Origin of the sequence: Neobacillus bataviensis LMG 21833 (assembly GCF_000307875.1) — a bacterium.
GTDB classification, from domain to species: domain Bacteria; phylum Bacillota; class Bacilli; order Bacillales; family Cytobacillaceae; genus Neobacillus; species Neobacillus bataviensis.
The window spans coordinates 1-43,605 of record NZ_AJLS01000139.1; the positions used below are offsets into that span (position 1 = coordinate 1).

Annotated in this window: 42 protein-coding genes; 8 read left to right on the plus strand and 34 right to left on the minus strand. The window is 45.6% G+C overall.

Features of this window, described 5'->3' with window-relative positions:
* Positions 1–107 precede the first annotated feature (107 nt).
* The 11 genes from prmC to BABA_RS21945 form a co-directional block, all read right to left on the minus strand.
* On the minus strand, positions 108–1,049 hold the full coding sequence (gene prmC / locus BABA_RS21895; protein ID WP_007087436.1) for a peptide chain release factor N(5)-glutamine methyltransferase: 942 nt from the start codon (positions 1,047–1,049) through the stop codon (positions 108–110).
* A complete protein-coding gene (gene prfA, locus BABA_RS21900) occupies positions 1,042–2,115 on the minus strand; it encodes a peptide chain release factor 1 (protein ID WP_007087437.1) in 1,074 nt (357 codons plus the stop codon). Before prfA ends, prmC begins: the two co-directional genes overlap by 8 nt.
* Positions 2,116–2,284: 169 nt before the next feature.
* On the minus strand, positions 2,285–2,800 hold the full coding sequence (locus tag BABA_RS21905) for a hypothetical protein (protein ID WP_007087438.1): 516 nt from the start codon (positions 2,798–2,800) through the stop codon (positions 2,285–2,287).
* A 349-nt stretch (positions 2,801–3,149) separates the two neighbouring features.
* Entirely contained in the window at positions 3,150–3,746 is a 597-nt protein-coding gene (locus tag BABA_RS21910; protein WP_007087439.1) for a thymidine kinase, read from the minus strand.
* A gap of 94 nt (positions 3,747–3,840) precedes the next feature.
* Positions 3,841–4,059, minus strand: coding sequence for a 50S ribosomal protein L31 (gene rpmE / locus BABA_RS21915; protein ID WP_007087440.1), 219 nt, complete (start codon positions 4,057–4,059; stop codon positions 3,841–3,843).
* A 202-nt stretch (positions 4,060–4,261) separates the two neighbouring features.
* Positions 4,262–5,527: a transcription termination factor Rho gene (gene rho, locus BABA_RS21920; protein WP_007087441.1), complete on the minus strand. Its 1,266-nt coding sequence runs from the start codon at positions 5,525–5,527 to the stop codon at positions 4,262–4,264.
* A gap of 288 nt (positions 5,528–5,815) precedes the next feature.
* A complete protein-coding gene (glpX, locus tag BABA_RS21925; RefSeq protein WP_007087442.1) occupies positions 5,816–6,778 on the minus strand; it encodes a class II fructose-bisphosphatase in 963 nt (320 codons plus the stop codon).
* Positions 6,779–6,830: 52 nt separating this feature from the next.
* On the minus strand, positions 6,831–8,117 hold the full coding sequence (locus BABA_RS21930; protein ID WP_007087443.1) for a UDP-N-acetylglucosamine 1-carboxyvinyltransferase: 1,287 nt from the start codon (positions 8,115–8,117) through the stop codon (positions 6,831–6,833).
* A gap of 229 nt (positions 8,118–8,346) precedes the next feature.
* On the minus strand, positions 8,347–9,015 hold the full coding sequence (gene fsa / locus BABA_RS21935; protein ID WP_007087444.1) for a fructose-6-phosphate aldolase: 669 nt from the start codon (positions 9,013–9,015) through the stop codon (positions 8,347–8,349).
* Positions 9,016–9,116: 101 nt separating this feature from the next.
* On the minus strand, positions 9,117–9,974 hold the full coding sequence (locus BABA_RS21940) for a class II fructose-bisphosphate aldolase (RefSeq protein ID WP_007087445.1): 858 nt from the start codon (positions 9,972–9,974) through the stop codon (positions 9,117–9,119).
* Between the two features lie 260 nt (positions 9,975–10,234).
* On the minus strand, positions 10,235–10,606 hold the full coding sequence (locus BABA_RS21945) for a response regulator (RefSeq protein WP_007087446.1): 372 nt from the start codon (positions 10,604–10,606) through the stop codon (positions 10,235–10,237).
* Between the two features lie 184 nt (positions 10,607–10,790).
* On the opposite strand from BABA_RS21945, the gene BABA_RS21950 reads away from it, so the two are divergent.
* Positions 10,791–11,324: a DUF2529 domain-containing protein gene (locus BABA_RS21950; RefSeq protein ID WP_007087447.1), complete on the plus strand. Its 534-nt coding sequence runs from the start codon at positions 10,791–10,793 to the stop codon at positions 11,322–11,324.
* A 13-nt stretch (positions 11,325–11,337) separates the two neighbouring features.
* Positions 11,338–11,568: a hypothetical protein gene (locus BABA_RS21955; protein WP_157273244.1), complete on the plus strand. Its 231-nt coding sequence runs from the start codon at positions 11,338–11,340 to the stop codon at positions 11,566–11,568.
* Between the two features lie 42 nt (positions 11,569–11,610).
* Here BABA_RS21955 and BABA_RS21960 read toward each other — a convergent pair whose 3' ends face one another.
* From BABA_RS21960 to BABA_RS22005, 10 genes are all read right to left on the minus strand, one after another.
* Positions 11,611–13,206 (minus strand): CTP synthase, encoded by a 1,596-nt coding sequence (locus BABA_RS21960; RefSeq protein ID WP_007087449.1) that lies wholly within the window; start codon positions 13,204–13,206, stop codon positions 11,611–11,613.
* Between the two features lie 270 nt (positions 13,207–13,476).
* Complete coding sequence (rpoE, locus tag BABA_RS21965) at positions 13,477–14,058, minus strand: DNA-directed RNA polymerase subunit delta (protein WP_007087450.1); 582 nt, start codon at positions 14,056–14,058, stop codon at positions 13,477–13,479.
* Positions 14,059–14,222: 164 nt separating this feature from the next.
* Positions 14,223–14,411 (minus strand): hypothetical protein, encoded by a 189-nt coding sequence (locus BABA_RS21970; RefSeq protein WP_007087451.1) that lies wholly within the window; start codon positions 14,409–14,411, stop codon positions 14,223–14,225.
* A 221-nt stretch (positions 14,412–14,632) separates the two neighbouring features.
* On the minus strand, positions 14,633–17,887 hold the full coding sequence (gene icmF / locus BABA_RS21975) for a fused isobutyryl-CoA mutase/GTPase IcmF (RefSeq protein ID WP_007087452.1): 3,255 nt from the start codon (positions 17,885–17,887) through the stop codon (positions 14,633–14,635).
* Positions 17,888–17,940: 53 nt separating this feature from the next.
* Positions 17,941–18,597 carry a TetR/AcrR family transcriptional regulator gene (locus BABA_RS21980; RefSeq protein WP_007087453.1) on the minus strand — a complete coding sequence of 219 codons (657 nt, stop codon included), beginning with the start codon at positions 18,595–18,597 and terminating at the stop codon, positions 17,941–17,943.
* A gap of 178 nt (positions 18,598–18,775) precedes the next feature.
* On the minus strand, positions 18,776–19,915 hold the full coding sequence (locus BABA_RS21985; protein ID WP_007087454.1) for an acyl-CoA dehydrogenase: 1,140 nt from the start codon (positions 19,913–19,915) through the stop codon (positions 18,776–18,778).
* 114 nt (positions 19,916–20,029) lie between these two features.
* A complete protein-coding gene (locus tag BABA_RS21990) occupies positions 20,030–21,160 on the minus strand; it encodes an acyl-CoA dehydrogenase (protein ID WP_007087455.1) in 1,131 nt (376 codons plus the stop codon).
* Positions 21,161–21,184: 24 nt separating this feature from the next.
* Positions 21,185–22,036 (minus strand): 3-hydroxybutyryl-CoA dehydrogenase, encoded by an 852-nt coding sequence (locus BABA_RS21995; protein ID WP_007087456.1) that lies wholly within the window; start codon positions 22,034–22,036, stop codon positions 21,185–21,187.
* Positions 22,037–22,183: 147 nt separating this feature from the next.
* A complete protein-coding gene (locus tag BABA_RS22000) occupies positions 22,184–23,371 on the minus strand; it encodes an acetyl-CoA C-acetyltransferase (protein ID WP_007087457.1) in 1,188 nt (395 codons plus the stop codon).
* A gap of 253 nt (positions 23,372–23,624) precedes the next feature.
* Positions 23,625–25,739 carry a (Fe-S)-binding protein gene (locus BABA_RS22005; protein ID WP_007087458.1) on the minus strand — a complete coding sequence of 705 codons (2,115 nt, stop codon included), beginning with the start codon at positions 25,737–25,739 and terminating at the stop codon, positions 23,625–23,627.
* Positions 25,740–25,936: 197 nt separating this feature from the next.
* Here BABA_RS22005 and cls point away from each other — a divergent pair, with 197 nt between their 5' ends.
* Positions 25,937–27,139 (plus strand): cardiolipin synthase, encoded by a 1,203-nt coding sequence (gene cls, locus BABA_RS22010; protein ID WP_007087459.1) that lies wholly within the window; start codon positions 25,937–25,939, stop codon positions 27,137–27,139.
* Positions 27,140–27,261: 122 nt separating this feature from the next.
* On the opposite strand, the gene BABA_RS22015 is transcribed toward cls, so the two are convergent.
* The 5 genes from BABA_RS22015 to speE all read right to left on the minus strand — a co-directional run bounded on the left by BABA_RS22015 (position 27,262) and on the right by speE (position 31,579).
* Positions 27,262–27,441 carry an H-type small acid-soluble spore protein gene (locus tag BABA_RS22015; protein ID WP_007087460.1) on the minus strand — a complete coding sequence of 60 codons (180 nt, stop codon included), beginning with the start codon at positions 27,439–27,441 and terminating at the stop codon, positions 27,262–27,264.
* Between the two features lie 164 nt (positions 27,442–27,605).
* Entirely contained in the window at positions 27,606–29,279 is a 1,674-nt protein-coding gene (argS, locus tag BABA_RS22020) for an arginine--tRNA ligase (protein ID WP_007087461.1), read from the minus strand.
* Positions 29,276–29,755 (minus strand): YwiB family protein, encoded by a 480-nt coding sequence (locus BABA_RS22025; protein WP_007087462.1) that lies wholly within the window; start codon positions 29,753–29,755, stop codon positions 29,276–29,278. Before BABA_RS22025 ends, argS begins: the two co-directional genes overlap by 4 nt.
* A gap of 79 nt (positions 29,756–29,834) precedes the next feature.
* On the minus strand, positions 29,835–30,707 hold the full coding sequence (gene speB / locus BABA_RS22030; RefSeq protein ID WP_007087463.1) for an agmatinase: 873 nt from the start codon (positions 30,705–30,707) through the stop codon (positions 29,835–29,837).
* 44 nt (positions 30,708–30,751) lie between these two features.
* Positions 30,752–31,579: a spermidine synthase gene (gene speE, locus BABA_RS22035; protein ID WP_007087464.1), complete on the minus strand. Its 828-nt coding sequence runs from the start codon at positions 31,577–31,579 to the stop codon at positions 30,752–30,754.
* Between the two features lie 231 nt (positions 31,580–31,810).
* On the opposite strand from speE, the gene BABA_RS22040 reads away from it, so the two are divergent.
* The gene (locus BABA_RS22040; RefSeq protein ID WP_007087465.1) at positions 31,811–33,877 is read left to right on the plus strand and encodes a transglycosylase domain-containing protein; all 2,067 of its coding nucleotides are present in this window, start codon (positions 31,811–31,813) and stop codon (positions 33,875–33,877) included.
* A 375-nt stretch (positions 33,878–34,252) separates the two neighbouring features.
* On the opposite strand, the gene BABA_RS22045 is transcribed toward BABA_RS22040, so the two are convergent.
* The gene (locus BABA_RS22045; protein ID WP_007087466.1) at positions 34,253–34,762 is read right to left on the minus strand and encodes a YwhD family protein; all 510 of its coding nucleotides are present in this window, start codon (positions 34,760–34,762) and stop codon (positions 34,253–34,255) included.
* Between the two features lie 18 nt (positions 34,763–34,780).
* Positions 34,781–35,431: a site-2 protease family protein gene (locus BABA_RS22050; protein WP_007087467.1), complete on the minus strand. Its 651-nt coding sequence runs from the start codon at positions 35,429–35,431 to the stop codon at positions 34,781–34,783.
* A 184-nt stretch (positions 35,432–35,615) separates the two neighbouring features.
* On the opposite strand from BABA_RS22050, the gene BABA_RS28190 reads away from it, so the two are divergent.
* On the plus strand, positions 35,616–35,801 hold the full coding sequence (locus BABA_RS28190) for a 2-hydroxymuconate tautomerase (RefSeq protein WP_007087468.1): 186 nt from the start codon (positions 35,616–35,618) through the stop codon (positions 35,799–35,801).
* A gap of 116 nt (positions 35,802–35,917) precedes the next feature.
* Here BABA_RS28190 and BABA_RS22060 read toward each other — a convergent pair whose 3' ends face one another.
* From BABA_RS22060 to BABA_RS22075, 4 genes are all read right to left on the minus strand, one after another.
* Positions 35,918–36,136, minus strand: a complete 219-nt coding sequence (locus tag BABA_RS22060) for a hypothetical protein (protein WP_007087469.1) — start codon at positions 36,134–36,136, stop codon at positions 35,918–35,920.
* A gap of 129 nt (positions 36,137–36,265) precedes the next feature.
* On the minus strand, positions 36,266–36,769 hold the full coding sequence (locus BABA_RS22065) for a YwgA family protein (RefSeq protein ID WP_007087470.1): 504 nt from the start codon (positions 36,767–36,769) through the stop codon (positions 36,266–36,268).
* Positions 36,770–36,878: 109 nt separating this feature from the next.
* Entirely contained in the window at positions 36,879–38,177 is a 1,299-nt protein-coding gene (locus tag BABA_RS22070; RefSeq protein ID WP_007087471.1) for an HD domain-containing protein, read from the minus strand.
* A gap of 211 nt (positions 38,178–38,388) precedes the next feature.
* The gene (locus BABA_RS22075) at positions 38,389–38,610 is read right to left on the minus strand and encodes a YuzB family protein (RefSeq protein WP_007087472.1); all 222 of its coding nucleotides are present in this window, start codon (positions 38,608–38,610) and stop codon (positions 38,389–38,391) included.
* A 338-nt stretch (positions 38,611–38,948) separates the two neighbouring features.
* Between BABA_RS22075 and BABA_RS22080 the strand changes: the two genes are divergently transcribed.
* Positions 38,949–39,740: an RsfA family transcriptional regulator gene (locus BABA_RS22080; RefSeq protein ID WP_007087473.1), complete on the plus strand. Its 792-nt coding sequence runs from the start codon at positions 38,949–38,951 to the stop codon at positions 39,738–39,740.
* A gap of 136 nt (positions 39,741–39,876) precedes the next feature.
* Here the strand turns inward: BABA_RS22080 and lipL are convergent, their stop codons facing one another.
* Both lipL and pta read right to left on the minus strand, forming a co-directional pair.
* Positions 39,877–40,710, minus strand: a complete 834-nt coding sequence (lipL, locus tag BABA_RS22085; protein WP_007087474.1) for an octanoyl-[GcvH]:protein N-octanoyltransferase — start codon at positions 40,708–40,710, stop codon at positions 39,877–39,879.
* An 87-nt stretch (positions 40,711–40,797) separates the two neighbouring features.
* Positions 40,798–41,769 (minus strand): phosphate acetyltransferase, encoded by a 972-nt coding sequence (gene pta / locus BABA_RS22090; RefSeq protein ID WP_007087475.1) that lies wholly within the window; start codon positions 41,767–41,769, stop codon positions 40,798–40,800.
* A gap of 247 nt (positions 41,770–42,016) precedes the next feature.
* Between pta and hemQ the strand changes: the two genes are divergently transcribed.
* Both hemQ and gerQ read left to right on the plus strand, forming a co-directional pair.
* A complete protein-coding gene (gene hemQ, locus BABA_RS22095) occupies positions 42,017–42,760 on the plus strand; it encodes a hydrogen peroxide-dependent heme synthase (RefSeq protein WP_007087476.1) in 744 nt (247 codons plus the stop codon).
* A gap of 220 nt (positions 42,761–42,980) precedes the next feature.
* Positions 42,981–43,457, plus strand: a complete 477-nt coding sequence (gene gerQ / locus BABA_RS22100; RefSeq protein ID WP_007087477.1) for a spore coat protein GerQ — start codon at positions 42,981–42,983, stop codon at positions 43,455–43,457.
* The last annotated feature ends 148 nt before the right edge of the window (positions 43,458–43,605 follow it).

Sequence of the window (43,605 nt, forward strand, 5' to 3'; positions counted from 1 at the left end):
ACTTATCGTAGGGCGGAGCGCGAAGGACACTAGCCGCTAGGGCGCCGGAGCTGGACAATTCTCAAAGTCAAAATTAATACTTTCCTTCAAAAAAAGCCTCGGGGTCGTTACTCCCCAAAGCCAATTTCCGCAAACACCATGCGATCCTTGCCATTTATATCATTCACGATTTCAACCTTCACATCTTTAAATGCCTTTTGAAAAAGCTCCGCTACCGCTTCGCCCTGACCGGCCCCAATCTCAAAACATACCAGCCCGCACGGTGCAAGTACTTTTGGCAGCTCCACCATAAAACGACGGTAAAAATCCAGTCCATCCTCGCCCGCAAACAAAGCCCGATGCGGTTCGTGCTCTGTCACCACCTCGGACATCGTCGTCTGATCCCCAAGCGGAATATACGGCGGATTCGAGATAACGACATCGAACGCCCCGCCAATAAACGGCGTTAATAAATCTCCCTGGACAAATTCAACCTCAGCCTGAAGGCGGCGGGCGTTTTCCCTCGCCACCTTCAAAGATTCCTCCGCAATATCAGAGGCAAACACTGTCAGCGACGGCTGTTCAGCATTGGTGCCTGTCACCCTTTTTACTACATCAATAGTGGAATTGGTGTCAGGCACCATACTTGATTCCCATTCGAGCTTTACACTAATGGCAATTGCACCGCTGCCTGTGCCGATGTCAACGAGTTTGATATCCCGGTCGTCTCCTCCAAAAATCTGCTTCATCCTTCTAAGAGCACCGTCAACTAGTTCCTCCGTTTCCGGCCTCGGTATCAACACCTCTTCATTGACGATAAACGTCCGGCCGTAAAATTCCTCCGAGCCGATGAGATACTGCACTGGCACACCCTTCGCATGCTCAAATACCGCACGCTCAAAATCGACCCAAACTTCAGGCGGTAACTCCTCACGCATCTCAGAAAACAACTGCGCCCGCGACAACCCGGTGAAATGCCGCAGCAGCAGTTCCCCTGCATTCTCATCCCGATTCGCCTCTAGTAAAAAAGAAGAAGCCCATTTCAGAGCTTCAAATACTTTTTTACTCATTAGATGCCTCTTCCAGTCTTCTCGCCTGGTCATCCATCACCAATGCATCAATAATTTCATCCAGCTTGCCTTCGATGATTTGATCCAGTTTTTGAATCGTTAAGCCAATGCGGTGATCCGTCACTCGGTTTTGCGGGAAGTTGTACGTGCGAATCCGTTCCGAACGGTCACCGGTACCAACTGCGGATTTACGGACCTGATCATATTCGGCCTGCGCTTCCTGCTGGAACTTGTCATACACACGCGCACGCAATACCTTCATCGCCTTATCCCTGTTTTTATGCTGGGATTTTTCATCCTGAATCGATACCATAATACCTGTTGGAATGTGCGTCAAACGAACGGCCGACATCGTCGTGTTAACGGATTGCCCGCCCGCACCGCTTGAAGCGAACGTATCAAAACGGATATCCTTATCATGAATCTCATACTCAAATTCTTCCGCTTCCGGCAAACAAACAACCGTTGCTGTCGACGTATGAATGCGCCCGCCAGATTCCGTTTCCGGAACACGCTGCACCCGGTGCGCCCCGTTTTCAAATTTCAATTTCGAGTAGGCACCGGAACCATTAATCATAAAACTAATTTCCTTGTAGCCGCCAAGTCCAGTTGGGCTTGCATCGATTAGATCTGTTTTCCATCCCTGCGCCTCCGCATAGCGGCTGTACATCCGATAAAGTGAACCAGCAAACAAAGCAGCCTCATCCCCGCCGGCCGCACCGCGGATTTCAAAGATAACGTTTTTATCATCATTCGGATCCTTTGGAACAAGAAGAATTTTCATCTTTTCTTCCAAATCCGCGATTTGCACCTCCAGCTCATGGACTTCTTCTTTCACCATTTCACGCATTTCAGCATCGAGCTTCTCATCAAGCATCGCCCTTGCATCCTGAAACTGCTCTTTCGCCTCTTTATATTGGCGGTACGTTTGCACGGTTTCTTGTATATCAGCTTGTTCTTTTGAAAATTCACGAAGTTTTTTTGTATCATTAATAATTTCGGGGTCGCTCAAAAGTTCATTTAACCTTTCATAGCGATCCTCCACTGATTGTAGACGATCAAACACAGTCATTCACCTCAAGTTTTAGTCCATAACATTCTAATTATAGTATAGGTGAAAACCAGCGTCAAAACCAAATTGCAGGAGAATTTTTTTGTGGGATATATTGGAGGGTTTTATTTTTTAAAAAATCCCTGCTGTCATAAAAAAAACATGCTCTAAAAATCAGAGCATGCTACCTGCGGTCTTCCTTCACCCGCACTTCAATATTGTATCTTGGCAAGGCCTGAATGAGTTTCTTATGAAGGCGTGCTTCGGCAGCTACTTTCCCCTGGTCAGAAAGCATCCCTTTTTTATAAACAGACACCCACATCCGATCGCCGTTGATCCAGACAGAATCAGTGACATATTCATTCGTATCCGCAATCACTTGTTTAGCCTTGTCGATATCAGTTCCGTGATTTCCGGCTCCTGCTTCGCCGCCGCTTCCCGTATGCTTCAGGTCAAGAAAGTTCGGATTTTGATTGGTAATATCATCTTCGACATAATGCTGCTCGTTCTTGCCACGATTATCGTTGGTCATATTTTTGGGAATATTTTTGCCATTCCCGCGGTCTGACATGTAATTAGGAGCTGTGCGGTCGGAACGCAGGTCGTAGGCTTTCTCATCCGCACTTCGATTATTTTGACATCCGCTAGCGGATAGGACGAACAGCGAGATCACCGAGAAAAACATCCACTTTTTCAGCATATTACACCCCCTATAACTATCATGCCCGTCAGGAGGCCGACCTTGCCGAGAGAAATATTTCCATGACTTCATGTATTGGAAGGGGAATTCCGCCAGTTATTGGATGATTCTGCCAAAATAGGCAGCAATTCCGCTAAACTCCGGAATAATTCCGCCAAATTAAGGCTCATTTCCGCCAACCTTCACCACAATCCCGCAAAACCCCATTCCCAACACAAAAAAAACTGCCCCAGAGAACCAACTCCAAGACAGTGTTTACATTATTAACGGTGTCAGGCACCAATAACTGCTTTCGTACAGTGTTTATACCGCTAACGGTGTCAGGCACCATTACAAAGCACGCCAGCACCTATCGAACGGTGACGGGTGCGGTTTTTGGGATTTCGTGGTGGTGGCGGCAACGGGGCTCGTAGGCCTCGGAAGCGCCGACCAGAATGACCGGGTCATGATAAGATGCCGGACGGCCGTCAATCAGGCGCTGTGTCCTGCTTGATGGAGACCCGCATACCGTGCAGACAGCCTGAAGCTTCGTCACCGACTCAGCAATCGCCATCAACATCGGCATTTGCCCGAACGGCTCACCGCGGAAATCCATATCAAGGCCGGCACAAATCACGCGATGCCCGCTATCCGCCAACTGCTGAACCACCCGGACAATCCCCTCATCAAAAAATTGAATTTCATCAATCGCAATAATATCCATATCCGCTTCAACATGATGAAGAATCTCGATTGAATGGGAAATGGGCTTCGCATGAAAGGAAGATCCATTATGGGAAACTACAGACTGCTCGTGATAGCGATTATCAATTTTCGGCTTAAAAACAGCTATTTTTTGTTTCGCAAATTGAGCTCGTCTGACGCGGCGAATCAATTCCTCCGACTTTCCAGAAAACATACTGCCGCAGATAACCTCAACCCATCCGCTTTGCTTCATTAAGTACATAAAACGGTATCTCCTTCCTAGCTAACCCTTTAAGATCTATCTTATTAAATAAAAAACAGGCAAGCGACTTACTTCTTGCCTGTACGTTTGACGATTATTGTTGTTGCTGTGGAGTCTTAATGCCATATTTTTTGTTGAAACGGTCAACACGTCCGCCAGCTTCAGCGAATTTTTGACGACCAGTATAGAATGGATGACATTCTGAACAAGTTTCAACACGAATTTCCTTCTTCACTGAACCAGTTTCAAAAGTATTTCCGCAAGCACAAGTCACCTGTACCATTTTATAATTTGGATGAATTCCTGCTTTCATTCTTTTCATCTCCTTCCGCCCTGAATCATTCGAAACAGAGTTATCATAAATGCTTGTCAAAAACCAAGCAGTAATATACTTAAAACACACTGCTAACATTATAACAAGGTCAACTTATTTTGGCAAGTTGGGATTTGCTGGTTTTTTTAAAAAAAGGAACCTTAGTTTCCCACCCAACTCGGGCAGTCCCCGGAATAATCCCCTAGGAACGCCGTGACTTCAATTCTTCCCCAAGCTGGGCAAAGAATTCCTCATTCGACTTCGTTTGACGTAATTTTTTCAAGAAGCGTTCGGCAAAGTCTGGTGAGTCTGACATCGATTTCCGAATCGCCCATAATTTATCCAAATGATCCTTCGGAATCAGCAATTCTTCCTTACGTGTGCCGGAACGGCGAATATCAAGCGCAGGGAAAATCCGGCGCTCAGCAAGCTGGCGGTCAAGATGCAGCTCCATATTACCTGTCCCTTTAAATTCCTCATAAATGACATCGTCCATCCGGGAACCGGTATCAACCAATGCTGTTGCGAGGATTGTCAAGCTGCCGCCCTCTTCAATATTACGCGCCGCACCGAAGAAACGCTTTGGACGGTGGAACGCCGCCGGGTCAATCCCCCCGGAAAGTGTCCGTCCGCTTGGCGGAATCACAAGGTTATAGGCACGCGCAAGACGGGTAATGCTGTCCATCAAAATGACGACATCGCGTTTGTGTTCAACAAGGCGCATCGCTCGGTCAAGCACAAGCTCAGCCACTTTAATATGGTTTTCAGGCACCTCATCAAACGTGGAGCTGACAACATCACCAGCAACAGAACGCTCAATGTCGGTTACCTCCTCCGGACGTTCATCGATAAGGAGCACGATTAGCTCGACATCAGGGTGATTCGTTGTAATACTGTTGGCAATCTCCTTCAACAGCATCGTTTTACCAGCCTTTGGCGGTGCGACAATCAGACCCCTTTGGCCAAAACCAACCGGTGCTACGACATCCATAATCCGCGTTGAAAGATGCTTCTGCATCGTTTCCAGCTTCATCATTCTATTTGGATAAAGCGCTGTTAATGCTGGGAAGTAGACACGTTCCTTCGCGGATTCCGGATCTTCACCGTTTACTGCTTCAACGTGCAACAATCCGTAATAGCGTTCATTTTCCTTTGGTGGACGAACCTTACCAGAGACCTTGTCCCCATTACGAAGATCGAAACGTCGGATTTGCGATGCCGAAATATAAATATCCTCTGAGCTCGGCGAATAGTTGATTGGGCGCAAGAATCCGAAACCTTCCGATTGGATGATTTCAAGAACACCTTCCATGAAGAAATAACCCTGCTGTTCAGCACGAGATTTTAAAATCGCAAAAATTAATTCTTTTTTTGTTAATTTGCTGTAATAGGTCACTTTAAATTCGCGAGCAAGCTCATAAAGTTCCTTCAGCTTCATATTTTCTAAACTAGATATTGTTAAGTCCATTTGTGCACCACACTTTAAAATTTTTCCATCAAACCGCTTATTTTTAGGCAGCGGGAGATTGTAAGTAAAATAAAAATTAAGAGATTAGAGGAATTGAATTGGAAGTAGAAAAGAAATGAATAGAATGGCAGAAATAACACTTACTATTTTACCCTCTGTACAAAAAATTAATCAACTACAATTATAAATATTATTTATTGGAAATTATTGGTGCCTGACACCCTTTGCACTATCTCCGTGCAGTTATCGGTGTCAGGCACCATTTGCATCATTTGCATTGTCTACGTGTTACTTAATTACTAAATTTGGTTTTTTCTTTAGGCTGTGGCGTCCTTCGATGAAGCGTACGGTGCCTGATTTGGCGCGCATGACGACGGAGTGCGTGGAGCCGTATGAGCCTTTGAATTGCACGCCGCGTAATAGTTCACCGTCTGTCACACCTGTTGCGGCAAAGATCGCGTCATCGCCTTTCACTAGGTCTTCCATTCGTAATACGCGGTTCACGTCCAAGCCCATCTTAATGCAGCGCTCAAGCTCCGCATCACTTTGCGGCAATAATTTACCCATGATCTCGCCGCCAAGACATTTAAGCGCAACGGCCGAAAGGACACCCTCTGGTGCACCGCCTGAGCCGAACAGAATATCGACGCCCGTGTTATCGAACGCAGTATTGATAGCGCCGGCGACATCGCCGTCATTGATCAATTTAATCCGCGCTCCTGCATCACGAAGCTGAGCAATAATATGTTCATGGCGTTCACGATTTAAGACAGTTGCCACAACATCTTGGATATCTTTGTTTTTCGCCTTCGCCACTGCTTTAAGGTTGTCCAAAACAGATGCATTAATATCAACACAGCCAACGGCTTCAGGGCCAACAGCGATTTTCTCCATGTACATATCCGGTGCATGCAGCAAATTACCATGATCGGCAACGGCAAGAACGGCTAAGGCATTCCAGCCGCCCGATGCTAAAATATTGGTTCCTTCTAACGGGTCAACGGCAACATCCACGCGCGGGCCATAGCCTGTGCCAAGCTTTTCCCCAATATAGAGCATGGGTGCTTCGTCCATTTCCCCTTCACCAATCACAACTGTCCCCTTCATCGGAACTGTATCGAATACATCACGCATCGCTGATGTTGCAGCGCCATCCGCTTCATCCTTCAGCCCACGACCCATCCAGCGGGCACAAGCAAGGGCAGCTCCTTCAGTAACACGAACAAGTTCCATCGTTAAACTTCTTTCCATCGGTTCCATCTCCCATTTCCTCTTTTGTCTATCTACGCAGAGTCAATCAAAGCTACGTGTTTTTAAGGTGTTCTACTTCTTCCTTTGTTAAGGCTTCACGCCAAACCGTGGCACCCAGGCCGTTTAATTTTTCAACGAGGTTACTGTAGCCTCGGTCGATATGCTCAAGACCTGTGACCTCCGTAACTCCCTCGGCAATCAGCCCGGCAATGACGAGCGCCGCCCCTGCCCTAAGGTCGCTTGCTTTCACTTTCGCACCTTGGAGCTGAATCGGGCCATTAATGATGGCAGAACGCCCTTCCACCTTAATATTCGCATTCATTCTTCTCAGTTCATCAATATGTTTAAAACGGGCACCATAAATCGTATCGGTGACAACGCTTGAACCTGTTGCTTTCGTTAAAAGAGTCGTAAATGGCTGCTGCAGGTCTGTTGGGAATCCCGGATACACGAGCGTTTTAATATCAACCGCTTTCAATTTAACCGAGCCATCGACAAATACTTGGTCATCACCAGATTCAATGAATACACCCATCTCACGGAGCTTGGCGATTAGCGATTCTAAATGCTGCGGGATGACATTATCGATTAAGACGCCTTCACCAACAGCGGCACCTAAAATCATATATGTCCCTGCTTCAATTCGGTCAGGAATTATCGTGTGGCGGCAGCCATGCAGTGTGTCCACACCATCAATCCTAATCACGTCCGTACCGGCGCCTTTAATTTTTGCCCCCATGTTGGTTAACAATGTGGCAACATCAATAATTTCTGGCTCTTTCGCGGCATTTTCAATGACCGTACGCCCTTTTGCCCGAACAGCGGCAAGCATAATATTGATCGTCGCACCAACGCTGACAACATCAAGGTAAATGCGGGCACCGCGCAGTTCATCCGCACGCAAATAAATCGCACCCTGCTCATTCGTGATTTGAGCACCAAGCGCTTCGAACCCTTTTATATGCTGGTCAATCGGTCTTGGCCCAAGATGGCAGCCGCCAGGCAGTCCGATGACAGCCTTTTTAAAACGTCCGAGCATGGCCCCCATTAAATAATAGGATGCGCGCAGCTTTTTCACTTTACCGTTTGGCAGCGGCATCGAAATCATCTCAGAAGGGTCGACCGTCATTTCCTCATCCGTCATTTCCACTTTCCCGCCAATTTCCTCAAGCAGGTCTTTCAAAATTTCGACATCAGAAATATGCGGTAATCCTTCGATTGTTACTGGTGATTCTGCTAAAATAGTCGCTGGAATTAAGGCAACGGCACTATTCTTTGCTCCACTGATGCGAACCGTTCCCTTTAACGGATATCCGCCCGCAATTTTAAGTTTTTCCATTTTCGACTCCCTTCTAAGCCTATGTAAGTCATGACTGCTGGTTGGGATGGGGTCCCTATTTTTCAAAAAAATAAAAGACCCCAAGTACCAAAATTGGCTTTAGGTATATTTTTCCAACAATAAAAGTCAAATTCCGACAGCTTGTCTATTCTTTAGTTTACACGAAAATTCTATTTTCATGTATCGAAATTAAAAAAATTTACATCGAAATGGAAAAACCGTGGAATTATTATGCGTTTGTGTGGGCATTCCAGTCATTTAGGAAGCCTTCCATTCCTTTGTCGGTCAATGGATGCTTGGTTAACTGCTCAATGACTTTGTAAGGAATTGTGGCAATATGGGCACCAGCCAACGCTACACGTGTTACGTGGTCAGGATGGCGAACAGATGCCGCAATGATTTGTGCATCCAAGTTGTGAATACGGAATAATTCAGCAATTTTCGCTACTAATAGGACACCATCTTCAGAAATATCATCAAGACGGCCTAAGAATGGAGAAACATAGCTTGCACCTGCGCGGGCTGCTAATAGCGCTTGGTTCACAGTGAAGATTAATGTTACATTGACTTTAACGCCTTTTTTCGCAAGATAACGAGTAGTCTCTAAGCCAGCCACTGTCATAGGAACCTTGATCGTAACTTTTTCATCGCCGCCATTGATTTTGATTAGTTCTTCTGCTTCCGCAATCATTTGTTCAGCTGTTTCGGCATATGGAGAAACCTCTGCAGATACAGATTCCACTTCAGGAACTGCTTGTAAAATTTCCTCGATGCGATCCTCAAATTTCACGCCTTCTTTAGCAACTAACGAAGGATTTGTTGTTACACCGGACAAAACGCCCATTTTATAAGCTTTTTTAATATCAACTAGATTTGCTGTATCGATAAAGAATTTCATGTTGTTCCCTCCAAATTTCGACTAAATTTTCAGTTTTCCATTTACACATTGAAACCGCCCTCTTGCCAAGGGCGGTTATTATTTTAAAAAAATGCCTTTGATTACGCCCTGTTTGATGAACCGAATTCGCGCATTTTACCAATAACGGTTTCTTTAATGGCATCACGAGCTGGGCCCAAGTATTTACGTGGATCGTATTCATTTGGTTTTGCCGCTAATGTTTCGCGGACTGCTTTTGCAGATGCGATTTGGTTTTCGGTGTTCACGTTGATCTTAGCTGTTCCAAGTGAAACAGATTTTTGGATATCCTTTGTTGGGATTCCTGTACCGCCATGAAGTACTAATGGCATATTAGTAAGCTTGCCAATTTCCTCCATTTCAGCAAAACCAAGGTTTGGCTCGCCTTTGTAAGGGCCGTGGACAGAACCTAATGCAGGTGCAAGACAGTCGATGCCAGTGCGCTTTACAAGCTCCACACATTCCTGTGGATCCGCATAAATAACGCCTTCAGCTACAACATCATCCTCTTGTCCGCCGACAGTTCCTAATTCTGCCTCAACAGAAACACCTTTTGAATGCGCATATTCTACTACTTTAGAAGTAATTTCAATATTCTCTTCAAATGGATGGTGGGAAGCATCAATCATAACAGATGTGAAGCCGGCATCAATCGCCTCTTTACATTTGTCAAAGCTTGAACCGTGGTCAAGGTGGATCGCCACTGGAACGGTAATTTTATAATCTTCTAATAAGCCTTCAACCATTTTTACAACCGTTTTGAATCCGCCGATATAACGTCCTGCACCTTCAGAAACACCTAGAATAACAGGTGAATTTTCTGCTTGTGCCGCTTGAAGAATTGCTTGCGTAAATTCCAAGTTATTAATGTTAAATTGCCCAACAGCGTAGCCTTCCGCCTTCGCTTTATTAAGCATGTCTTTCATGGATACTAAAGGCATTTCTCTTCCTCCTTAAATTAGGTTGCTGCCATTCGAAAACAGGGTCTTCCCTAACAGGTTTTCCCGCTGAATTGACGATTATGTATAAATCGAAATGATAGCCAGCCTGTATAAAAGTTCATATGTATCATAACAAAACAAAGGAGGAAATACCATCAATCAAACCCAGTTTTTTAAACTGTCATAATGAAAGCGCACCCATTGATAGACATGCTTTTTTTCAAAAAAAAGCACCGAAAAAAAGGCTATTATGCCCCTCTTTAATTCGCATTTTGGGGAATATGTTTGCGCACAGCCGCCCTAATATCATCAATATCAAAAGGTTTAGCGAAATGGGTAATCGCCCCAAGATCCCTGGCTTCCTGAATCATATCCAATTCGCCGTAGGCAGTCATGATAATGACACGAATATCCGGATCAATGACTTTCATTCGTTTTAAAATTTCAATTCCGTCCATTCCCGGTATTTTCATATCGAGCAGCACAAGATCCGGGTCATGCTTGGTGACAATATCCAGTGCCTGAACCCCATTTGCCGCCTGAAAGGTTTGATACCCTTCCTTTTGGAACACCTCATTTAGCAAAATACGAATGCCAAATTGATCGTCGACAATTAAAATTTTTTCCTTCATTAATTCCACCTCTTCCTTAATGATTTTTAAATGATGAATAGATATCACTTGTAATAGTTCTACTTTGTGTGGGAAATTTCCTGCCTGTTTTTTTACTACAATAGTGTTATTTTGTGGAAATTGGCTTTTATTTTTGCCTTTTTGCGAAAAAGCTTATAATAGGATGGTGATAAGGAGGGTTTTTATGTTAAAAATGTTTGCTACCCAATTAACAGGCATTTTCAAAAAAATAGATGAAAAAGAGGAATTTTCGTTTGAAGATGGGGCGCGCTTGCTTGCTCAAGCTCCTGTTGGGGACGGTTCCATCTATCTTTTTGGAACAAAGGAAATGAGGGCCGTCGAATATGAGGCGCTAGAAGGTGCCGAGCCATTTCTAGAGGCAAAGCTGCTATCTGCGACAAGTGTGGAGCAACTTAGCGATGCCGATCGTGTCGTGATTTTCACACGGACTGCCGGTGATGAAGAAGCGGTCGCACTGGGGAGGCAACTCCGCGAAAGAGACATTCCCTTTGTCGCGGTTTCGACCGTGATGGAGCATGATACGGAGGGCGATTTGGCGGAACTAGCAGATGTCCATATTGATTTGCGGTTGACAAGAGGCTTACTTCCAGACGATATGGGAAATCGCTATGGCTATCCCTCTTCAATGGCGGCATTGTTCGTCTATTATGGCTTAAAATTTACGATTGAAGAGATGTTGGCGGAATATGAAGAGTAAATGCGGCCCTTTAATGGGTCGTTTTTTTGAAAAATCAGTTTTACTCGCGGGTTTGGGGATTTTACTCGCCACTTTTGTGGATTTACTCGCGGGATTTCGAATTTTACTCGCCACTTTTGTGGATTTACTCGCGGGATTTCGAATTTTACTCGCCACTTTCGTGGATTTACTCGCGGGATTTCGAATTTTACTCGCCACTTTCGCCACTTTACTCGCCACTTCACCCGTTTTACTATCAAAATAAGACCAGCCCCCCGAAAAACGGAGAACTGGTCCACCAAAAGGTTTATTTTTGAATTGAAGCCTGGATAAAATCCCGGAACAACGGCTGCGGGCGCGTTGGTCTTGAGACAAATTCAGGATGGAACTGGGACGCCACAAACCATGGATGATCCGCAAGCTCAATAATTTCAACCAAACGGCCATCAGGGCTTGTCCCGGAGAAAATAAACCCGCGGGCTTCCATTTCTTGGCGATAATGATTGTTAAATTCATAACGATGACGGTGACGCTCGTATACCACTTCATCATCATAGGCAGCAAATGCCTTCGTTCCTTCAATCAAACGGCAAGGGTATAACCCTAAGCGCAATGTACCGCCCAAATCCTCGATATCCTTCTGCTCTGGAAGTAAATCAATAATTGGATGTGCTGTCGTTGGGACAAATTCTGCTGAGTGGGCATCTGAATACCCAAGCACATTACGGGCAAATTCAATCGTTGCCAGCTGCATCCCTAAACAAATGCCAAGGAATGGCTTCTTCGTTTCACGCGCATAGCGGGTTGCTTCAATTTTCCCTTCAATCCCGCGGTCACCAAAGCCGCCAGGAACGAGCACTCCATCCACATCGTCAAGCAATTCTGCTACATTTTCTCTTGTCACTTCTTCTGAATTAATCCATTTAATTTCCACATCGGTATCAAAAGCATAACCGGCATGCTTCATGGCTTCGACAACAGAAATATAGGCATCTTGGAGCTCAACATATTTTCCGACAAGACCGATACGCGTCTTATTGGAAAGGTTCTTCACGCGGTCCACTAACGCCTTCCACTCAGTCATCTCCGCTATATTAGTATTTAATTTCAGATGGTCGCAGACAATTTGATCCATATTTTGCTCTTGCAGTGCCAGTGGAATTGAATAAAGGGTATCCGCATCCTGACATTCGATGACCGCTTTCGCATCAATATCACAAAACAGGGCAATTTTATCCTTCATATCCTGTGAAACGGGCATTTCCGTACGAACAACAATAATATTTGGCTGAATCCCAAGGCTGCGAAGCTCTTTTACACTGTGCTGTGTCGGTTTCGTCTTCATTTCACCGGCCGCTTTTATGTACGGAATCAGCGTACAGTGAATGTACATGACATTTTCACTGCCAATATCGCTTTTCATTTGACGGATGGCTTCTAAAAATGGCAGTGATTCGATATCCCCAACCGTGCCGCCGATTTCCGTGATAACGACATCCGCATTGGTTTCATTGCCGGCACGGACGCAGCGCTCCTTAATTTCGTTGGTAATGTGCGGAATAACCTGTACAGTTGCACCCAAATAATCGCCGCGGCGCTCTTTACGTAATACAGTTGAATAGATTTTTCCGGTTGTTACGTTTGAATACTTGTTTAAATTGATATCAATAAAACGCTCATAGTGGCCAAGGTCTAGATCCGTTTCCGCGCCGTCACCGGTTACAAACACTTCACCATGCTGGTACGGACTCATCGTTCCCGGGTCGACGTTAATGTACGGGTCAAATTTTTGAATGGTGACACTCAGTCCCCGATTTTTCAACAAGCGGCCTAATGAGGCAGCGGTAATCCCTTTTCCAAGTGAGGATACAACCCCACCGGTTACAAAAATATACTTTGTCATACATGTTCCCCCTTAATTACAGTGTGTACATTATGCAGGTAGTTTAAGGATTTTTTAAAAAATTATGTCCCTATTGCTCCAACAAAACGAAAAAACTCCTATCAACCGGAGTTTTTTTAAATAAAAAGCGCTCCATCTCGCATTTGCAAGGGAGCGCATATTCGTAAATAATCATTCGTCCTTTTTTAAGGAGCCCAAAAAAGATATTACAAGGGCGGGAATAAAAAGTCAAGCTGTTTCGTTTGGGAAAACCCTGGCCGAAACGAGATACTAGTCTTCTTTTTCCTCGTCATCCTCGAACTCTTCCTCTTCTTCTTCGAGTTCATCTTCATCATCAAGGACTTCTTCTTCATCAAGCTCGAATTCTTCATCGTCCTCAAGGACTTCCTCATCGTCATCTTCATCAAATTCATCCACTTCATCAAGATCAATCTCTTCTTCATCATCAAGGAGATCATCTTCATCGGTGAAATCATCAAGATCATCATAATCTTCGTCCTCGACTTCATCGAAATCATCGAGTTCCTCTTCATCGACAACCTTCTTCGCCTTTTTCTTCTTCGGTTTAACGACGGTCATCACTTCTTCCTCCGCCGTATCGACAGGATACCAAACGCGGAGTCCCCAGCGGTTGTCACCTAATGAACGGAACCGGCCATCGATGTTAATATCAGTATAAAACTGTGCCAGACGGGATTTGATTTCATCGTTGGAAATTCCGGCAGAGGTCTGGATCTCTTTCACTAATTCATGAAAGGAGATTGGCTGTTTGCTATTTTTTAAAAATTCATAAGCCATTTCGAGGAGGGATAATTCTTTCAATTCCTCTTTTGAGTATTGTGCTAAACTCATTTTTGGCACTTCCTTTCTCTATTTAACACTCTTTAAATCGAGTAGTTAAGGGCATTTCTACCATGTATGACCCGGAGCGCCTAGGCGCTTCAGCTTTTCTATAAAAATACATATTCTTCATTATAAACAAATTCTTCCCGTTTATGCTAGTTCAAGTTGGACAATCACTTGATTTTTTCATTCGGGGGTTCATTCTTATCCTCTTCCTTCAGCTTTTTCATCTCCTTTATGGAAATGACAAGAAAAAAGATCGCTAGTAATAGAAAGGAAATGGCGCCTAATTGGCGTTGATAGAGATAGTTTAATGGCCAGGCAAAAATGATTAAAACAATAATTATGTGACTAACCTTCATCTGTACACACCCGCCCATAAGCCCTAGAAGTTTGAATGCTCTTTTGATTATATAAGATAAATGCTTATTTTAATATCTCCTCGAATAATAAAATTACTAAAAAAATACAATGGCCTAAAAAACAGCCATTGTATTTGTGGTGCCTGACACCATTAACCACATTTCCATGCTTTCAATGATGGCGGCTCATAAAATGGTGTCAGGCACCATTTTCCTTCTTTTTACATATTGCGGCGATACTGCCCGCCGACTTCGTATAATGCGCGAGTGATTTGTCCTAGGCTTGCGACTTGGACGGTTTCCATTAGAGCATCAAAAATGTTGCCGCCGCTCACCGCCGCTTCCTTCAAGCGTTTCAAGGCATCCGCTGACTCCCCGGCATGCACTTCCTGAAAGGCACGTAAATTGTGAATCTGTAATTCCTTTTCCTCAGTTGTTGCCCTGGCTAGTTCCATATTATTGACGTCTTCCTCTGAAGGAGGATTCGGATTCAAATACGTATTAACGCCGATAATTGGCAATTCACCCGTATGTTTTTTCATTTCATAGTACATCGACTCATCCTGAATCTTGCCGCGCTGGTACTGCGTCTCCATCGAACCAAGCACCCCTCCGCGATCGTTCAGCCGTTCAAATTCCTGCAGCACCGCTTCCTCGACAAGCTCCGTCAGCTCTTCTACCACAAAAGATCCCTGCAGCGGATTCTCATTTTTCGCCAATCCATGTTCTTTTGTGATAATCATCTGAATCGCCATCGCCCGGCGCACCGATTCCTCAGTTGGTGTCGTAATCGCCTCATCATAGGCATTCGTGTGCAGCGAATTACAGTTATCCTGCAAAGCCATCAGAGCCTGCAAGGTCGTGCGGATATCATTGAAATCAATTTCCTGTGCATGCAGTGATCTCCCTGATGTCTGAACATGGTATTTTAATTTCTGGCTACGTTCATTCGCACCATACTTATCACGCATCACCGTTGCCCAAATCCGGCGCGCCACCCGGCCAATCACCGTATACTCCGGATCCAAGCCATTACTAAAGAAAAACGACAGATTCGGCGCAAAATCATCAATCTTCATCCCGCGGCTCAAATAATACTCCACATACGTAAATCCGTTTGACAGCGTGAACGCCAGCTGCGAAATCGGATTCGCACCAGCTTCAGCAATATGATAGCCGGAAATCGACACCGAATAGTAGTTGCGCACTTGATGATCAATGAAATATTGCTGAATATCGCCCATCATTCGTAAGGCAAATTCTGTTGAAAAAATACACGTATTCTGGCCTTGGTCTTCTTTTAAAATATCGGCCTGCACCGTACCGCGCACCGTCCGAAGCGTAAAGCTACGAACCTCCGCAAACTCTTCAACCGTCAACACGCGCCCAAGCTCGGCTTCTTTCTTCTGCACCTGCTGGTCAATCGCCGTGTTCATAAACATCGCTAAAATAATCGGCGCTGGGCCATTAATCGTCATCGAAACCGATGTCGACGGGTGACATAAATCAAAACCGTCATACAACTTTTTCATATCATCTAAGGTACAAATGCTGACACCGCTCTCGCCGACCTTACCGTAAATATCAGGGCGGTAATCCGGGTCTTCCCCGTATAATGTCACCGAATCAAATGCGGTACTTAAACGTTTCGCATCATCGTCCTTCGATAAATAATGGAAACGGCGATTTGTCCGCTCCGGTGTGCCTTCGCCGGCAAACTGGCGTTTCGGATCTTCCCCCTCACGCTTGAACGGGAATACCCCGGCCGTATACGGGAATGAGCCCGGAACATTTTCCTGGTACACCCAGCGTAGAATTTCCCCGTAATCCTTATAACGCGGCAACACTACTTTCGGTATATCGAGCCCAGATAAGCTTTTTGATTTTAACACCGTGATAATCTCTTTATCACGAATACGCGTAACGAATTGATCACTAGCATAAGCGGCTTTCGTCTCAGCCCACGTAGAAAGGATTTTCCTTGATTCCGGCGTCAACTTCTCCTCTGTTTCCTGCTTCACCACTTCAAGAGCTGCGACTACCTCAGGCTGCCCTGCCATCGCCTCCAAAGCCCCTTCAAGCTGGAATAATTTCCGGGCAATATTCGCTTGCTCCTCCGCCTTCCGATGATATCCGCGCACCGTTTCCGAAATCTCACGCAAATAATACCGGCGATCCGTTGGAATAATCATGTTTTGTTTTTCCACGACAACGCCATTCTTGCTAAATGACGTCACCCAATCCGTTGCCATGGCAGCATTAATTTTTTCCACTAATGCCGCAAACAAGGCGTTCGTACCAGGGTCATGGAACTGGCTGGCAATCGTACCGTACACCGGCATTTCCTCAATTTGCATCTCAAACAGCATATGATTGCGCTGATACTGCTTTTGCACCTGCCGCTTTGCATCCTCCGAGCCCTTGCGCTCGAATTTATTGATGACAATCAAATCAGCAAAATCAAGCATATCAATCTTTTCAAGCTGTGACGGCGCCCCAAATTCACTCGTCATCACGTACATGGAGACATCACAAATTTCCGTGATTTCCGCATCCCCCTGGCCGATGCCGCTCGTTTCAACAATCACGAGGTCAAACCCAGCTGCCTTCGTGACCGCCACCGCATCTTTAATCGCCAGCGACAACTCATTTTTCGAACGTCGTGTTGCCAGACTGCGCATATACACATTCGGCGAGAAAATTGCATTCATCCGGATCCGGTCGCCTAATAAAGCCCCGCCCGTTTTTTGCTTCGTCGGATCAACCGAAAGAATCGCGACCCGTTTTTCCGGGAATTCATTGATAAAACGGCGGATCAATTCGTCCGTTAACGAACTTTTTCCAGCGCCGCCCGTTCCTGTAATCCCGACCACAGGAATCCCCTTCTCAAGGGACTTCACTTGTTCCAGCACCTGCTCCGCTGTTGCCGCCGCCTCGTTACTTTTATCCACATGCAGCTCAGCTAAAGTAATCAGCTTGGCAATACTGTTAACCTCGCCCGAAGGCAATTTTTCAATATGCTCGGAAACTTCCTCTGTTGCCACCGTAGAAAAGTCACATTCCTGGATCATCCGGTCAATCATGCCCTGCAGGCCAAGCTTCCGGCCGTCTTCAGGCGAGAAAATCCACGCAATCCCATATTGATGCAGCTCATCGATTTCGCGGGGAATAATCACCCCGCCGCCGCCACCGTAAATGCGGATATTGGGCGCGCCCTTTTCCTTTAACAGGTCATACATATATTTAAAGTATTCAACGTGCCCGCCTTGATATGACGAAATCGCAATCCCCTGCACATCCTCCTGAATCGCGGCATTCACGACCTCCTCCACCGAACGGTTGTGGCCAAGATGAATGACCTCCGCCCCGCTCGCCTGAAGAATCCGGCGCATAATATTAATTGAAGCATCATGACCGTCAAACAAACTCGACGCCGTCACAAAACGGATATGATGCTTTGGCTGATAAGTACCCATCGTGCTAGCTCCCCCTTTTTGTAAAAATGAACCTAGTCCAACACTCGCTGCCTTTATTCACTTTTCGGAACAGTGCCAGTTGCCGAGACCTCTGCACTAATCCCCGATAATAAGAGCTCCGTCTGCAGCTCAATGTATTCCTCGAGCGTAAATAACTTCCGTAACGCCCAGCGGCGAAAGCCCCACATTTGCCCCTGGACAAAAATGTTATGGGCAATCATCGCCACCTGTTTCTTCGACAGGTGCAGCTCCCCGTTTTCCACACATCTCGAAAGCAAGTTCTCAAACATGCCGACCATTTCCATTTCTTTTTTCAAGACATATGGCAATGCATCCTTTGAGAGCGACTTCACTTCCTGATACATCACGAGCACTTCCGCCTGCATCTCATCCATGACTTGAAAAAAGTTGGCGATTCCAAGCTTCAAGCTGTCCAATGTCCCCTTTTTCAAGGCAAGATCCTGCTGCAGGCGCTCGCTGACATGATCATAAATACTGTCGCAAACAAGGTACAGCACGTCTTCCTTTGTACGAATATATTCATACAGCGTCCCGATGCTAAACCCGGCCGCCTTGGCAATTTCCCTTGTTGTCGTCCGGTGAAACCCCTTTTGTTTAAAAAGGGCAACAGCCCCTTTAATCATTTGGTCGCGCCGTTTTTGCACGAGGCGCTCATCCTTGACCGAAGCCTGTACTTCCCGCTTATTCATCTCTCTAACCGCCTTTGATCGATTTGGGCGATCTATGATTACCGCCTTTCTCTTGTCTAGCTGCAGCGCCTAGGGGCTCGGGGTCATAAGCCAATCCGTCCAGAAGGTTAAAGAGCAACCTTCTAGCCGGCTCGTCTTATGCCTGTCGCCCCTGTGCAAGGCGCTTCCGCTTTTCTAGTTATTTTGTTAACATCCGTGAAATAACGAGGCGCTGAATTTCCTGTGTTCCCTCATAAATCTGGGTGATTTTCGCATCACGCATGAAACGCTCCACCGGATAATCCTTCGTATAGCCATAACCGCCGAACACTTGAACGGCTTCCGTTGTCACCTTCATCGCCGTGTCACCGGCAAATAATTTCGACATTGCTGATTCTTTTCCGTATGGTAAGCCGTTGGATTCCAACCACGCCGCTTGATAGGTTAATAGTCTTGAAGCCTCAATATTCGTCGCCATATCGGCTAATTTAAAGCTGATGCCTTGGTTTGCCACAATTGGTTTCCCGAACTGATGGCGTTCCTTCGCATAGTCGACTGCTGCATCAAGTGCCCCTTGCGCAATCCCCACTGCCTGCGCGGCGATGCCATTGCGGCCGCCATCAAGTGTCATCATCGCCACTTTAAAGCCGTCGCCTTCTTCGCCAAGTCGGTTGGCAACAGGTACCTTACAATCTTCAAAAATAATTTCCGTTGTCGGTGATGAACGAATGCCGAGTTTCTTTTCCTTTTTCCCAACAGAGAAGCCCAGGAAGTCGCTCTCCACGATAAACGCAGTCGTACCTTTATGCTTGCTGGTTGGATCTGTTACGGCAAAGACAACATAAATTTCGGCTTCTCCACCGTTAGTGATGAAAATTTTTGAACCATTTAGAACATAATGGTCGCCCTCGAGACGTGCTGTCGTTCTCATTCCGCCAGCATCCGAGCCGCTGCCTGGCTCCGTTAAGCCATACGCGCCAATTTTCTTGCCTTCTGCCATTGGACGAAGGTATTTTTGCTTTTGCTCTTCATTGCCAAATTTGTATATTGGCCAGCCGGCAAGGGAGGTGTGGGCGGATAGCATAACGCCTGTTGACGCATCAACGCGGGACAGCTCCTCCACTGCAATACAATACGCAAGAAAATCGCTGCCAATGCCGCCGTACTCTTCCGGCCACGGAATCCCCGTTAAGCCAAGCTCCGCCATCTTGTCAAAAATTTCGCGGTCAAAGCGCTCTTCCTCATCGCGCTCCGCTGCTGTTGGTGCCACTTCATTCCGCGCAAAATCGCGTACCATTTTACGAATCATTTCATGCTCTTCCGATAATTTAAATTGCATTTTTACGTCCTCCTAGGGTTAAATTTGGAAAGTATCAACAAAATTTTGGAATATATGAACAAAAATCAGGCAGTTATGAACAAATCACTCTTTCACACATCAAAAACCGGCCATTTAAAGATATTTACTAATCACAATCCGCTGAATCTCGCTCGTACCTTCGTAAATCTCCGTCACCTTTGCATCACGGAAATAGCGCTCCACCGGATAATCTTCCGTATAGCCGTAGCCGCCAAATACTTGAATCGCTTCCGTCGTTACCTCAACCGCTGTCTTCGTCGCAAACAGCTTCGCCATCGAAGCCTCCATGCCGCATTTCAAACCTTTGCTGCGCAAATCCGCAGCACGATAGACTAATAGTTTGGCTGCCTCGACACTTGTTGCCATGTCGGCAAGCTTAAAGGCAATCCCTTGCTGGGCAGCAATCGGCTTGCCAAATTGTTCGCGCTCCTTCGCGTAGGCGGTTGCGGCAGACAGTGCGGCCTCAGCAATTCCAAGTGCCTGGGTGGCAATCCCAATGCGGCCGACATCAAGGTTGGCCATTGCAATTTTAAAGCCTTCACTTTCGTTGCCGAGAAGATTTTCCACCGGAACATGCATGTCTTCAAACGTCAGCTGAACCGTTCGTGAGCCGTGCAAGCCCATTTTCTTCTCATCCTTGCCTATAACAAGGCCAGGGGTATCCTTTTCCACAATAAAAGCAGCAATGCCTTTTGTACCTAATCTCGCGTCGGTATTCGCAAAGACAATATAAATATCGGCCTCACCGCCGTTAGTAATAAACATTTTTGAGCCATTGAGAACATAATGGCCGCCCTTCTTGACTGCCCGGGTCTTTAAGCTCGCAGCATCCGACCCTGAGCTTGGCTCGGTTAAGCAAAAGGCACCCAAATACTCCCCAGAGGCAAGCTTCGGCACGTACTTTTGCTTCTGTTCCTCTGTGCCAAAATAAACAATCGGGTTGGTGCCTACTGAGGTATGCACAGAAAGGATGACACCGAGCGTTGCGCTCACCCTGGAAATCTCGTTAATCGCAATGATATAAGAGGTGAAATCCATTTCAGCCCCGCCGTATTTTTCCGGAACCGGTATCCCCATCAGGCCTAGTTCGCCCATTTTTCGAAGGATCTCACGCGGGAATTCCCCTTTTTCCATGTTTTCAATGAATGGGGCAATTTCGTTCTCGGCAAAATCACGAACCATTTTTCGCATCATTTCTTGTTCGGCTGTAAACGTCAGATTCACTGTGATCTCCCCTTAGAGGATAAATTAGTCGTACGTGTAAAACCCGCGTCCCGTTTTCTTACCGAGCCAGCCAGCTTTTACATATTTGCGCAGTAGCGGACATGGGCGGTATTTATCATCGCCAAAGCCATCGTGAAGCGTTTCCATAATGTACAGGCATGTATCCAAACCGATAAAATCAGCCAAGGTTAATGGCCCCATCGGGTGGTTCATCCCAAGCTTCATCACGTCATCAATCGCTTCCTTCGTAGCAACGCCCTCATACAATGTAAAAATGGCTTCATTAATCATCGGCATCAGCACGCGATTGGAGACGAATCCAGGATAGTCATTGACTTCGACAGGCACCTTGCTCAAGGTTTTTGTCATATCTTCAATCACTTGGTACACTTCATCAGCTGTTGCCAAACCTCGGATAATTTCCACAAGCTTCATGACCGGCACTGGATTCATAAAATGCATGCCGATGACTTTTTCCGGACGCTTCGTGGCCGCCGCAATTTCTGTAATCGGCAGCGAAGAGGTATTGCTTGCTAAGATTGCATGCGCTGGGGCAATTTCATCTAACTGGGCAAATATTTTTGCCTTAATTTCCATATTTTCAACGGCTGCCTCAATAACAAGATCAACGCCGCTTGCATCGTTCAAATCGGTTGATGCAGTCAGCCTTGCCAAAACCTCTTGCTTTTGTTCCTCTGTCATCCTGCCTTTATCAACGTTGCGCGATAGATTTTTGTTAATGCCCGCTAAGCCGCGCTCCACGAATTCCGGTTTTAAATCGTTTAATAAGACCTTATATCCCGCCTGGGCACAAACTTGAGCAATTCCTGATCCCATTTGCCCTGCCCCGATTACCATTACATTTGAAACTTGCATGTTTTCCCCTCCAATTTTTCTAAAATAGAACTATGCGACAGTAAAAGCCGCTTATCCGCCAGTTACTTCGCCTTATCCGACAGTAACTCCACCTCATCCGACAGTTACTCCGCTTTATCCGACAGTAACCCGTTAGCAAAATCCACTTTACCCCCGCGGCACCTCGATTATCACGGCATCGCCCTGGCCGCCGCCTGAGCAAATCGCGGCAATCCCGATTCCGCCGCCGCGGCGTTTTAATTCATTCATCAAGGTGATGATGATCCGTGCCCCGCTTGCGCCGATTGGGTGCCCTAATGCAACCGCACCGCCATTGACATTGACCTTTTCCGGATCAAGGCCGGCGATTTTTTCGCTTGCCAATGCCACTGCGGCAAAGGCTTCATTAATTTCAAACAAATCGACTTCATCCAAGTTCCGTCCTGTTTTTCGTAAAAGTTCATTAATGACAAGTCCCGGTGTTTGCGGGAAATCCTTCGCTTCTACCGCAATCGCAGCATGACCGAGAATGACAGCCCCTACTTCACGGCCTTCACGAACTGCACGCTCTTCACTCATGAGCACAAGGGCGGCCGCACCGTCATTGACCCCAGGGGCATTGCCTGCGGTGATCGTTCCCGTGGAATTAAAGACAGGTGCCAATTTTGTTAACCGTTCTAAAGAAGTATCCTTCCGCGGGCCCTCATCCTCTGAAACAACGACCGGTGCACCTTTTCGCTGCGGCACTTCAACAGGCACAATTTCCTCCGCCAAATTCCCGCTCTCCATCGCAGCAATTGCCCGGACATGGCTGCGCAATGCCCACTCATCCTGCGCCGCGCGAGAAATCTCTAGCTCTTCCGCCGCCCCGTTGCCGTATGTGCCCATGTGAACGCCGGTAAAGCTGCAGCTCAAGCCGTCATGGATCATTAAATCCTTCACGGAAGAATCACCCATTCTGAAGCCCCATCTTGCTTTTGGTAAAATATACGGCGCGTTGCTCATTGATTCCATGCCACCTGCAACAATCACTTCCTCATCGCCGGCGCGAATGATTTGATCAGCCAACGTCACACTGCGCATCCCCGAGGCACAAACCTTATTAATTGTTTCTGTTTTCACTTCCCATGGCAGACCAGCGTGCCTTGCTGCTTGGCGGGACGGGATTTGCCCCTGTCCCCCTTGTAAAACCGTCCCAAGAATGACTTCCCCCACCTCTTCAGGCTTCACACCAGCGCGTACCAATGCCTCTTTCACAGCAATTCCTCCAAGCTGTGAAGCAGTTAGGCTGCTCAATCCTCCGCCTAATTTACCAAATGGCGTTCTAACCCCGCTTAAAATAACCGTTTTCCCCATCTAAAACACTCCCCTTTTCCCAATATTCAGTCATGTATTTTTAAAAAAATTTTTCGCATTGACTGAACGCTCGCTCAATATTTAGCGAAAAATGAAACGCCAGCTTCCTGCCAACGCCCTTTAAACAAAAGAGTGAATGTAAGCGTTTTAATCCCTACATCCTATTTTACATAAAAAATAGCAGAAGTTGATATGTTTTACACAAAATTTTAAAATTTTATGAAAAATCTCAACCTCCGCTAATGTCAATTTTTTAAGAAGCCACAACCTCAGGGACACCGCAAACTGCTTTTTCAAGTAATTCAGCCACATCGTAGGTTGAAACCTTTTCCTCAACTTCTTTTGCCTTTGTTCCGTCTGACAGCATCGTTAAGCAGTACGGACATGCCGAGCTGATGACGCTGGAGTTTGTTTCAAGCGCTTGTTCTGTACGAGCCACATTGATCCGCGAACCTGTGTCTTCTTCCATCCACATCAAACCACCGCCTGCGCCACAGCACATCGCCTTATCACGGTTCCGTTCCATTTCCACAAGCTTCACGCCTGGAATCGCCTTTAAAATCTCCCGCGGCGGATCGTACACATCATTGTAGCGGCCTAAGTAACAAGAATCATGGAAGGTAATCGTTTCGTTTACCGCATGCTTCGGAACAAGCATGCCACCCTTAACCAACTCATACAGAATTTCCGTATGGTGGAACACTTCGACACCCTCCAAGCCGAAATCAGGGTATTCATTTTTAAAAATATTGTAGGCATGCGGGTCGGTCGTGATAATTTTCTTCACGCCGGCCTTCTCAAATTCCTCAATATTTTTCACCGCTAGATCCTGGAATAAGAATTCGTTTCCGAGACGGCGGGCCGTATCTCCAGAGTTCTTTTCCTTGTTACCAAGGATGGCAAACTTCACGCCGGCTTCATTCATCAATTTTGCAAAAGAAAGGGCGATCTTCTGGCTGCGGTTGTCGTAAGAACCCATCGCACCAACCCAGAATAAGTATTCGAACTCTTCTCCTGCCTTGTTCATTTCCTTCACAGTTGGTACATGAACGTCCTCGCGAAGCTCACGCCAGTTTTCGCGCTCCTTGCGGTTTAAGCCCCATGGATTGCCTTGGCGCTCAATATTGGTCATCGCCCGCTGTGCATCTGGATTCATTTTTCCTTCGGTTAACACTAGGTAACGGCGAAGATCGATAATTTTTTCCACATGCTCATTCATCACCGGACATTGGTCTTCACAGTTACGGCACGTTGTACATGCCCAAATTTCTTCTTCCGTAATAACGTCGCCAATTAGGCTTGGACTATATGCAGACGCTGCAGCAGATTCCTGTGCACCCTGCCCGGCAGCAGCTAACGCAATTTGATTTCCTTTTGTGTTCGCAAATGCAAATGTCGGTACCCATGGCTGTTTCGAGGTAACCGAAGCACCGTAATGTGTCAGATGGTCACGCATTTTTACGATTAAATCCATTGGTGACAGCATTTTTCCTGTTCCGGAAGCTGGACACATGTTAGTACAGCGGCCGCATTCCACGCAGGCGTAGAAATCAACCATTTGCAGCTGGGTGAAGTCTTCAATTTTTCCAACCCCGAAGGATTCTTGCGATTCATCTTCAAAATCAATTTTGGAGAGTTTGCCCGGTTTTTCTAAACGGTTTAGGTAGACGTTTGCCGGCCCGGCGATTAAGTGGGCGTGCTTTCCTTGCGGCACATACACTAAGAAGGACAGCAAGAATAGTAAGTGCATCCACCAAGCAACATAGAACACAGTAATGGAGGCGGTTTCATTTATCCATGAAAATGCGAGCGAAATAACGGATGCCACCGGCTCTGACCAGGTTGGATCTTCTCCGTGCCAGATGATGCCCATGCCATTTCCGAGTAAGACGGAAATCATTAAGCCGCCGATAAAAATTAACACAAGGCCAGATTTAAAGCCGCGCTTTAAGCGGACAAGTTTTTCAATGTAACGGCGGTAGAATGCCCAAACTACTGCTACTAAGATGGTTAAGGTGACAATCTCCTGGAAAAAAGTAAACGCTGGATACAGCGGTCCAAGCGGCAGGTGTGCCCCTGGTTTAATCCCTTTAATAATGAAATCAATGGCACCAAATTGAACGAGCAGGAAGCCATAAAAGAACATAACGTGGATTGCGCCACTCTTTTTATCCTTTAACAGCTTTTTTTGCCCAAATACCATTACCCAAATTTTACCCAGTCGTTCTTTCACATTGTTGTCAAAGTCAGTCTTTTTCCCGAGTTTGATAAATTGGATCCGTGTTTTCACAACATACACAAACAGACTGACAGCGTAAGCGGTTACAGCTAAAAACGCAATGAGGTTAACCCATAGAAGACCATTCATTTAAAAACGCCCCTTTCCTTGTTCTCCAAACCCCTTTTTTGTAAGTTGTAGAAAATAATAAATTTTCTGACTTATACTTATCTCTATTATATAATGAATGAGCATTCAGTCAACCAATTTTTTATAAGAATCGTTCGACTTATAGAAATAGCAGGTCTCGGTAACACTAACAAAACTGAATGGGGGAAAAACTGGCAATGAAATGGGTACTCATTTTGGGCGGACTTGTCCTTCTCATCATTATATGGCTTGTGATTGATTTTAGATTGGGACGAAAGAAGCATCTTTCAGTGGCGGACAGCAAGGAAACCCCCATCCTCCACGGCGAATTTGAAATTTTTACGCACGGCAAGGAATTATTCCACGATTATTTCAGCACAATCCGGGGAGCAAAGAGACATATCCATGTACTCTTTTACATTGTGAAGGATGATGCGATCAGCCAGGAATTCTTCGCCCTTTTAAAAGAAAAGGCGCGGGAAGGAATCGAAGTTCGGCTCTTGCTCGACCGGCTTGGCAGCTGGAAGATTAAGAAGCAGGTGGTAGCGGCATTACGGGAAGCGGGCATCCAATTTGCGTTTAGTAATCGAATTAAGCTTCCTTTCCCCTTTTATTCCGCGCAGGTACGAAACCACCGCAAAATTTCGATTATTGACGGGGAAATCGGCTACCTCGGCGGCTATAATATCGGCAAAGAGTATATTGACGGGGATCCATTGCTTAGCCCGTGGCGTGATTATCATGTAAGAATTACCGGTGAGAGCGTGAATTTTTTGCAGAGTATATTTTTGATTGATTGGAACGAGTATGCGGGGGAGGAGTTGATGGGGCGGCCAGTTTATTTTCCGAAATTGCCAAAGGGTGTGGTTCGCCATCGATTTATTGCGACAGAGGCGGGGCAGCTTGAGGAGAATTTTATAAGACTTATTCGGAATGCTGAACATTCGATCCTCATTGGCACCCCTTACTTTATTCCTAGTGCGGCTATTTTTACAGAACTGCTGGCGGTGCGGCGGCGCGGTGTCAGTGTCACCGTCATTGTCCCTTTTACGGCGGACCACCTTCTGGTTCAGGAGGCTTCATTTCGCTATTTACGAAGGCTCCTTGCGGCTGGCGCGGCGGTTTACCAATATAAAAAAGGTTTTTATCATGCCAAAACCATCGTGATTGATGATAAAGTTTGCGATATAGGTACCGCCAATTTTGACCGGCGCAGCTTATTTTTAAACAAAGAAATCAATTGCTACATCTATGACCCTGCCCTCATTGAACGCGTTAAGGCCGTAATTGAAAAAGACATCCTCGACTCAGAGCCGCTGTCATTGGCGGAATTGAATAAACCAAACATTGGCAGGTCAATGAAAGAAGGCATCGCAGCAGCTGTTTCAAATTTCCTATAAACCGCTCGTGTCCACTCAGGGCGGACACTGTCCACGAAGGGTGTCAGGCACCATGTGAAAATTTCACATGGTGCCTGACACCCAATAGAAAAGAGTCCCCGAACCTTTTCGGAGACTCTTTTCTATTCTTCTATTAAGTTAAGTACGGGAACGTCGTGTTCATTCTCCGGGTCCTTCTTAGCATAAATCCGCGCCATTTTTGTGGCTTCATCCACGTGTTGAATAATCACAGGGGTACCATCATACGTGACATTAATGATTTCAGCGGATTCGGCGATTTCCTTTGCTCTTCCTACGTTCATCCGATCGGCTCACTCCTCACTTCAATATCTATCATTACTATTTGTATTTTTTTAGATGATATTCATTTTTAAGGACTGTTTTTGCAAAAAATAGATACCCACCATTCTCTTTCCACCCTAACTAGAAAACCCCCTTTTCATTAAAAGGGGGGAAAGCCAATGTGTTACATTTTTTCCGGAGCGGAAACGCCAATCAACGCCAAGGCGTTCTTTAACGAAATCTGTACTGTTTTCACTAGCCCGAGGCGCGCCTTAGTCCGTTCCGGCTGCTCAGGGTCTAACACTTTTTCCGCATTGTAAAAACTATGGAAGGTTGAGGCTAATTCAAAAATATAATTGGTAATCCGGTGCGGCACACGCTTCACGGCAGCCTCACCAACCGCCGACGGGAACTCACCCAGCTTTTTCAATAAGTCAATTTCCTTTTCAGTCAATGCCGCTAATGAAAAATCAGCCCCGGCATCTACCTTCAACCCTTGCTCTTCACCGGCACGCAAAATACTGCAAATCCGGGCATGGGCGTACTGGGCATAATAAACCGGATTCTCATTCGATTCCGACACCGCCAAATCCAAATCAAAATCCATATGCGTATCAGATGATCGCATGGCGAAGAAATAACGGGTCGCATCGAGGCCAACCTCATCGACCAAATCACGCATCGTGACGGCCTTTCCAGTCCGCTTACTCATCTTCATCTTCTCGCCATTTTTATAAAGATGAACCAGCTGGATAATCTCCACCTCAAGCGCCTCGCGGTCATACCCAAGGGCCTGAATCGCCGCCTTCATCCGTGGAATATAGCCATGGTGATCGGCACCCCAAATATTAATCAACTTTTCAAAGCCGCGCTCCAGCTTGTCCTTGTGGTAGGCGATATCCGGTGTCAAATACGTATATGACCCATCCTGTTTAATCAGCACGCGGTCTTTATCGTCGCCAAAATCCGTCGAACGCAGCCACGTCGCGCCGTCCAACTCATACACATAGCCGCTCGCACGTAGTGCCGCCAACGCCTCATCAATTTTTCCATTTTTATAAAGCGAGGTTTCCGAATACCAGATATCAAAACCGACACGGAAATCTTCAAGATCCCGCTTTAATTTTTCCATTTCAACTTTCAACCCGTACTCACGGAAAAATTCAAACCGCTCCACGTCCGGCACTTTCACATACTGATCGCCATACTCCTCGGCCAGCGTTTTTCCAATGCCGATAATATCGGCCCCATGATAGCCATCCTCCGGCATGTCTTTCTCCATTCCAAGTGCTTGGAAATAACGAGCCTCAACCGACAATGCCAAGTTATTAATCTGATTCCCAGCATCATTAATATAGTACTCGCGGGAAACATCATAGCCCGCCTTCGCTAAAATATTACTGAGTGAATCGCCGACCGCCGCACCGCGGGCATGGCCTAGGTGCAGGTCACCGGTCGGATTGGCCGACACAAACTCAATCTGGATTTTCTGGCCGCCGCCAACAGTTGTCGAGCCATACTGATCCCCAGCATCCAGGATGGTCGGAATCAAGTCGGTCAGGTAACTATTATTCATATAAAAATTAATGAACCCCGGCCCGGCCAGCTCAATTTTTTCTATTGATGCCTTGGAGCGATCGAATTTTTCTACCAACGCCTCTGCAATCATCCTCGGTGCCTTCTTCGCCACCCGTGCCAGCTGCATCGCCATATTTGTAGAGTAGTCACCGTGTGCCTTCTCCTTCGGTGTCTCTAAGATGACATCGGGAATCTGCTCCTCAGCCGCAAGTCCCGCCTTCAATACCGCAGCACGGATTTCTTCCTTTATTTTCGTTTGAACCTGTTCCACTATATTCATTTATGATCCTCCTGAAAGCTAATTTCTAAATGATATGTACCGCTAGGCGAGCCCTTCATCGTAAAGTCGTAGACAATGTCTATTAGACCCTCTGACTGCGTGATCCTGTGCGCATGCGTCATTGTTTCGAACGTACCAAACGGCATTTCATAGCTGCCTTGCTGCATTTTATGTAAACGAAACGGGAGCCGCATTTTCACCGCGCCGCCCCGTAAGATCAGCGCCTCATCCTTTGCTACCTTTACAATCGTACGAACCGTTCCTTCCTCGAGGACCTCCTCATATTGAAGAAACGAAGCTTGATTCTTTTGATAGTATCGTCCAAACACGACGAGTTCAAATGTCTCATCATCATTTATTGTCGTTTTTACGTTAATTTTCACCGGTATTTCATGGTTTGCCAAGCAGTATTGCACTTCCTTTTTCATTTCCTTTTCACGCATACTTTTTCTATTATAAACATAGTTACGATGCAAATCAAAAGATGCCCGCCCCACAATGGGACAGGCATTTTACAACATACCAATAGTACAAAGGGTGTCAGGCACCAATTTCCTATTTTACCCAGCCAAGGAGCATTTCACGTAACAGTTTGCTTGCGGTGTTGGCTGTTTGTTCGGATGGGTCGTAAATTGGTGCTACTTCGACTAGGTCGCCGCCAACTACGTTTACCTCTGAACGAGCAATCGCATGAATCGATGCAAGCAGCTCTTTTGACGTAATGCCGCCGCAATCGACTGTACCTGTTCCTGGCGCATGGGCCGGGTCAAGGACGTCGATATCGATCGTTACATATACCGGACGACCGGCAAGCGTTGGCAGGATTTCCTTTAATGGCTCCAGTACTTCAAATTTTGAAATATGCATGCCATTTTCCTTTGCCCACTGGAATTCTTCCTTCATCCCTGAACGAATTCCGAAAGAATAGACATTTTCAGGGCCAATATGCTCAGCAATTTTGCGAATCGGTGTCGAGTGTGACAACGGCTCACCTTCATAGTTCTCACGCAAATCGGTATGCGCATCAAAATGAATAATTGCTAAATCCGGATATTTTTTAAAAACGGACTTCATGACAGGCCAGGATACGAGATGCTCGCCACCCATGCCAAGCGGAAACTTGCCAGCTGCCAGAATTTGATCAACAAACTCCTCGATTAAATCGAGGCTGCGCTGCGCATTTCCGAATGGCAGCGGAATATCACCGGCATCGAAATATTTAACCTCTTCCAGTTCACGGTCAAGGTAGGCACTGTACTCCTCAAGTCCAATCGACACCTCGCGGATCCGTGCTGGGCCAAATCGTGATCCCGGGCGGTAGCTCACCGTCCAATCCATTGGCATCCCGTACAACACAACCTGACTCTCTTCAAAATTCGGGTGGCTCTTAATAAACACATTCCCCGAATATGCCTCATCAAAACGCATCCATATTTCCCCTTTCGTTCACGGGGTCTGACCCCCATTAAAAATTACTTCACTAAATCGCCAACAAACTTCGGCAATACGAAAGCTGCTTTGTGAAGTTCTTTTGTGTAGTATTTTGTTTCAATTTCGTGGAAACGGTCTTCCTCAACTGCTAATGGATCGTATTTTTTCGAACCGATTGTGAATGCCCATAAGCCACTTGGATATGTTGGAATATTAGCTACATACAAACGGGTAATCGGAAAAATTTCCTTCACGTCGCGCTGCACATTGCGAATTAAATCCGCTTTAAACCATGGGTTGTCCGACTGGGCAACGAAAATGCCGTCCTCTTTTAATGCTTTAGAAATCCCCGCATAAAAGCCCTTTGTAAAAAGATTAACCGCAGGACCCACCGGTTCAGTAGAATCAACCATGATCACATCATACTGATTGTCGCTCTCCGCAATATGCATGAAGCCATCGCCCACCTGCACGTCCACACGCTCGTCCTCAAGCCAGCCGGCAATTTCTGGTAAAAATTTCTTCGAATACTCGATTACTTTTCCATCAATATCCACAAGTGTCGCCTTTTTCACACTTGGGTGCTTTAACACTTCACGAATCACGCCGCCGTCACCACCGCCGACAACAAGGACATTCTCAGGGTTCGGGTGCGTGAATAACGGTACATGCGCCACCATTTCATGGTAAACGAACTCATCTTTAACAGATGTCATGACCATGTCGTCCAATAACAGCATGTTTCCCCACTCTTCTGTTTCAATCATATCCAGCTTTTGAAATTCCGTTTGCTCTGTATGTAAGGTTTTATTTACTTTCATTGTAATCCCAAAATTTTCGGTTTGTTTTTCTGTAAACCAAATTGTCATCTTGCATCTTCCTTCCTTTTTTAGGGGTCAGTTCCCCATTGCTTTAACGCGCTGTCCTATCGGGGGTCTGACCCCCAAAGGTTTTTCATTTTTATACTACCCAACCTATTGAAATACAACCAGAAAAAAAAGTCTAGCAAAATTTTTTAATTACGTTTAAAAAGACTCTATTTTTTCAATACTATTACTATCTATTTTTTTAAAAACTGGAAAAACTGGGTGGTGAATATAGTGGAAATCATGACTGATCAAGGGTTTCGGAAGACCGTTAAATATTTGCGTGCGATTATTATCATCAGTTTGATAGGCATGATTTGTATGCTCATTCTCCTCGGCGGCATTCTCGGCTATGCCAAAATTCTGGGCGCCCCGCCGCTTGCCGTGCCGCAATCGACCCTATTTTTTGCCGACGATGGCACCTTGATGGGCGAGAGTAATAGCGGGCAAAAGCGCTATTGGGTCGGACTCAAGGATATTTCACCGGATTTGGTGAATGCGACCGTCTCGATCGAAGATAAAAATTTTTACGAGCATCATGGCTTTGATTATAAACGAATTGCCGGTGCGGTTATTGCCGATGTGAAAGCCTTGGCCAAAGTTCAAGGGGCCAGCACGATCACCCAGCAATACGCGCGAAACCTGTTTCTCGAACACGACAAAACGTGGAAACGAAAGCTGACTGAGGCCTTTTATACGATCCGTCTTGAAATGAACTATTCAAAGCAGGAAATTCTCGAAGGCTATATAAATACTATCTACTATGGCAACGGTGCTTACGGTGTCGAAGCAGCCAGCCAATATTATTTTGGAAAAAAAGCAGCCGACTTAACCCTCGCCGAAGCGAGTATGCTTGCAGGCATTCCGAAGGGGCCTGGCATTTATTCACCGCTTGCATCGATGGAAAAAGCAAAAACTCGTCAGGCGATTATTTTACAAACCATGGTGAAAAACGGCTATATTAGCAAAAAAGACGCACAAACCGCCGCCAATAAGCCGCTTACTTTAGTGGGTGTCCACACAACACAAAGGGTAAAAGTAGCACCGTATTTTCAAGATGCAGTAAAAAATGCGCTGAAAAATCAATTACATTTGGATGACCGCACGATTGCCCTCGGCGGTTTAAAGGTTTTTACAACACTTAACCTAAAACAGCAGGAAGCAGCGGAACACCAGGTCAATAACTATGTCGACGACTCCTCGGAAATTCAAGCCGGCATGGTGGCAATGGATCCGAAAAACGGCTATGTCAAAGCCATGGTCGGCGGCCGGGACTATGATAAAAGTCCGTTTAACCGCGCTGTTCAGGCGATTAGGCAGCCGGGCTCGACCATCAAGCCCTTGCTGTATTACGCTGCCCTTGAGCAAGGCTTTACCCCGTCATCGACGATGCGAAGCGAATTCACGACCTTTCATTTTGACGACGGCCAAGCTGATTATACACCGCATAACTTTAACAACAAGTATGCTGACGGCGAGGTGACACTCGCCCAGGCACTTGCCGTTTCCGATAATATTTTCGCCGTCAAAACGCATTTATTTTTAGGAGAAGAAGCGTTAATTGAAACAGCGAAGAAATTTGGCCTTTCCACCAAAATGGCCAAGGTTCCGTCGCTGGCACTGGGAACTTCCGGTGTGCGCGTAATTGAAATGGCGGGTGCCTACAGCCTTTTAGCCAACGGCGGGAAACGGGTCAACCCAACATTAATTACAAGAGTAGAAGACTATAATGGCAAAATTATTTTTGAAAAAGAAAATGCTGCGAAAAAGGTGCTGGACCCGGCGAAGGCATTTGTGATGACGCAAATGCTGACAGGGGTTTTCGATTCGAAGCTAAATGGCTATGCCAAGGTGACCGGAAGCACGATTATGAAGGATATTACCCGTCCATACGCAGGCAAATCAGGCTCAACAGAAACGGATAGCTGGATGATCGGCTACTCACCGCAGCTCGTGACCGCGGTTTGGGCGGGCTATGATATGGGAAAACCACTTGAAGTGACGGCGGAAAAAACGTACGCCAAGAAAATTTGGGTCAATTTTATGGAGGAAGCGCTGCAAGGGAAACCCGTCAAGGCATTTAAACCGCCGAAAGTCGGGGTTGTCGGCGTGTACGTGAATCCGGCAAATGGCAAGCTAGCGACAAAAGATTGCCCTGTCCGCCGGCAAACCTATTTTGTTGCCGGTACCGAACCTACAGAATATTGCACCGACCACTTAATGAATACCAATCAATCCCCGGCAAAACATCGGGATTCTAAAAAGGTACCTTGGTATAAGAAAATTATGCCTTGGGGCTAGAAAAGTGCAAGCGCCCTGGTCAGCGGCGTATGGCCTCCTCGAAAAAGCTAACGCTTTTTCTTCGTGCGATGCATATGCTGCCGAAGCTTTCCTTGTGGAGCGCTCCAACTGAGATAAAGGAAACACGGTGAGCGTAACGAACCGATGTTGACTTATCGTAGGGCGGAGTGCGAAGGACACTAGCCGCTAGGGCGCTGAAGCTGGACAATTCTCATTAAAATGGAAAAAGCTCCGGATTGCTCCGGAGCCTTTTCCTGTCCTAGTTTTACAGTGTTCTCACACTGAATATAATACTACCTATTTTTCAAAAAAACTACAAGTGATTCTACACTTTATTTTTTCAAAAAAACTTTATTGCTTCGGACTCCGGTTCATTTATTCCGCCAATAACCCTTTTTTCAATTCATCCGTGGAATTATTCCATAGTGTTTCATTATGCCCACGTAAGAATGCGGCCAGCACCTTTTTCGACTTTGCATCCATTTCCTCGACGATAATATGGCGCTTCAGTGATTTATCCATGCGGTTGACGTGCTCCGGCAGCGATTTGTAGCCGCGGCGAATCTCACGGTCGACCGTCATATAACAGGCAGTCACACCGGCATAATAAGGGCCTTCCGGTTTGCGGTCAATTGTTACCCACACGAGCCAATACGGTTTCCCATTTGGAACCTCTTCTTTTGTTTTTAAAAATTTGATTCCTTTTTCGACGACACTGCGGGCATGCATTGCCCCGACATCAATTTCCGCTTCCCCGGCATCGACATCAATAATTACCGGAGAGACATTGTCAAGGCTGAGTACCCCCTTGCCATACCCTTTGTGGCCATCAGTCGGGTCACTTTTTATAATATTAAAACCAAGTTTTTTCTTCTTTTCTTCCATTGATGGTGCAGGCCTCCTTTAAAAAAATAAATTATAAACGAAATCACCAATTAATTTCCAAATCCAAGGAATGACGACCTGGAACATAGGCTGGATGGTGAAGCGGCTTAATGGTGTAATCACTATAATAAGAAAGATTAACGTCCCATATTGTTCAAATTGCGTCATTTTTGCCCGAAGACGATTGGGGGCCAAATCTTCAACAATCCTGTAGCCGTCAAGCGGCGGGAGCGGAAGCAGGTTGAAAATAAACAACACAATATTGAGCTGGATAAATATTTCCAGAAAATCATAAAAATTGTCTGATGCCGTGACACCGAACCGGGTTAATCCGTAGGCAACACTGAAGCCAATGACCGACAAAACGAGATTGCTCAGCGGCCCGGCAACGGAAACAAGGATACCGGCTAAGCGCGGCTTTTTAAAAAGGAAACGATTGACCGGCACCGGACGGGCCCAGCCAAAACCGGCGATCAGAATTAAAATCGTTCCGAACGGATCCAAATGCTTGATAGGATTTAACGTTAACCGCCCTTGTTTTTTCGCTGTATCATCACCGAATTTATAAGCAACATAGGCATGGGCAAATTCGTGGAATGTAAACGCAAAAATCAGCGTAATCGCAACATAGGGAATCATCCTTAGCGGATAGGCAAGAAATTGTTCCAATGGCGTTTCTCCTCTCATAAAAGGGGGGTCAAGACAAAACCGACTCTATCTCTAATTCCTTATAGTATACATGAAACCTCTCCTAAAAAGAAAATCAAATGTGCTTTCCGCGGCATCGGTATTGCACTTTTCATTTGTTTATGGAAAACTAACATGTAGTTATGTTAAAAGGAGGAAATTGGACATGCCATATGTAACAGTAAAAATGCTTGAGGGACGTTCTGAAGAACAAAAGCGGGCATTAGTAGAGAAAGTAACTACCGCCGTCAGCGAAACAACAGGAGCGCCGGAAGCAAACATCACCGTCTTCATCGAAGAAATGAGCAAAAACCACTACGCCGTAGGCGGCATCCGCGCCAGCGACAAATAAACATCTAAATGGTGGAAATGGTGTTAATAGTGTTAATAGTGTTAATAGTGTCAACGGTGTCAGGCACCATGTGAATTCTTCACATGGTGCCTGACACCGTTTCTACGTTTTCCATGTTAGAATCTTATTTCATCTTTTGGCTGGTCGATTTTTATTTTTTCTAGTTCTAGTTTCATTTTTTCGGTTTCGATTAAATAGTTTTGGTGTTTTAGTTTTTCCAGCTCAATTTGATCTTTAATCATTTCGTTCTTTATTTTAGACTGTTTCTCTAAATGAGTCGTAATAATTCCGGCTAAGGGTATGATTAAAAAAATACTAACCAAAATAACTGTCACCGTACTCCCGCCTTTCTCATATATCCATTGTACAAATTATAACAAATATTCAAAAAGTATAAAGGGTGTTTTCCTTTTATAACCAACAAAAAACCGCCTGTTTTTTCTAAGCGGTTTTACATTTTAGTTTTATTGAATTTTCGCTTTCAAGATTTCTATATATTTGTAGGCCTCATCAATTTCCGCTTCTGTATAGCGCTGGCTGCTTTTCAAGGTAAATACCTTGTTCGCGACTTCTTCCTTTGCAAGATTATCAAAATATAAAACGGTCGAAACAAGTTCAAGGAATCTAGCATTTTGCCCATTCATATCGGTTAAGCAATCCGTCAAATATGGCATCTCTACTTCATTCAAGCTTAAAAACTCTTTCCCCGTTTCCGTCAGCGTGTAGCGATATTGAAAATAGCCGCCCTTTTTCTCTTTTACCTCATTCAGAAACCCCATATTGCACAGCTCTTCCACTCTCGTCGTCAATTCCTCCGAATAAGGGCCGTAAAAATGAAACTGAAACCGTTCGTGAAAAGGAAACTCAATCTTCTTTGCAATATAAATCATCTTTTGCAGTTTTTTTCTCCCGGTAATCTCACCGGAAACAAGAATCGCCTTCATCAGCTTCGCATGATCTTTTAACAACATTCGTCATCTCCTACTCCATTGCATTCAGTGTCATATAAGGGCATTATTTATGTTAGAAAGGGTGTCAGGCACCAATACCACTATTTCCACCTAATATATATCTGATTTATATCTCTAAAAGGGCACGTATTTGTTGTTTGATTTCTTTTTGATTCATCTCATCTTCGAGGAAGTCGGCTGGGTAGTAGAGCTTATGGTCGGTTCTTCTCTTTCCCGATATCGCATCGACAATTTCAGATTCACGTGAGAGCTCGCGCAATTCTCCATTTTTCATTAGTAAGTGAATCGGCAGCCTTTCCTCTTCTTCACCAGGGCGGTAAAAGTCATATGGCAAATCTGACGAAGAATCAACAACTAAGTAATACTCAGGATCAATCCCTGCCTTTTCGAACAGCCTTGTCAATTCCGCTAGCTTTTTGTATTCCTTCGCTGGGTCAAATTCCGCATATTTAAAGAGATTGCGATTAACAAAGCGCCGGCAAAGGTCACTTAAAATAGGGTCAGCTTCTTCCTGCCAGCTTTGAAAATAATATAAAATGACGGATTCATCCAATTTTAAATAGTCTTCTAATGTCACCTGTTCATGAAAGAGGGACGTAAAATGGATGGGTTCATATTTAAATGCATAGTTTTCTTCAAATAACCGCTTCGCACGGTGAAGGATTTTTGTCAAAATCACCTCAGCACTGCGGGAAACGGGATGAAAATAGACCTGCCAATACATCTGATATCTGCTCATAATATAATCTTCCACCGCATGCATACCGCTCTTTTTGATGACAACCTGGTCTTCGCGCGGCCGCATCACGCGGAGGATTCGCTCCATATCAAATTGGCCGTAGCTGACACCGGTAAAATAGGCGTCCCGCTGCAAATAATCCATCCGATCAGCGTCAATTTGACTGGAAATCAAGCTGACAACCAGCTTTTTCTCTGATGTTTTCGCAATTACCTCGGCAACTTGCGATGGGAAATCTGAGCTCACCTTCAAAAGCACCTTATTCACTTCGGTATCTCCCAAGATAATCGCACGGGTTAAGTCTTCGTGGTCAAAGTCAAACACTTTTTCAAAGGAATGGGAGAACGGGCCATGTCCTAGATCATGGAGAAGAGCGGCACACAGCGTCAGCAGGCGTTCATCGTCGCTCCATTCCGGCCTTCCCGCAAACACATCATCGATGATGCGGCGGACAATTTCATAGACGCCGAGAGAATGGTTGAAGCGGCTGTGTTCAGCGCCGTGGAAGGTCAAAAAGGTGGTTCCCAGCTGCTTGATTCGGCGCAGCCGCTGAAACTCCTTCGTTCCAATTAAATCCCAAATCACCAGGTCGCGTACATGGACATAACGGTGGACGGGATCTTTAAACACTTTTTCTTCAGTTAACTTTTCCGCCGAATATTGCATCAATTTCCCTCTTCCTAGTATTTCCTACTATTATATCCCAAAATCACCCAGTCTTCAGCAAAATTCTGCAGTATTTTTCGACATTAGCGGTACCTAAGCGGTACAGTAACGGTGCCTGACACCATAACCCCTATCTATGGATAAGAAAGGGTGTCAGGCACCATTTACAACCTAAAATTAAAAATCACCTTACATATGTTAGCAAAGGTGATTATTTGATCTTTTTATTTACTTTCTCCATTAATTCCTCTTCCGTTAGGGCCGCGACTGGGCGGTTGTTCACGAAGGCGAATGTCTTTTTCCGGCCGGGGCCGCAATAGGACTGGCAGCCAATTTTGATTTCGGCATCCGGATCGATTTCTTTCAAACGAGGGATCAATGTCTTTAAATTCACGGCCTGGCAATCATCGCAAACACGAAATTCGTTGGACATCTAATACAACCCTTTCTACGGTCAATCTAGTATATAGCAGCCATTTTATCCAACATACCTAAATGTAAGTTATTGAAAAAACAACTGTTCATTCAACGTTTTAACTCCATTGGTATTTTACATTTTCTTTTTTCCTAATGCAAGTTGCAATCTTTAGCAACTATGTCAGAAACCATCATAGCCTACCTAAATCTTTTAGTTAAAAAATCTACTATCCTTTCATTCATTTTGGTATAAAGCCTGAAAAACTTGTCCATCCTATGACTAGAGCTTTTAAAAAAAACGCCAGAAATATGCTTGGCAAATTAATCGCACATTATTTTAGGGAGTTGAAACATATGAAAGTACGTCAAGATGCATGGACAGATGAGAATGATTTGCTTTTGGCTGAAACTGTCCTTCGGCATGTGAGAGAAGGCAGCACCCAGCTGAATGCCTTCGAAGAGGTTGGGGACAAGCTTAACCGCACCTCTGCTGCCTGTGGATTCAGATGGAACGCCGTTGTCCGTCACACCTATGAAAAAGCATTACAGTTAGCCAAAAAGCAGCGGAAACAAAGACAAAGAGTGTTAGGTAAGGATCAAGGTGGCAAGAAAAAACTGCTTTACAGTCCACCAGTTACAGGCTCAACAGAATTCGAGGCACTGCCACAGTTCCAGATGGAAATGCCTGTAGATGCAGCTGCACCAGTTGAAATGCTTGATATACCTGACATGACAACAGAAATAGCCGCTGAAACCTATGTGAAACCAGCCGCTCAAGCTCAGTCTCAGGCGCAGATACAAACCCAAGTTCAATCATACAGACCGTCTGCCACTGGTGCCATTTCCCTGGATTCTGTTATTTCTTACTTACAAAACTTTCATCATGCCAATCTGCAAAATGAAGCATTAAAAAGTGAGAATGAAAGATTGAAAAGAGAAATGGCAGAGTTACGAAAGCAAAACGAGGAAATGTCCGCAAAGATAGCTGGACTCGAACAGAATTCCGAAACCATTCAAGAAGATTACGAGACCCTAATGAAAATTATGAACCGCGCTCGCAAGCTTGTGTTATTTGAAGAAGAGGAAAGACCTGCAACTAAATTCAAAATGGATCGCAACGGGAATTTAGAAAAAGTAGCAGAGTAAGAAAAGCGGAAGCGCCCGTTTAGCGGCGTATGGACTGGAGCGCTTCGACTGAGATAAAGGAAGGCAATGGGAGAAGAGACAGTAGCAGCATCTTACTATAGAAAAGCCGTGAACCAATCAATGGTTCACGGCTTTTTTACATATCAACAATCTTTTCATTCCGATCAATGACCCGTTGAACATATCCGGGAAATAATTCAAGCTCGTACTCGTTCAGCTGCCCCGCAGCCAACAAGTCACTATTCGCCTTTAACTGCCGCAAGAGCCGCAGCATGACATCGGCTATCGAAAAAGGTGTTCCGAGCAATTCTGACAGGGAGGCCATCACCTCAGGAACTATTTCCGGGTAAACAAATTTCGTTTGTTCATCTCTTTTGGCCAGCCCGTAAAATTTCCGCACTAACTCGGCACGGCCCTGACCGCTCCCATTCACACAGAGATAAATCTGAACCGCTACCCCTTTTTTGAGACGACGCTGGGAAATGCCGGCAAACTTTTTCCCGCCAATACTAAGATCATAGCTTCCCGGGCAATAAGAGCCGACGATTTCTCGAGCTTCGATTTGCTGCTGCGGAAAATCAGCAAACATCTGTTGGATCAACTGCCACATCACATCATAGCCGCGGTTGATATCGATGCCTTTTTCAGATTCCGGAAAAATTAACGAGATATTCAGGACGCCTTCATCAAGGACGACCGCTAAACCGCCGGAATTTCGGACAATCACCTGATAGCCCTCATTTTGAAAAAATTGAACACCATCCTGCAAAAATGGAAGTCTCGTATCCTGAATCCCAAGGACAATCGTATTATGGTGCACCCACGTCCGCGCTGTCGCAGGGGCTTCACCCGCCCCGACCGAGGCACATAAGGTATCATCGGTTCCAAATGATTGTAATGCCTGAAAATGAATACCGACCGCGGATTGGTCAATAATCCGCCACTCTGGCTGCCGCAATAAACCTTCCATGCTGAAAACCCCTTAAAAATAATACCCTCATTTTATCATAAAAAAAGAAGCCAGCCCAACACACAGAGCCAGCTCCAACTTACAAACTTATAACCCTTGCGCCGCGGTAATTAACGCAAGCTTGTACACATCTTCTTCATTACAGCCGCGGGATAGGTCGTTCACCGGTGCGTTTAACCCTTGTAAAATCGGGCCAACCGCCTCGAATCCGCCTAAGCGCTGGGCAATTTTATAACCGATGTTACCGGCTTCAAGGCTAGGGAAGATAAATACGTTCGCATCCCCTTGCAGCACGGAACCTGGTGCCTTACTTTTTGCTACTGAAGGCACAAATGCGGCGTCAAACTGAAATTCTCCGTCTAACACTAGAGAAGCATCGCGGCGTTTTGCCTCTGCCACCGCCTCAACGACTCTTTCAGTCTCAGGCGATTTCGCTGACCCCTTCGTAGAAAAACTCAACATCGCAATCCGCGGCTCGATATCGAACATCTCTGCTGTCTTCGCACTTTCAATCGCGATTTCCGCTAAATCACTGCTGTCCGGAGCAATATTAATCGCACAGTCGGCGAACACATATTTTTCATCCTCACGAACCATGATAAAGACGCCGGACGTTTTCTTCACGCCAGCTTTTGTTTTAATAATTTGCAATGCCGGGCGAACCGTATCAGCAGTCGAATGGGCCGCACCGCTCACCAAGCCATGTGCTTTATTTAAATACACTAACATCGTGCCAAAATAGTTTTCATCCAGCAAGATTTTGCGGGCATCCTCTTCCGTTGCTTTCCCTTTGCGGCGCTCAACAAACGCTGCGACCAATTCATCCATTCCCGCATAACTCGAAGGATCATAGATTTCCGCTGCTTCTAATGAAACACCTACTTCCGCAGCTTTTGCCTGCACTTGTTCAATGTTACCAATCAAAATCGGTGTGATTAATCTTTCCGCAGCCAGACGGCCGGCTGCACGGACAATCCGCTCGTCCAATCCTTCCGGAAAAACAATTCGCAAATCACGTCCCGAAATTTTCTGTTTTAAACCTTCAAATAAATCACTCACGACAATATCCTCCCTTAAAAAGCTTCCACTACAAGCATACTTTACCGTGGTAAAAATTCAAGCCACGAGCGCATTAGACAGCGTTTTCACCTAAATGTTTTTCTTTTCAAAAAATTACACTCACCCTTTTACTATTACCCTTTTTTTAAAAAACTATCCACTTACCGTAAGTCGAGTGTTTAGAAAGGCGTCGCTTGGTCAAACTATGTTATAGTTATCGGTGAATGATTATTTAGGAGTGATACTAATGAGTGAAGCAGCACAAACGCTTGAGGGCTGGTATTGCCTTCATGATTTCCGTACCGTTGATTGGACAACTTGGAAAATGCTTTCCAGCGACGAACGCCAAACCGCCATTCACGAGTTTTTAAGTCTCGTTGAAAAATGGAACCAGACTGGGGAACAGAAAAAAGGCAGCCATGCCTTATATACAATCGTTGGTCAAAAGGCTGATTTTATGATGATGATCCTTCGTCCAACAATGGAAGAGCTAAATGAAATTGAAACCGAATTCAATAAAACCAAATTAGCAGAATTCACGATTCCGGCTCATTCCTATGTTTCGGTAGTAGAGCTCAGCAACTACCTGCCAGCAGGGGAAGATCCATACCAAAATCCGCAAATCTTAGCTCGACTTTACCCAGCGCTGCCTAAAACCAAGCATGTTTGCTTCTACCCAATGGACAAGCGCCGTCAGGGCGATGATAATTGGTACATGCTGCCGATGGAAGATCGCCGCAGCATGATGCGCAGCCACGGAATGATCGGCCGTACATATGCAGGAAAAGTCAAGCAAATCATTACCGGCTCCGTCGGCTTTGACGATTACGAATGGGGCGTTACCCTGTTTGCTGAAGATGCCCTGCAATTTAAAAAGCTTATTTACGAAATGCGTTTTGACGAAGTGAGCGCCCGCTACGGCGAATTCGGAGCTTTCTTTGTTGGTAATCTTTTAGAAGAAGAACGCGTTGCCAAATTTCTACACGTCTAATGGTCAAAAGCAAAAAAGTTCCCAGCCGATACTGGGAGCTTTTTTTTATTCAAGTCATATATTCGGACTTTCCCTCATAGTAATAAAACAGCGAGTCTCAAGGTTAGCCCCCATTAACAGAAAGGACTTTTATTCTAGGATGCAGTCACCTTTTTGGGCTTTGGGGAGTATGAATAGAAAGTTGGGCCATTCGTAATTATTCATTTTAGGAGGGAAAATGATGAGCCAATATTATAATCAACAAGGGTTTCAACCCTATACTGGTGCAGCCGGACAGCAGGGCGCTCAGCCAATCGCCGGCGGCGGCGGGCAGGGTTTTATGCCTCCGCAGCAAGGCTTTCCGCAATTTCCACCAGCGGGAGCCGGCGCAGTTCCAAGGCCGCCTGTTGGCGGCGGCCAGGTACAAGGCATGCTGCCCATTGAGCAGTCATACATCGAAAACATTCTGCGGTTGAACAAAGGGAAACTTGTCACTGTCTTCGCCACCTTTGAAGGAAACAGTCAGTGGAATGCTAAAGAATTTAAGGGAATCATTGAAGCAGCAGGAAGAGATCACGTCATCCTAAGTGACCCGCAACAAGGCACGCGTTTTCTCATCCCGATGGTGGCTGTCGATTACATTACCTTTTCGGAGGAAATCGAGTATGAACCTACATTTGGGGGCGCCCCGTCATTAGGTACTTACCCGCCAAGATAAAAAGACACAAGAAAACACCAATTGGCCGCCAATTGGTGTTTATTTTTTTTAAAAAAGAAAGTATAAATTTCTACTTCGAGAATTGTCTAGCTCCAGCGCCCTAGCGGCTAGTGTCCTTCGCTCTCCGCCCTACGATAAGTCAACATCG

Excerpts from the sequence above, each read along its gene's own strand:
- fsa (WP_007087444.1), bottom strand. The coding sequence starts at position 9,015 with ATGAAATTCTTTATCGATACAGCAAATCTAGTTGATATTAAAAAAGCT.
- BABA_RS28190 (WP_007087468.1), top strand. The coding sequence starts at position 35,616 with ATGCCATATGTAACAGTAAAAATGCTTGAGGGACGTTCTGAAGAACAA.
- BABA_RS21970 (WP_007087451.1), bottom strand. The coding sequence starts at position 14,411 with ATGAAGGTTAGTCACATAATTATTGTTTTAATCATTTTTGCCTGGCCA.
- rho (WP_007087441.1), bottom strand. The coding sequence starts at position 5,527 with ATGGACTTAACAATATCTAGTTTAGAAAATATGAAGCTGAAGGAACTT.
- BABA_RS21930 (WP_007087443.1), bottom strand. The coding sequence starts at position 8,117 with ATGGAAAAACTTAAAATTGCGGGCGGATATCCGTTAAAGGGAACGGTT.
- lipL (WP_007087474.1), bottom strand. The coding sequence starts at position 40,710 with ATGGAAGGTTTATTGCGGCAGCCAGAGTGGCGGATTATTGACCAATCC.
- BABA_RS22015 (WP_007087460.1), bottom strand. The coding sequence starts at position 27,441 with ATGAACGTAGGAAGAGCAAAGGAAATCGCCGAATCCGCTGAAATCATT.
- gerQ (WP_007087477.1), top strand. The coding sequence starts at position 42,981 with ATGAGCCAATATTATAATCAACAAGGGTTTCAACCCTATACTGGTGCA.
- BABA_RS21950 (WP_007087447.1), top strand. The coding sequence starts at position 10,791 with ATGTTAAAAATGTTTGCTACCCAATTAACAGGCATTTTCAAAAAAATA.
- cls (WP_007087459.1), top strand. The coding sequence starts at position 25,937 with ATGAAATGGGTACTCATTTTGGGCGGACTTGTCCTTCTCATCATTATA.
- glpX (WP_007087442.1), bottom strand. The coding sequence starts at position 6,778 with ATGGAAAGAAGTTTAACGATGGAACTTGTTCGTGTTACTGAAGGAGCT.
- BABA_RS22070 (WP_007087471.1), bottom strand. The coding sequence starts at position 38,177 with ATGCAATATTCGGCGGAAAAGTTAACTGAAGAAAAAGTGTTTAAAGAT.
- speB (WP_007087463.1), bottom strand. The coding sequence starts at position 30,707 with ATGCGTTTTGATGAGGCATATTCGGGGAATGTGTTTATTAAGAGCCAC.
- BABA_RS22000 (WP_007087457.1), bottom strand. The coding sequence starts at position 23,371 with ATGGGGAAAACGGTTATTTTAAGCGGGGTTAGAACGCCATTTGGTAAA.
- rpmE (WP_007087440.1), bottom strand. The coding sequence starts at position 4,059 with ATGAAAGCAGGAATTCATCCAAATTATAAAATGGTACAGGTGACTTGT.
- BABA_RS21995 (WP_007087456.1), bottom strand. The coding sequence starts at position 22,036 with ATGCAAGTTTCAAATGTAATGGTAATCGGGGCAGGGCAAATGGGATCA.
- BABA_RS21940 (WP_007087445.1), bottom strand. The coding sequence starts at position 9,974 with ATGCCTTTAGTATCCATGAAAGACATGCTTAATAAAGCGAAGGCGGAA.
- BABA_RS21960 (WP_007087449.1), bottom strand. The coding sequence starts at position 13,206 with ATGACAAAGTATATTTTTGTAACCGGTGGGGTTGTATCCTCACTTGGA.
- BABA_RS21945 (WP_007087446.1), bottom strand. The coding sequence starts at position 10,606 with ATGAAGGAAAAAATTTTAATTGTCGACGATCAATTTGGCATTCGTATT.
- prmC (WP_007087436.1), bottom strand. The coding sequence starts at position 1,049 with ATGAGTAAAAAAGTATTTGAAGCTCTGAAATGGGCTTCTTCTTTTTTA.
- rpoE (WP_007087450.1), bottom strand. The coding sequence starts at position 14,058 with ATGAGTTTAGCACAATACTCAAAAGAGGAATTGAAAGAATTATCCCTC.
- BABA_RS22045 (WP_007087466.1), bottom strand. The coding sequence starts at position 34,762 with ATGGAAGAAAAGAAGAAAAAACTTGGTTTTAATATTATAAAAAGTGAC.
- BABA_RS21985 (WP_007087454.1), bottom strand. The coding sequence starts at position 19,915 with ATGCAATTTAAATTATCGGAAGAGCATGAAATGATTCGTAAAATGGTA.
- BABA_RS21905 (WP_007087438.1), bottom strand. The coding sequence starts at position 2,800 with ATGCTGAAAAAGTGGATGTTTTTCTCGGTGATCTCGCTGTTCGTCCTA.
- argS (WP_007087461.1), bottom strand. The coding sequence starts at position 29,279 with ATGAATATAGTGGAACAGGTTCAAACGAAAATAAAGGAAGAAATCCGT.
- BABA_RS22005 (WP_007087458.1), bottom strand. The coding sequence starts at position 25,739 with ATGAATGGTCTTCTATGGGTTAACCTCATTGCGTTTTTAGCTGTAACC.
- BABA_RS22075 (WP_007087472.1), bottom strand. The coding sequence starts at position 38,610 with ATGTCCAACGAATTTCGTGTTTGCGATGATTGCCAGGCCGTGAATTTA.
- speE (WP_007087464.1), bottom strand. The coding sequence starts at position 31,579 with ATGACAATTTGGTTTACAGAAAAACAAACCGAAAATTTTGGGATTACA.
- BABA_RS21955 (WP_157273244.1), top strand. The coding sequence starts at position 11,338 with ATGGGTCGTTTTTTTGAAAAATCAGTTTTACTCGCGGGTTTGGGGATT.
- hemQ (WP_007087476.1), top strand. The coding sequence starts at position 42,017 with ATGAGTGAAGCAGCACAAACGCTTGAGGGCTGGTATTGCCTTCATGAT.
- BABA_RS21980 (WP_007087453.1), bottom strand. The coding sequence starts at position 18,597 with ATGAATAAGCGGGAAGTACAGGCTTCGGTCAAGGATGAGCGCCTCGTG.
- icmF (WP_007087452.1), bottom strand. The coding sequence starts at position 17,887 with ATGGGTACTTATCAGCCAAAGCATCATATCCGTTTTGTGACGGCGTCG.
- BABA_RS22080 (WP_007087473.1), top strand. The coding sequence starts at position 38,949 with ATGAAAGTACGTCAAGATGCATGGACAGATGAGAATGATTTGCTTTTG.
- BABA_RS21910 (WP_007087439.1), bottom strand. The coding sequence starts at position 3,746 with ATGTACTTAATGAAGCAAAGCGGATGGGTTGAGGTTATCTGCGGCAGT.